This is a genomic window from Tenacibaculum skagerrakense, from assembly GCF_004345825.1.
In the GTDB taxonomy this organism is placed as follows: Bacteria; Bacteroidota; Bacteroidia; order Flavobacteriales; family Flavobacteriaceae; genus Polaribacter; species Polaribacter skagerrakensis.
In genome coordinates this window covers 252428-310098 of sequence record NZ_SLXM01000004.1, presented here as the reverse complement: position 1 = coordinate 310098, position 57671 = coordinate 252428, and the positions used below count along the sequence as shown (strand labels likewise).

The window sequence follows — 57671 nt, the reverse complement described above, 5'->3', positions numbered from 1 at the left end:
TTCTTGAGGAGTTAAATGCCCTAGATTTTTTTGAGAAATATGCTACAAAAACCTACGGATATCAGTCGAAGTGGAATTCAGATTATATTGTTGATGAAAGTTTCTTCATAAAAAATAAATTTGGTTATGGCTTAAAAATCGACAAGAAAAAGGTCTTGAATATTATAGAACAAAATGCTTCTAATATTCTTTCAGTAAATGAAATTAGTAAAGTTCAGTTTAATGAAAAAGAGAATAAAGTAAAGGTTCAAAAAATAAATAATGATATTGTAGATATTAGCGCTTCTCTTTTAGTTGATGCTACTGGAAGAAAAAGACATTTCTTAAAACAAGCAAATAGTAAGAGTATAGATTATGACGACACTCTAGCTTTTCTGTGCTATTTACCTAAAACTGGTCCTGATTTAAAATATGGTTTTTTTACTGAAGTTATCTCAAATGATTGCTGGGGAACAGTCTCAGATTTAAATGAAACCACTAGAATTATTACTTTACACACTTCTAAAAATAACGAATTCCATAAAGTATTTAAACAATTTGAACATTGGAGAAAGTTACTAAACAATACAACTCTCCTTCAATTTTGTTTACCCGACAAAGGAAATTTTAAAGTTTATGGAAAACAAGCCAACTCTTCGATTTCTTCAAAAATCATATCTAATAATATAATTGGTATTGGAGATGCGGCCTTAGCTTTTGACCCTATATCTTCCCATGGAATCTCTAACGCTATTTATACTGTAAAAGAGGCTGCAATGGCAATTGAAGAATACTTGAATCATAATCAAGAAAGTTTAGTAAAATACGAACAGAAATTGTACGCTATTTTTAATGAATACTTAAAGCAAAAAGAAAAACTATACCAAGTAATTCATTAACATATTAAAGCAAAAAGCCGCCATGAAGGCAGCTTTTTATCTTATAATTTTTTGTTATGTTTAAACATATTGTTGCACCAAACCTATTAAGGTATTTGCATCTTGTTCACCTGTTTTTCTCCACTTCATTTCTCCTTTCTTATAAATCATAAAAGTAGGATTTCCTTTTACTCGTAAAGCATCAGCTAATATTTCATTTTTCTTAATATCAATCTTGATAACTTTAGCTTTATCGCCTAAGGCTGCAGCCACATCTCTTAATGTTTCTACACTGTTTTCAGCATCATCCCAATCAAAGTAGAAATCGATTAATACGGGGATATCGATGTTGATGATTTCGCCAAACTTTGTCATTTTTTTAATAATTTATCTAAAAAACACGCCTAAAATTACTATTTTTTTATTAAGCATCAACGATTTACCTGAGAAAAAACGCTAAAATCATGCTTTTTTTAGTTCTATGACAGTAATTTCTGGCCAAATCCCTACTCTACCTGGAAAAGCGTGGTAACCAAAACCGCGATTTACATTCACATATCTTCCAAATTCTTCATATAATCCAGCCCATTGTTTGTAAACATATTGAGAAGGGCTCCATCTAAAAAAACCTGGAATTTCTATACCAAACTGTAAACCATGAGTATGCCCACTTAACGTTAACTGATAATTAAAATCATCTTCTTTGACTTTTAAGTCCCAATGCGTAGGGTCATGCGTCATTAAAATTTTAAAATCTTCCTGATATACACCTTCAGATGCCTTTTGTAAATCGCCTGCTTTTTTAAATCCTTTTCCCCAATTCTCTACTCCAACTAAAGCAATCTTTTGTCCATCTTTTTCTAAATATCGATGCTCATTTAACAACAGATCAAAACCTATTTTAGGATGAATTTCTTTAACGGCTTCAAAATTAGCTTTCTTGTCATCTTCTGTTTCCCATTGAGAATAATCTCCATAATCGTGATTCCCAAGTATAGAAAATTTACCTGAAGGCGCTTTCAAACTCTTAAACATGTCAATCCAAGGATCCATTTCTTTAGCAAAATTATTTACTATATCTCCTGTAAATAAAATAACATCCGAATTTTGCTGATTTATTAAATCTATTCCGTATTGGATTTTTTCTTTATTATCAAAACTACCCGAATGAATATCTGTAATTTGAGTGATAGTAAAACCATCAAATGCTTCTGGTAAATCTTTAAAAGTTAACTGGTATTTTAAAACCTTATAGTTGAATTTTCCTTTAAAAATTCCATACAATAAACTTGCAAAAGGAATTGCAGCAATCCCTAAGGCTATTTGAGAAATAAACTTTCTTCTTCCAGCAACTGGCTGAGTTTCTTTTGACGATAAGAACGAAATTCCTTTTTGTATGTATCGTACAACATCTTCTCCGAACATAAAAATTAAAACAAACAACTTAGGCAATAATGCCAACAGCATAAAACCTGCCGCCCATTGAAATTGTCTAGTTTGTCCTGAAGTTCTATCTGAAGAGAAGATAACGTAGAAAAAGTTGACGTAAGCTAAGATTCCAAAAACTAACCATCCATACTTTATAAATTTATTTCTAGTAAGTGTTTTTATTGCTTGAAAAGCATATAATTCTAAAATAATGATTAGCGAAGAAATAATTAATAGAGGGATTACCCAACGAGGCATATTTTAATTTTTAATGTAACCGAGCAAAGATACAGCTATCTATCAATAAATTATAGAAACTTCTGTTACTGTAAATGATAAAAAAATGTTAATGAATGTTTTATTTTGAATTTACTATACTATTAGTTTTTACTTTAAAACTTTCACTAACTGATTAACAATAGCATCTATATTCATACTTGACGAATTATCTAGTACTACAATAGCATTCTTTAACTTTGAATTTCTTACAATACTCGTTCTGGCACCTAACCAAGAACCATTGTGTGCGTGTGCATTCTCGTTATAAATAGACCAACCAAAACCATAATCAACCAAAGTCCCATTGTTTAAGACTGTTTTCTTAAAAGCCTCCTTCATTGTTTCTTTAGACAATAGATTATTATCATACCAAAACTGATTCCATAGCACAAAATCATCAATGCTAGAAAACACTCCTCCATCACCCGCTATACCGTCCAAAACTCCAGGTCTTAATTCTTCAGTTTCTCCTAACACATTATCAAAAGACCATGTTTTGTTTGAAAACGATGTGTCTTTGGAAACCAAATTCCACACTCTTGTATTTTTCATGTTTAATTTATCGAAGAGTTCAGTTTGCATAAATTCTTCAAATGATGTTCCAGATATACTTTCAATGATAGCTGCTAGTAAAACATAACCTGTGTTATTATAGGAATGTAATTCATTAGGAATAGTATTTAATGGTAAATTTTCCTTACCTAATAATTCTACCATTTTTGTAATTGTCAATGCATCTCCAATTTCCTCTTCATATTTTTTTGGAAAACTCATATAAGCATCCGGAATTCCTGATGTATGATTAAGCAAATGTCTTACAGTTACATTTTTGTAGCTTAAGGAAGGTAAAAATTGTGTGATTGGATCATCAAAGTTTAACTTTCCTTGTTCTTTTAACAACATGATTCCAACTCCCGTAAATTGTTTGGAAACGGATGCTAAACGAAAAGAAGAAGCTGTTGTCAATTTTTCTTTTCTACTGTAATCTGTATATCCGTAAGCCTCTTTTAAAATAACACTATCGTTTTTTATCAATAAAACAGCTCCATTAAATTTATTATCCTTTTGAAGTTTAATTAACCATTCTTTAGCCTTGTCAACTTTTTCCATTTGCGTATTGGCTCCACTAATATCTAACTCCTCAATTTTAGCTATTCTATTAAGTGCCCAAACACTAATAATTACAAATACAAAAATTACAACTACTATTACTGCTATTACAATTTTCCAAATAAGTTTCATTCGTTAAGTTTTTTTCAGCTTGTTAATCTGACGTAATATCTATAAGATTGTTTCAATTTCCGCTTTTTTTTTCGAACGGCAGTATTATTTTGTAGTTTTACGTTCTTCAATTCAGATAAAAATATGACTACCAAAAAAAGACTTTTTTTATTAGACGCCTACGCTTTGATTTTTAGAGGATATTATGCATTCATCAAAAACCCAAGAATTAATTCAAAAGGAATGGATACTTCGGCTATTCTTGGTTTTACAAATTCCTTGTTAGATGTCATAAAAAAAGAAAAACCTGACTACTTAGCTGTATGCTTCGATAAGGGCGGTAGTGTAGATAGAGTTGAAGTTTTTCCTGAATACAAAGCGAACAGACAAGAAACTCCTGAAGCTATTAGAATTGCAGTTCCTTACATTGAAAAAATTTTGGAAGCTATGAATATTCCTGCTATTGTAAAAGAAGGATATGAAGCTGATGATATTATTGGAACACTAGCTAAAAAAGCTGAAAAAGCAGGTTTAGAAACCTATATGGTTACACCTGATAAAGATTATGCACAATTAGTTTCTGATAGCATTTTTATGTACCGCCCACCAAGAATGGGAAATGGTTACGAAAAATGGGGTGTTGAAGAAGTAAAGCAAAAATTTGAAGTTGAGCGTCCAGAGCAGGTAATCGATTTTTTAGGAATGATGGGAGATTCTGTTGATAATATCCCTGGCTTACCTGGAGTTGGAGAGAAAACTGCTAAAAAATTTATTGCTACCTATGGCTCTATGGAAGGTTTACTAGAAAACACTCATGAGCTTAAAGGTAAAATGAAAGAAAAGATAGAAGCCAATAAAGAACTAGGTTTACTATCTAAAAAACTTGCCACAATTATGCTTGATGTACCAGTGGAATTAGAGCAAGACAAACTTATTTTTGAGCAACCAGATATTGAAAAAACCAAAGCCATTTTCACTGAATTGGAGTTTAGGAGAATGACAGAAAATTTTCTTAAAACATTCACTTCTGAAGAGTCTGATGACGCTCCAAAAGAAAAAACTTCAACTAAGCAATCTTCATCTTCTGGACAGTTTGATTTATTTAATGTTCCTGGATCAGGAAACACAGAAACTCAAAGCATAAATGGGTTTAAAACCATCAATAATACATCGCATTTCTATCAGTTAGTGAATACTTCTTTAGCTCGTAAACTACTTTTAGAAAAACTTTTACTTCAAAAATCTGTTTGTTTTGATACCGAAACTACTGGATTAAAAGCATTAGAGGTTGAACTTATTGGGATTGCTTTTTCTTGGGAAGTTGGCAAAGGTTATTATGTTTCTTTTCCTGAAGACCAAGAGGAAACTCGAAATATTCTGGAAACATTTAAACCTTTTTTTGAAGATGAATCTATTGAAAAAATTGGACACAATATTAAGTATGATATAAAGGTTCTATCGAATTATAACATCCCTGTCAAAGGAACTTTATTCGATACTATGATTGCGCATTATTTGATTAATCCAGATATGCGTCATAATATGGATGTGCTTTCTGAAACATACTTGAATTACCAACCTGTTTCTATTACTGAATTAATAGGAAAAAAAGGTAAAAATCAGCTTTCAATGAGAACTGTTGATTTACATCAACAAACGGAATATGCTGTTGAAGATGCTGACATTACCCTTCAGTTAAAATATCATTTTGAAAAAGAATTAGCAGCTGGTAATTTGACCGATTTATTTGAAAAAGTAGAAATTCCACTAGTTGCTGTGTTATCTGCTATGGAAATTGAAGGTATTAATCTTAATACTTCTTTCTTAAACGATTTTTCTAAGGAGCTTTCGATAGATATTGTTTCTTTAGAAAAGCAAATTTATGAACAAGCTGGAGAGGAATTTAACATTGCTTCACCAAAACAATTAGGTCCAATTTTATTTGAAAAATTAAAGCTAGTTGACAAACCTAAAAAAACAAAAACAGGTCAATATTCTACTGCTGAAGACGTGTTGTCTTATTTAAAAGAACATCAGATAGTTGCAGATATCTTGGAATATCGTCAGTGTAAAAAATTACAAAGCACCTATGTAGATGCACTTCCAAACGAATTGAACCCAAAAACAAATCGTATTCATACAGTATATGCACAAGCGGTTGCTGCTACCGGACGACTAAGTTCAAACAATCCGAACTTACAAAACATTCCGATTAGAACTACACGCGGACAAGAAGTTCGTAAGGCTTTTATTCCTAGAGATAAAAACTATACGTTATTGGCTGCCGATTATTCTCAAATTGAATTACGAATTATTGCTGCATTAAGCGAAGAAGAAACAATGATAAAGGCATTTCAGGACGGAGAAGATATTCATGCTTCAACCGCAGCAAAAGTATTTAATGTAGCTTTAGAGGAAGTAACACGCGAACAACGTAGCAATGCAAAAACTGTTAACTTCGGAATTATTTATGGTGTTTCTGCTTTTGGATTGAGTAATCAAACGAATTTAAATAGATCTGAAGCCAAAGAATTAATTGATACTTACTACAAAACGTATCCAAAACTTAAAAACTTTATTGCCAAACAAATTGATTTTGCAAGAGAAAATGGGTATGTAGAAACTATTTTAGGTAGAAAACGTTATTTGAAAGATATTAATTCTAGAAATGCTATTGTTAGAGGTGCAGCTGAACGAAACGCTGTAAATGCTCCTATTCAAGGTAGTGCAGCTGATGTAATCAAATTAGCAATGATTAATATTTATAATCGATTTGAAAAAGAACAGTTCAAATCAAAAATGCTACTTCAAGTGCATGATGAATTGGTGTTTGATGCGTATAATGACGAATTGGAAATTATCAAACCAATCATTAAGGAAGAGATGGAAAATGCATTTAAGCTTACTGTGCCTTTAGATGTTGAAATTGGTTTAGGTCAAAATTGGTTAGAAGCACATTAGTTTTAATACAACTTTTAAGTTTTAAAGCTTACGAAATAATTTCGTGAGCTTTTTTATTTCTATAAAGTTATATATGGCAAAAGTTATTAACACGAAAACGTGTGCGTATTAATTTTTAACTTCTATCGGTATTGTTTTCAGCTCAATTCTCATAAATTTATTGAAATCAAGATGTTATTTCATATACATTTTGTTATATAAATTCTAAAAGAGTTATGAAAGATTAAAATGAAAAAGGCCTCCCAGTCACTTCAAAATATCTTTTTTATCCTCTTCTAAATTATTTAAATAAAATTGATTTCTCGAGGGAAAATCAATCAAAATAGATTGCGCAATTCAGACCATAGAAATTACGTCTATAAACTAGTATTTCAAATTTAGCGGAAACCGAAAAGCTCAAGAGTAGGTATCATTTAAATCAATTAAATAATGAAAGAAAGTATTTTAAAACAGATTAAGGCAACTGTACTTAATAGGAAAGAATCAAAAACCATTATTGGAGGTTATGATGGTTCTTTTACTGGAAATTGTTCATTTATAATTTGTGGTGGTTTTCAAAACACTGCTGGATTAGCTTACAAACCTGGATGCTCAACAACCAGTTCAGGAAGAAGACTTTATGTTTATAAGCCTAACCCATCATTATATTGTTGGCAATAGTCAAGCCTATAAAATTTTAACTCATGAGGCTCTTGAGGTTAAGAGTCTCATGTATTTATTATTCATATCCAAATCATTTTATGAAAATCATTCAAAGCTATTGGTCTAAACCAAGCATGAATTATTCTAAAGATCCAAACTCTCGTTATAAAGGAGGTTGGTTACAACAAAAATATTCATTTTACAGTCAAGCCTTAAGCTGTTTAACGTTCAAACAATTTTACAAAGATGTAGAACTGTATACGGATGCCAATGGTAAAGAACTTTTAGTTGATAAATTAAAAATACCTTATACAAAAGTTAACTTAACCTTGGACAAGATTAATTCTTATAACCCAAAACTTTGGGCGCTTGGAAAAGTTGTTACCTATGCTGAACAAAATGAACCTTTTTTGCACGCAGACTCAGATGTTTTCATTTGGCAAAAGTTTCCTAATAAATTAGTATCAGCTCCATTATTTGCACAAAATATTGAACAAAATTTTCCTGCTTACCAAGAAGCGTTAAATGATATTCTAATAAATTTTGACTGGATCCCTACAGAGTTAATTAACTCGTTGTATAAGAATCAAAGTATTCATGCTTTTAATGCTGGAATAATTGGCGGACAAAACCATGAATTTTTCAAAATTTTAAAAAATAAAACGTTAAGTTTTATTAGTAAAAATGAGCATCTCTTCGATAAAATAGATGTTGGTATTTTTAATACTATTTTTGAGCAACAACTAGGATACGCAATCGCTGAGAAACATAAAATTCCTATTGAGTATTTGTTCAAAGAGGTAGATTCTGATTTTTCCAACATAATTAACTTCCATACTGTTCCATTTGAATCTAAATATGTTCATTGCATTGGATATGCTAAAAAATCAATATTTGCTTGTGAACAACTTGAAGCTAGATTAAGCTATCATTTTCCAAGTTTTTATAATGAACTAATCAAAAATTTAAGAGTTACTTTTCCTGAAGATAACTTTGATTGTGATTTCCCGGAAAAAAGAATGAATACTCTTTTTAAAATATATGATTGGTTAGAAACTACATCTATCAATGAAGTCTTTGAAACGCAATTCTGTATTAGTGATAAGGTTGAAATATTAAATGAAGACGATAAATACTTTATTTCTTATTCTCTTCCACAAGATCAAACAGTACAAAAAGAGGAAATAAAAGACTGGCTTGCTATATTATTATACTTTGAAAACCCAACAACAATTAAAGAATTATACGAAGAACTATGTCAAGATAAAGATTTCTTAAAGAATACTAATAAAGTAGAATTGAAATCAAAATTGATTTCTTTTGTAATGGATAAATTTATGTTGTTAGAAATTCTTGATAAAGTCTAAGCAACACTAACCTATAATTTTGTGAATTCTTTTTTGTAAATCAGGAATTACATGTTCTTCAAACCAAGGATTCTTTTTTAGCCAAAATCTGTTTCGTGGAGAAGGATGCGGCATTACAAAATATCGAGGTAAATATTCTTTATAATGATTCACAGTTTCGGTAAGGGTAGATTTTACCTTTTCTTTTAAATAATATTTTTGAGCATATTGACCTATTAACAATACTAAATCCACATTGTTAAGTTTTTCAAATAATGGCTCATGCCATTTCTCTGCACATTCTTTTCTTGGTGATAAATCTCCCGATTTCCCTTTACCTGGATAACAAAATCCCATTGGAATTATTCCGAATAAATTTGTATTGTAAAACTGCTGATCAGTTACAGATAACCATTTTCTTAATTGCTTTCCGCTGGCATCATCCCAAGGAATTCCAGAAGCATGTACTTTAGTTCCAGGTGCCTGACCAATAATTATAATTTTTGATGATTTTGAAACTTTTACTACGGGACGTGGTTCAATATACATTTCACAAAGCTTACAATTATTTATTTCATGTAATAGCTCATTCATCCTACTAAGTAACAAAAAAAACACCTACTATTTCTAAATAGTAGGTGTATTCTGTTTAATAGTTTTTTATTTCTTAGTGTCTAATTGCGTAGCTTGCTCCGCTTCCGAACTCAGCTAAAGTTGTAAATAAACTTCTAAAAAAACTATTAACCCTTTTAAGTAATAATTTCCCCATGATGTTAATAATTTAAAATAATCCCAATACAAATATACGACACAATTGTCTGATTTCCATAGGATTTTCCCCCTTTTTGTATCAAAAGCTCAAAAAAGCCTATAATTGGATGTTAAATTCACATAGATTACAAGCAAAAAATTGCTAATTAGTTAATTTTAAGATGTTTTCAAACGCAACATAATACGGTTGATCTTTCAAAACTGGCAAATCTACGCTCTCTGCATTTGCCAAACCAACACCTGCAAACCAAACACTTGCACCTTGTTTTTCAGCATGTTGCTTAAACGTTTCCATCCAAACGGTGTCATATGTATTAGGATTTTGTAAATTATTGGTTGCCTTTACTAAAACAAAAATAGTAGGCTCTCCTTTTTTAAATAGTACAAACTGAGGATGTTTTTTTAATTCACTATTAATAGCTACAAATTCATAACCCATTTCCTGTAATCTCTTCCCAACAATATTCATAGCTAAATTATGTAACTCTTGTTTAGTAAGGACTTTCATTATTTCTTTTTATTGCGTTTATTAAAGTTTTTATCTCCTTTTGTTTTTGGTTTTTTATATTTCTTAGCGATCTCTCTTCGGTAGCTACCTCCTAAATTGACTTTCTTGTTTTTTTCTTTCTTTTCATGGAAGGCTGGACCAGGAACATATTCTAATGATTCTCTATTCCTTGATTGAGATTGATCTTCTTTTGGACGTTCTTCCTCTGTTAATTCCTTTGAAATTTCTACTGGAGCAGGAATTTCTAATAAAGGAATTTCATAATTCATTAATTCTTCAATTCTCTTCTTAGCTTCTAATTCTCTTTCGGTTACTAATAAAATAGATTTTCCTTTATGCTCCGCTCTACCTGTTCTACCAATTCTGTGCATGTAGTTTTCTGGATAATGAGTAGGATTAAAACTAATTACATGTGAAATTCCTTGTAAATCCAAACCACGTGCAATAACATCTGTAGCAATTAATATTCGGTGTTTACCTTCGTTAAAGTTCTCTATAGACTTTAAACGGTAATTTTGTGTTTTATTAGAATGAATAACACAGTTTTGACCAGGAAACTCTTCTTCTAACAAATTAAAAATACGATCTGCATTACGTTTATTTGGCGCGAAAATCAACACCTTTTCATACTCACCTTTATCAAATAATAAGAAATTTATTAAGTTGATTTTAGTGTAGAAATTAGGAATATTATACGTTGTTTGCTCTATATTATCTAACGGAGTTCCACTTACAGCAATGGCTATCTTTTTTGGAGCAATAAAGAAATCGTCAATCAAAGCTTCAACGTCCTCTGTCATTGTCGCAGAAAACATAATGTTTTGTCGTCTTTCAGGAAGTAAGTCAAAAATATTTAAGAGTTGAAATCTAAAACCTAAATCCAACATTACATCTACTTCATCAATTACTAACTTTTGAATAGATTTTAACTTTAATACTCTACTTAAAGCTAAATCATATAATCTACCTGGAGTAGCTACAATTACATCACAACCTTCAGCAACCGCCTGTTTATGTCGATTTAAATTTACACCTCCGTACACACCAAGCACCCTCAAAGTCATATATTTAGACAGTTTTTCAATTTCATCTACTACTTGTAAAACTAATTCACGAGTAGGAACTAAAATCATCACTCTTGGGTTTAATTGCTTTGAGAATTTTAAATCTCTTAAAATAGGTAATACATAAGCAAACGTTTTTCCTGTACCTGTTTGCGCAATACCTACAATATCTTTTCCTGATCTAACTACAGGAAAAGCTTCTTCTTGAATTGGTGTTGGATGCTCGAATCCTAAATCAAGAATTGCATTCATCAATGGGTTCGATAAATCTAAATCTTCGAAAGTTGTCATTTAACTCAATTTCTGCAAAGGTACAACCATTATTTTGTATATTTAAAGAGATAAATGAAGTAGATATGAAGACACCTAAACGTTTAGAACAAGCTCTAATTAAACTTTACAATGCCTTTCATAATAATCAGCTAAACCCAGAGTGTTGCTCGGCTTGTGCTGTAGGAAATATTTTAGACAACCATGATAGTTGGAAACATTTATCTGACGAACATGGTTCAACCGAATTAAATTATATCGGTAAAGTCCATCAACAATTAGGAAGACGATTTAATGGTTATACGCCATTAGAATTACTTCAAATAGAGAAGATATTTTTAGAAGCTTGCGGATTTATAGTTCCGCTTTGTCATTACAATCCTAAACCTTTGAATTCAACAAATAAAGACATGCTATTTAACGGTTTGTGTGCGGTTGTTGATTATTTATGTGAACTAGAAGGAATTTATAATGTGATGGATTATTCAAAAATTTTCGAATTTGAAAACGAAGATCCAGTATATCAATTTGAAGTTATTTATCAATAAGAACACTTTTCTAACCATAAAAAAAGTCGATGCAATTGCATCGACTTTTACTATTTTATAAAGTAATTACTACTATTTATAAACTTCTTTAATGAAATCTTCGTAGCTTACTTCTTTAGTTTTAAACTCCATGTTCTCTTTAAAGAACGATAATAATTTTTGAGAAATTAACTGAGACTGTAAACGTTGAGCTTCATCTTTGTTTGATAATACTCTACCAGCAATGTTATTTAATTCTTCTTCCTCCGGGTTCATATTACCAAATTGAGCCATTTGAGCTTTGATAAATCCTTTAGTATAATCTAATAACTCAGCATACTCTAATTTGATATCGTTATCCTTCATAATCTTTCCTTCGATTAATTGATAACGTAAACCTTTCTCAGATTTAGTATATTCTTCTTTTGCTTCGTCTTCAGATAATTCTTGCTCTCCAGCAGTTTGTAACCACTTTTGTAAAAACTCAGCTGGTAACTCAAACTTAGTATTCTCTATAAAATGCTCAGTTACAGCATTCAATAATTGTTGATCAGCTTGTTGTTGGAATTGTCCTTCAGCGTCTTGCTTAATTTTTTCTTTTAATTCAGTTACTGTAGTTACACTTCCGTCAGGGAAAAGTTTTCCAAATAATTCTTGATCTAAATCAGCTGGCTCAGTTTTACTAATTTCTTCGATTGTAAAAGTTACTTTTTCATCTAATTCATCAGCTACTTCTTTAGTAACCCCTAAAGCTTGTGACAATTTATAATCTTCTTCAAAAAGTTTTTTAGTCTCTAATTCTATAACGTCACCAACTTTTGCTCCAATAAACTTTTTCTCGTTTTTCTTTCCTTTTAAATCGTTTACTAAGAATGTAGACTTTTTATTGATTCCTTCTTCTTCATTCACAAAAGTTCCTGTTACGTTTGCATGCTCCTCTCCTTCTTCTAAAGTGATTAACTTACCATAACGATTTTGAATGTTTTCTACTTCTTTATCGATAAGATCATCAGTAGCAACAATTTTGTATTCAGTTATTTTGTTTTTTCCTTTTACATCAACGTCAAATTCTGGAGCTAATCCTAATTCGAACTCGAAAGAAAACTTATCTGTATCCCAAGAAAAATCATCTTTTACAACTGGTAATGGATTTCCTAAAATGTCTAATTTTTCTTCAACTAAGAATTTATTTAAACCTTCTTGTAAAAGCTTATTTACCTCATCAATCATTACCGACTTTCCGTACTGCTTTCTTACCATTCCCATAGGAACATTTCCTTTTCTAAATCCAGGAATATTAGCTTTTTTACGGTAATCGTTTAAAACCTCTGTTACTTTGTCTTTATAATCCTCAGCAACAATATCAACCTTCAAAATGGCATTTAATGCGTCTACGTTTTCTTTTGTAATATTCATTTGACTATTATCTTCTTAAAAAATTGGGTGCAAAATTACTATTTTTAAATTAGTCTAACAAGCATTTTATACAATTGAAATAAAGATACTTATATAAAACTTATTTACGTTATTCTTCTTCTTTTATCAAACCGAATAAAACAGACCTAAATATTGATAACAAAACACTAAATATTAATGCTGTAAAAAATCCATTTACATAAAAACCAGACACTAAATTTCCGGCTATTAAAATAATAATGGCATTAATCACTAACAAAAACAATCCTAATGTTACTATGGTAATTGGCAATGTTAGTACTACTAAAATTGGACGAATAAACGTATTCAACACTGCAAGCACTAACGCAATTATAACTGCGGTTACATAATTTTCTACTACAATTCCACTTAGTAAATTTGACAATACCAATACTGCAAATGCTGTAAGTAATAATTTTACTATTAATTTCATATTTTCTTTTTTAAAAAGATAGTCTCCATAATTATACCAAACTCTAAAACAGGAAGTTTTGTCAGAAAACTTAATTAATTTTTTAAAAATGACACCCAAAGATTTATAAAATATAGTAAATTTGCTTAAAAAATAATTATGGAAACTACACTTACAGACTTTAGCGGAGGCTTATTTATTTGGCAATTAGTTATTATCCTTTTTTTAATTTTCAGCATTTATTTAGGAGTTAGATTACTAAAATACATCAATTTGAGAATCAAAAAAATGGAAAAAGAAAACAATAAATAAAGCTACTACAGTTAAAAAACAACAAAATTTTTTAAGATTTACACGAGTGCTAACTTTACATTGGCACTTTATTTTATTTCCTATAAATTAGCGCCAAAAAAATAAACACTTTCACTAATGGTTGGAATCATTTTTACCTTATTAATGCTTGTAATGTTACAAGCAGTCTTAGGATTCGATAACTTATTATATATTTCTTTAGAATCTAAAAAAGCTCCTGAGTCAGAACAAAAACGTGTTCGTAAAACAGGTATTTTAATTGCAATTGCTTTACGCATTGTATTACTTTTCGTTTTAATTTCAATTATTGACTTCTTCCAAGAACCTTTTGCTTGGTTGACTGGTGAAATTGAAAATGTTGTAAAGTTTGCTTTTAATGGTCATAGTATAATTGTTTTAGCTGGAGGTGGATTTATAATTTACACTGCTATCAAAGAAATTTGGCATATGATTTCTCTTAAAGATTTAGATGTGGATATAGAGGCAGGGGGAAAAAGCAGAAAATCAGTAAATGCTACAATTGTTAGTATTGTAATTATGAACTTAGTTTTTTCATTCGACTCTATTTTAGCAGCAATCGGATTAACAAGCGAAATTGAAAACCCAACAACTGCGTTTATAGTGATGGCTATAGCCATTGTAATAAGTGGTTTATTAATGTTATTTCTTGCAGATAGAATTTCAGCTTTTTTGGCAAAAAACAGAATGTATGAAGTTTTAGGTTTGTTTATTTTATTAGTTGTAGGAATCATGTTGGTAACTGAAGGTGGACATTTAGCACATCTTAAATTATTTGGAAACCCAATTGAACCGATGAGTAAAACTACTTTCTACTTTGTAATTGCTGTTTTAGTTGTTACTGATATTGTTCAAGGACGTTATCAAAAGAAAATTTTAGCAGAATTGGAAAATGAGAAAAAAGAAAAGCAGTCTTAGGCATTTCTAATTAAAGATATCTTCGAAAACCAACACACCTTTGTGTTGGTTTTTTTATGCCGTATTAAACCTTCCTTAGTTTTAATTGTCATAGAAAGAAACAATACGATTATGAAAACATTTAAATCACTTTTAGTAATTGTTCTAACTGTATCGATTACTACAATTAGCGCTCAAAATCTAGGAAACACAAAGGAAGCAATCGACAATAAAAAAGCTATGATTACAAATCATAAGCAATTAAAAAGAGATATTGCTCAATTACATGAGTTTAGAAAAAAAATAAATGCTTTTGAAGAAGCTTTTATTGCTCATAACACTAAACAAATAAAAAGATTAAAAGCTGATATTTTATCTGATATGAAAAGAGAAATTGCAGAAAGTAAGCGTAAGATTAAACAAGATCAAAAAGAGTTACAACAAAGCAAAAGAGAATTATCAAGATCAACAAGAGAAGCTAGAAATCATAACCCTTATGGTGATAGAAGACCGCAAAGAGATGATTTCCGAGATAGAAGAGATGATCGAAGAGATAAAAATGATGATGTAAGAGATTTAAAAGCTCAAATTAATAGAACTAAGCGTCAAAAAGAAATTATGAAAGCAATAAAATCTTATAATTTCTTAGCTAAAAGAGCTCCAGGAAAGCACAAATTAATGACAAATTCTAAATTATTGAATGAATTTGCAAACACTATGGAAGCAGACATAACAGCTACTAAGCTTGAGATAATTGAAGATAAAAAAGAAATTATTGAAGATAGAAGAGAAAGACGAGAAGATAGAAGAGGATAGTTTTTTGATTGACATTCACTTACCCATGAAAGCATCTTGTAATAATACAAGATGCTTTTTATTGTAAAAAACGAATAACAGCTTCGTAAAAATCTCTAGGGTTTTCAGCATGAAGCCAATGCCCTGCATTCGATATTGTGATTAGACTATATTTTGGGAAATGTGCTTGTAATAACGGACCGTCTTGATCTAAAATATAGTTTGAATTTCCTCCTCTTAAAAATAACGTTTCTCCAGTATAAACCTTACCATTAGACAAACCTTTAACAATTTCATTATAGTTTTTGGTTAATGAATCTAGGTTAAAACGAAAACCTAGTTTACCTTTTTCAATCCAATAGGTGTTTTTAAGTAAAAACTGACGCACTCCTTCTTGAGGAATTAATTCTGATAATTTCTCATCAACTAAAGTACGTGTTGTGTGAATAGAAAAATCAACTGAATTTAAAGCTCTAATAATATCTTGATGATGTGGTGGATATACTTTTGGAGCAATATCTGCAATTAATAATTTATCAATTAAATTCGGATAGGTTGTAGTAAATAACATAGCTGTTTTACCCCCCATAGAATGCCCTAACAAATAGACGTTCTCCAAATTGTAATGCTCAATATAGTTGTGTAAATCTTCAACCAATAATTCGTAATTAAACGCATCTGTTTGAAAACTTCTTCCATGATTTCGCTGATCAATTAAATGTACTTCAAAACCTTCCTCTGCAAATTTATTCGCAAGACTTTTCCAGTTATCTCCCATTCCAAAAAAGCCATGCAAAATCAAAAACGGCTTTCCCTCTCCTACTATTTTCGAATGTAAAATTTGTTTCATAACTACTGTAGTCGGTGTAAATACATATTCACTACATTTTCTATTCCTAAGTAGATACTTTCAGAAATTAATGCGTGTCCGATGGACACTTCTGCTAAATTTGGAATATTATTCTTGAAAAACTCAATATTGTCAAGATTCAAATCGTGACCAGCATTGATTCCCATTCCTAATTCGTTGGCTAAAATTGCTGCTTCAGTATAAGGCTTAACAGCTTCTTTATTTCCTTTTTCAAACGCTATCGCAAAATCTTCAGTATACAATTCTATTCTATCTACACCTGTTTTAGCAGCTGCTTCAATCAATTTCAAATCGGTTTCTATAAAAATTGACGTTCGTATACCTGCACTTTTGAATTCAGCAACCATTTCTTGTAAAAAAGATTGGTGCTTTACAGTATCCCAACCTGCATTTGAAGTAAGCACATCGTCTCCATCAGGAACAAGCGTTACTTGAGTTGGTTTTATTTCCAACACCAAATCCGTAAACTTTTTGATTGGATTTCCTTCGATATTGTATTCTGTAGTAACAATTGGTTTTAAATCATAAGCATCTTGATAACGAATATGACGCTCGTCTGGTCTTGGATGAATCGTAATTCCATCTGCCCCAAAACTCTGAATATCGCTTGCTACTTGTAATAAATTTGGTACATTTCCTCCTCTAGAATTTCTTAGCGTAGCTATTTTATTAATATTTACACTTAATTTTGTCATCTGTATATTTTAAAGAATACAAAAATAACCTATTAAAAGTTTTTAAACTATATTCGTAACAATGAATATTAACGACTACATTTTAAAGGAAATTAAAGCACTTTCTCCTGACAGTTCTGTGAGTAGTGCTCTTAATCTTTGTGAGCATTTTCCAATTACTCACATTCCAGTTGTAAAAGATAATAAGTTAATTGGATGCTTTGCAGAAGATGACATTCAAACAATTGAAAATGAATACTCTTTACTAAACGAATACTTACATTTAATTCAGCATTTTCATGCTAATAAAAAATCTTCATTATTGGAGTTACTAGCTCTTTTTGCTGAAAACGACTGTAATATTATCCCAGTATTAGACGAACAACAAAACTACGTTGGCTACTATGACCTTAGAGATATTTTAGATCTTTTTGCAGATAGCCCTTTTATGCATAACGATAATGTTACTTTAATTGTTGCTAAATCTAAAGTTGATTTTTCCATGAGTCAGGTATCTCAAATTGTAGAAAGCAACAAAGCAAAACTACTAGGTTTATATGTATCTAGAGAAACTGTTGATGAAGTTGAAGTTACGTTGAAAATATCTTCCGAAGAAATGAATGAAATAATTCAAACTTTTAGACGATACGATTACAGTGTTATCTCTCAATTAGAAGATGACATGTTCTTAGAGGAATTAAAAGACCGAGCTAATTACTTCAAGAAGTATCTTGATATGTAACCCCAAAACTAAAAACAGAAAACATTGAAAAAAGTAGCAATTTACGCCCAATCATATTCTGTATCTAGTGAAAAGGAAGTTACAACACTTATTGAAGTTCTAGAGCAATATAATACGGTAATTTTCATTGAAAAAGATTTCTTCGAATTACTTACAGAGCATAAATTATTAAAGAAAAAGTATCCTGTATTTGCTCATTTCGATGATCTTTCTAACTCGTTTGATGCTTTATTTTCGGTAGGAGGAGATGGTACAATTCTTAGAGCAGTAACTTATATTAGAGATTTAGACATTCCTATTTTAGGAATCAACTCTGGAAGATTAGGTTTTTTAGCAACTGTTCAGAAAAAAGAAATCAAAGAAGCCATTGAGCTTTTAATGAAAGGACATTATAGCATTCAAGAACGAACACTTTTACAACTAAGAACCATACCTGAAACCAATGCTTTTTCTGATTTAAATTTTGCTTTAAATGAAATTACCATTGCCAGAAGAAATACAACTTCTATGATAGGTGTAAAAACCTATTTAAATGAAGAATATTTGACAAATTATTGGGCTGATGGATTAATTATCGCAACACCAACAGGTTCTACAGGATATTCTTTAAGCTGTAATGGCCCCGTAATTTTACCAAATTCAACTAGTTTAATTATCACACCAATAGCTCCGCATAACCTAAATGCTCGTCCAATAGTAATTCCTGAAGACACTACCATTCAACTTGAAATTAGCGCTAGAGAAAAAGATTTTCTTATTTCTTTAGATTCAAGAATTACCACAGTTCCTCAAGAAACTAAAGTTTATATAGAAAAAGCTCCTTTTACAATTAAAACAATTCTATTAGAAGATCAATCTTATTTAAAAACATTACGAGATAAATTATTATGGGGTGAAGATATCCGCAACCATGGCTCTTCTTAAAAGCATCATCAATTACAATATTTCTTTAAAAAGAAAGTTAATCAAAAAGACAGATTATTAACTTTTTAAAGCAAATTCAATTCCATATATTTGCACGCTATTTCTAACAATGAAGAGGTTTATATTAATATTATTTACGTTTATAACAACAGTTGCTTACGCTCAAATCCATGAGGTTGGTATTTTCTTAGGTGGATCTAACTATATTGGTGATATTGGGAGGACTAATTATGTTTTTCCTAATAAGGTAGCAGGTGGACTTGTTTATAAATATAATCTAAACCCAAGGATTGCAATTAGAGGAAACTATACTGCGTTACCAATTAATGGTGATGACAATGATTCTGATAATTTGTTTAGAGAGCAACGAAATTTTAGCTTCAACAATACCTTACATGAAATCGCTGCTGGTTTAGAATTTAATTTTTTTGAATATAATGTCCGCTCTTTAGGACATACATTCACTCCTTATATTCTAGCTCAAGTAGGTGCTTTTAATTATAAAACACCTGAATCTGTTGTTGGTGGAAATGTACAATTTACAAGTGATTTTTCTCTTTCAATTCCTTTAGGAATTGGTATTAAAGGAAGGATTTCTGATCATTTAGCTTTTGCATTTGAATCAGCTATTAGACTTACCTTTAAAGACGATTTAGATTATACTACTGATAAAATTACCTCACTAAATTTTGGTGGCAATGGTAATGATTTTTATACTTTTACAGGGTTTTCAATAGTTTACACCTTCGGAAGACCTGCCTGTTATGCTGATACTGAATAATTTATGAATGAAAAACTACAAAGTATAAACTTAAACAATGTTCCTAGACATATCGCTATCATTATGGATGGTAACGGACGATGGGCAAAAGGAAAGGGTATGCAGCGAGTTTTTGGTCACAAAAATGCCCTAACAGCAGTTAGAGAAGCAGTAGATGCTTCTAAACAAATAGGAACAAAGTTTGTTACACTTTATGCTTTTTCAACAGAAAATTGGAACAGACCTAAGCTAGAAGTAGATGCTTTGATGAGTTTATTGGTTAGTGCTTTAAAAAAAGAACTTCCAGAATTTCATAAAAAAGGAATCAAAGTTAACAGTATCGGAGCTGTAGACCAACTCCCTAAAACAGCTCAAAAAACACTTCAAAAAGTTATTGAAGAAACACAAAACAACAACGTGATAACGCTAACATTTGCTTTGAGTTACGGAAGCAGAGAGGAAATTGTTAATGCTATCAAAAACATATCTAAAAAAGTTGTTAATAACGAAATTGACGTAAAAAAAATTGATGAAAAAATTATAAATAATCATTTATATACATTTAATTTGCCCGACGTTGATTTAATGATTCGAACAAGTGGGGAACAAAGAATCAGCAATTTTTTATTGTGGCAAATGGCCTATGCAGAATTATATTTTACTGATGTATTATGGCCAGACTTTAGACAAGAAGATCTTTTTGACGCAGTAATAAACTATCAAAACAGAGAACGTAGATTTGGAAAGACAAGTGAACAGATTGGTACAGATGTATAATAAGTTATTTTTAGTAGTAGTATTTTTCGCAGTTAGTGCGATTTCAAGAGCTCAAGAAACTCCTAAAGATACCATTCAACCTAACACAAAGGTTACAAGTAAAATTGATTACGAAAGAGGTAAAGAATATATTTTAGGTGGATTTACCGTTACAGGTTTACAAAAGTTTACCGAATCTACAGTAAAAGTTTATACTGGATTGATAGAAGGACAACCTATCAAACTTCCTGGAGATAAATTAACAAGCGCCATTAAAAAATTATATGAAAGTAAACAGTTTAGTGCTGTTGATGTATATTTATCTAAAATAGATGGGACTACGGTTTACTTGCAATTTGATGTTATTGAACTTCCTAAGTTAAACAATACTACTATCACAGGAGTTAGCAGATCAAAATCTAAAGAGTTAATTAAAGAAACAGAATTAAAAAGAGGTGTTCAGGTAACTGACAACTTAATTGTTACTACTCGAAATTATATCACTAAAAAATATACTGATAAAGGATTCCTTAAAACTAAAGTTTCTCTTAACACAAAAAAGGATACTACCGATACTAATACAGTTAATATGTTCATTCATATTGATAAAGGTGATCGTATTAAAATTAAGAATATTGATTTTGTTGGTAACAAAGCTTTGTCTGAAGGAAAATTAAGAGGATTGATGAAAAATACTAAGGAAAAATTCTTAGGTCGTTTCTGGAAGTCTTCTAAATATATCGAAGATGATTTTAAAGAAGATTTAGAAAATGTTTTAGAGCGTTACAGTGAGTTAGGTTTTAGAGATGCTAGAATTTTAAACAACCAATTAACTTGGAATGAAGATAATACTATCAATTTAGAAATTGAATTAGAAGAAGGAAGGCAATACCGTTTTGGAGATATTTTATTTGTTGGAAACAAAAAATATACAGACGATTTCTTAAATCAGTTTTTAAAAATTGAAAAAGGAGATGTATACAATGGAAAAGTATTAAAAGAACGTATTTCAGGAGATGGTACTCCAGACTCTCAAGATATTCAAACTTTATATCACAATAATGGGTATTTGTTCTCTTCTGTAAATGCAGTAGAAACTCAAGTAAAAAACGACTCTATTACTGTTGAAATTCGTATTAGAGAAGATGAACCTGCTACTATTCGTAAAGTAACCGTTGTTGGTAATGATAAAACAAATGACCACGTTATTTATAGAGAATTGAGAGTAAAACCTGGGGATTTATTTAGTAGACAAAACATTATTCGTTCTATTCGTGAAATCGGTCAATTAGGTTTCTTCGATACAAATGTTGTTCCTGATGTAAAACCTGACTACCAAAATAAAACAGCTGATATTGAATTTGCTGTTGTTGAAAAAGGAGGAAGTCAAATCGAATTACAAGGAGGATTTGGTGGTGGTTCTTTTATTGGAACATTAGGATTATCTTTTAACAATTTCTCTGTTAGAAACATCTTTAACAAAGATGCATACACTCCGCTTCCAATGGGTGATGGACAAAGTTTATCGCTTCGTTTACAAGCAAGTAGAACTAACAACACCTATAGTTTATCTTTTACAGAACCTTGGTTAGGTGGTAAAAAACCTCAATCGCTATCATTCTCTATTTATTTCTCTAATCAATATCGTTTTGATTTTAGAACCAACACTGTAGACCGTGGTCAAAGTCTAGGGATTTTAGGTGCATCTGTAGGGCTAGCTAAAAGATTACAATGGCCAGATGATTTCTTTACTTTGTCTCAAAATGTAAGTTATCAAAGAATTGCATTAGATAATTTCCCATATAGAGTTGGAAACTCTAATTCTGTATTAAGTAATGGAGATTTAAACAACTTGTCTTATACCGTTTCTTTAAGCAGAAACTCAGCGGGTCCAAGTTTAATTTTCCCTACGTATGGTTCAGAATTTTCGTTAAGAGCTAAAGCCACATTTCCATACTCTTTAGTAAATGGTAAAGATTTAACTGAACCTAGTAATTTAACAAATGATGAAAGACAAGACTTTTTAGCTGATCGTTATAAATGGTTAGAGTATTATAAGCTTTCTGCTAAAGGTAAATGGTATACTGCTTTAGCAAATAAACTAGTATTAATGTCTAATTTTGAGTTAGGTTATTTAGGAAGTTATAATAGCGATTTAGGATTAACACCTGTTGAACGTTATTTTGTTGGAGGAGATGGTATTGCTCAAGGTCAGTTAGATGGTAGAGAAATTGTTGGATTAAGAGGATATGCAAACAACCAAATCTCTTCAGTTGAAGGAGGTTCTATATACAACAAGTTCCAATTAGAATTACGTTATTCAATCACAGATAAACCTTCTGCATCCATTTATACACTAGGATTTTTAGAAGCTGGTAATGCTTATGACAATTTTAGTACTTTTAATCCGTTTGAATTGAAACGATCTGCTGGACTTGGAGTTCGTATATTTATGCCAGCTTTCGGATTATTAGGTATTGATTTTGCTCACGGATTTGATCCTTTACCAGGACAAACAGAAAAATCTGGATGGCAAACTCATTTTATTATTGGAAGACAGTTCTAAAAACTTACATTTGTGATGTGTATTGCTTTTTGGCACGGTTTTTTCTAAACACATTATAAAGATGAAAAAAAACATTTTAACACTCGTTCTTTTACTTATTGTAAGCAGTTTAGCTGCACAAAAAAATCAAAGGATTGCTTTTATTGATATGGATTATATTTTACAAAATATCCCTCAATATATAGAAGCACAAAATGCTTTGAATGATAAAGTTGCGAAGTGGAGAGCTAATCTTGATAAAGAAGCAAGAGCTATTGAAGTTCTAAAAACAGATTTAGCCAATGAAAAGGCAATATTAACTCCAGAGTTAATTGAGGAACGTGAAGAAGATATTTCCGTTAAACAAGAAGCCTTAAGAAGATTAGAGTCTTTATATTTTGGTACAGATGGAGATATGTACATATTAAGAAAGAAATTAATTCAGCCTATTCAAGATCAAGTTTATAATGCTGTACAAACCATTGCTTCTCGTAAAAAGTATGACTTTGTTTTTGATAAATCTAGCGAATTAATAATGTTGTATTCTAATAAAAAACACGATATTAGCCCACTAGTATTAAAGCTTATAAACATCGACCAGAAAAAACAAGATAAGCTTGATAAAATTGAAGAAAGAAAGAAATTATTAAGCAATAATGAACTTTCTGAAGAAGCTAAACAAAGACAAGCTAAAAAAGAAGCTTTACAACAAAAAAAACTATCAGACAGAGAAGCTAAATTAAAAGATATAGAAGAAAAAAGGCAAGCTCGTTTGAAAGCTAGAGAGGAAAAAAGAAGATTATTACAAGAAAAGAAAGATGCTTTGAAAAAAGCAAAAGAAGACGCTAAGAAAAAAGAGGAAGAAGACAAGAAAGAAGGAAACGAACAAAAAACAGGTAAATAACAATAAAGAAACATAAAATTAAAATTAAAACAGACATGAAACATTTAAAGACGTTATTATTAGTTGCGATTTTTACGGTTGGATTAGGTGGTGTGGCAAATGCTCAAAAAATTGCACACATTAATACCGACAAATTATTAGCTGACATGCCAGAAACTAAGGCTTTAAAAGCTGAGCTTGAAAAATTAAGAACTACATACAGAAACGATATAGAAGGAATGTTTAAGAAACTAGAAGCTAAAGTAAAAAAATACGAAGCTGAAGGTAAAACTCAAACACAAGAAGAAAACGTAAAAAGAGCTCAAGAAGTTCAATTAGATCGTCAAAAAATTGCTCAAGCTGAGCAAACGATGAATCAAGAAATGGCGAAAAGATATCAAGAAAAAACATTACCTATTTTACAAAAAGCTGAAGATGCAATTAAAGCTGTAGCTGCTGAAAAAGGTTTTATTTATGTAATGGATGCATCTCCAGGTAAAGGATTAATCGTTTACGACAAAGGAGATGATATTTTAGCTGCTGTTAAAGCTAAATTAGGTTTCTAATATAGAACAACTTATTTATATAAAAATCCTGCTCTTAAATGGCAGGATTTTTATTTTTGTAACCATATGAGTTTAGATACAACAAAACAACCTATAGGAATTTTTGATTCAGGCATTGGAGGTACTTCCATATGGAAAGAAATTCATTCTTTACTTCCTAATGAACAAACTATTTATTTATCGGATAGTAAGAATGCACCGTATGGACAAAAGTCTAAGCAGGAGATTTTGGAGTTATCTATAAAAAATACTGAATTCTTACTTGAACAAAATTGTAAACTCATAGTTGTTGCTTGTAATACTGCTACGACAAATGCAATTCAGTATTTAAGACAACATTATCCAATTTCTTTTATTGGTATTGAACCAGCTATTAAACCCGCTTCTTTATTAACTAAATCTAAAACAATAGGAATATTAGCTACTAAAGGAACTTTAAATAGTGATCTTTTTGAAAAGACATCTTCTTTAATAAAACAAGAGATACGAATTATAGAGCAAATTGGTGAAGGCTTGGTTGAATTAATAGAAAACAATCAAATTGAATCTGAGAAAATGCATCATCTACTAGTGAAGTATTTACAACCTATGATTGAAGAAAATGTAGATTGTTTAGTGTTAGGTTGTACGCATTATCCTTACTTAATACCAAAAATAAAGGAAATCATAGGCGAAAACATAAAAATCATTGATTCAGGAGAGGCAGTAGCTAGACAAACCAACAATATATTAACTCAGCAAAACTTGCTAAATAGTACTCCAAATACAAATAAGAATATATTTTACATCAATAAATCTAAAGAGGTACTTGAAAACTTTTTAACTGAATATTCCAATATAATCGTTGAACAAAAAGACTTTTAAAACAACTGCCCGTTAATATTTGGACAAGCTGCTAATCTTTTCTTTCTACACAACACATTTAAACCTAATGAAATTTGGTGGAAACCTGCATCTGAGAACATGATATCTCCAAACTGTTTTGTGTAGGTATAAGAAACCATAAATTTATTGAAATTAACACCAAAAATTGGAGAGATGTATTGTGAGTTACCAAATGTATTTCCCCCAAAAGAACTTCTATAAGAGGCTGCTAACCACACCTTAGTTTTCTTAAAGCTCTTATATACTTTAACGTTTAAATCCAATATCTTTTCTTGAGTTTGCTCTTTAAATTGGAACATAAATGAAGGCTCATATTGAATTTTTGTTTCATCACCGAAGAAATACCCAGCTCCTAAAATATAATTACGAAGGTTTAGAGCGTCAAATTCGTTCCTTAAATTATCTTTTGCTGTTAAGAATATATTTTTGATTGTAAAATAACTAGAAAGCCCTTTATAGTGATATCCTAAACCAAAATCAGCATTAACATACAACTCACTTTCAATTAATTGTCTTACTGTAGGATCACCTGCAAATGTGGTTTGATCTACTTGATTTTGCACTCCAGATAAAGATAACCCAAACGATAATTGATTAAAAACATTACCTCTATCCATTTCTAGATGATAGGCATAAGTAGCTTGAAATGCTTGTTGAGAATGAAATCCATTTTTATCATTGAAAAAAACAGCACCGTAAGCGGCTTTAGAATCAGCATTAAATTTTGCATGAAAACTTAATGTTTGTAATTCAGGGGCATTTTCTACACCTAACCATTGCGTTCTTGCTGTTAAACGAACTTTTCCACAATCTCCGATTCCTGCAGCAGCTGGATGTATTAAATAAACATTATCAGATAAATAATCTTGATATATTGGTAAGGTTTCTTGTGCTTGCGCCCCGATTACAGCAAAAACCAATAAACTTAATTTAATCAAAAACTTCATTCAATAACATTTTATTTAAGCTGGCAAATATATTTTTTTTAACCTCAACATGCTAATATTTAATGTTAAAGAAGAGAATTCATTATAGAAAAAGATATGTTTAAATGAAAAAAAGATAAAAGTTTACTAAAAAACGCCTATCGGTATCATCATTAGCATATTATATTTTTCTATAAAGTAGTTCAACAATTAATATACCTCCAAATAATTAATACTATCTATTATACTTTATTAATTGTACAATAGCATTAAAAAGGAAAACTATAACAAATAATTTAGATACATTTTTTGGCTTTTAATTAACATAATTAAAAACTAATTTTAGAAACACATTCCCCTCAAAAATAACTTTTCTAAAATAACTAAAATAGCCCTTCTGATAAAGAGGGGTTTCTTTGTTTTTTGAATTATAAAAAAATTATCAGAAATAAAATGAAACTATACATGATTCCCAATGTAATTTCAAATCTGTAATTATCTTTACTCTTATTCATCATGCTATAGTTGTTTTTGAATAAATCTTTTATAAAAAGTGGTATAAATATCTTACAATAAATTTGTTAAAATTATCCTTTCCAAGTTATTAAACAGTTAAAGTAATCTTTCACCCTACTTTATACGATAATGTTTTACAATGTGTACTAAAAAAAAAGCCCTTCATAATTATTGAAGGGCTTAAGGTTAGTTATAGCAAAGCTATTAGGTAGAAAATAACTCCATACATTAGAATAAGCGTCATCTCAAACCTGTAATTATCTTTACTCTTCTTCATTTATCATTATTTTTTTATAAATCTTCGAACGCCTTTGCCAGATTCAGTTTCAATAATCATAAAGTAAATACCTTGAGATAAATCAGCAACATTGATTGTATCTTCTTCGAAAGACTTTATAATTATAACTTCTCGTCCTATTGCATTGTAAATTTTTATTTTCTTCACATCCTCTTCTGAGTCAATATGTAACACATCTTTAACAGGATTTGGATATAGCTTAAACGGAATCTTAAATTGTTCCTCATTCACTCCAAGAGTAACGGAGAATGTCGCTGTTACTGTCTTATCTGTATCCATGGTAATAGTTATTTGATTTGTGCTACCAGATACATCTCCAGACCAACTATCAAATTGATAACCTGAATCAGGTGTAGCAGTTAAAGTAACCACAGTACCATTATCATAAGTACCATTTACTGGATTTGGACTAGCTGTAACGCTTCCATTTGCGGCATTAATTGTTAAAGTTCTTTGAATCGGGCTGAAGTTGGCAGTAACCGTCTTATCAGCATCCATAGTAATATCAAGCGGATTTATAGTTCCAGAAGCATCTCCACTCCAACCATCAAATTGATATCCTGCATCTGGTGTAGCTGTTAATGTTAAAACACTTCCATCATCATACATTCCTGTTCCTGAATTTGGCGATACTGCAATGCTTCCGTTAGTTGCATTAATCGTTAAGGCTCTTTGAATAGGGCTGAAGTTGGCAGTAACCGTTTTGTCAGCATCCATAGTGATATCTAATGGATTTGTAGTTCCACTAGCATCTCCACTCCATCCTGTAAACTCATAACCTGCATTTGGTGTAGCTGTTAAGGTAACTACCGTACCATTGTCATACGTTCCTGTTCCAGAATTTGGCGCTACTGCAACGCTACCATTAGTTGCATTAACCGTTAAGGTTCTTTGAATCGGGCTGAAGTTGGCAGTAACCGTCTTATCAGCATCCATAGTGATATCTAATGGATTTGTAGCTCCATTAGCATCTCCACTCCATCCTGTGAACTCAAAACCTGCATCTGGTATAGCCGTTAACGTTAAAACACTTCCGTCATCGTACGTTCCAGTTCCAGAATTTGGCGCTACCGTGACACTTCCATTAATTGCATTAATTGTTAAGGTTCTTTGAATCGGACTGAAGTTGGCAGTAACCGTTTTGTCAGCATCCATAGTAATATTTAATGGATTTGTAGTTCCGGAAGCATCTCCACTCCATCCTGTGAACTCAAAACCTGCATCTGGTATAGCCGTTAACGTTAAAACACTTCCGTCATCGTACGTTCCAGTTCCAGAATTTGGCGCTACTGCAACGCTACCATTAGTTGCATTAACCGCTAAGGTTCTTTGAATCGGGCTGAAGTTGGCAGTAACCGTCTTATCAGCATCCATAGTAATATTTAATGGATTTGTAGTTCCTGAAGCGTCTCCACTCCATCCTGTAAACTCATATCCTGCATCTGGTGTAGCTGTTAACGTTAAAACACTTCCGTCATCATACGTTCCAGTTCCAGAATTTGGCGCTACTGCAACACTTCCATCAGTTGCATTAATCGTTAAGGTTCTTTGAATCGGACTGAATAACGCTGTAACTGTTTTATCTGCATCCATAGTGATATCTAATGGATTGGTTGTTCCAGAAGCATCTCCACTCCATCCATCAAATTGATATCCAGCATCTGGTGTAGCTGTTAAGGTAACTACAGTACCATTATCATACGTTCCACTTGTCGGATTCGGATTTGTACTTACACTTCCGTTGGTAGCATTGATAGTTAAAGTTCTTTGAATCGGACTAAATAACGCTGTAACTGTTTTATCTGCATCCATAGTGATATCTAATGGATTCGTTGTTCCAGTAGCATCTCCACTCCATCCATCAAATTGATATCCAGCATCTGGTGTAGCTGTTAACGTAACTACAGTACCGTTAGCATAGACTCCTCCTGTAGGATTTGGATTGGTACTTACACTTCCGTTTGCTGCATTAATTGTTAAAGTAAATGGGACTATTGCACTCTCATAAGCTCCCATATCTACAGTTGTATCGAAAATACGATTGTTTCCACTTAAATCTGTAGTTACAGATGAAGGTATTTTACTGTTATCTCCAGAATTAATTGCAGGAGACCCCAATTGTAATGTGAAATCATTATTTGCTAAATCAGAAAATAAAGGATCTGAATTAGAAGTGTTTGTTAAATTTCCACTTGGCAACAACGAAAAATTTAACTCACCAATAGAGTTATTAACTAACACCTGATTAGGCAAACTAGTATGTCCTCTATTAACATCATTAGTTACACTTCCTCCAGCACCAGTGTTATTGTAAATAATAGTATTATTAATCGTAACATTATGAGTACTATTACCATCAGTTCTTCTACTTAACGCTAAAGTTCCTCTTTGAGAAGTTGGTTCAGTTCCTATATCAGAGTTCTTTGCAAAAGTACAGTTTGTAATAGTAGTTGTTAAATTAGATTGAGTTCCTGTAGCTCTTATCCAGGCAGAACTTCCTGTATAACCTAACTCAGTATTAGTAAACTTTTCTGAGCTATTATTAGTAAATAAACTATTTGTAATATCTAAAGTTACAGTTCGATTATTATCAACAAGTAAATATAAACCACTACCATATCTTGCTCTATTGCTATCAAAATGACAGTTTTCAATGGTAACTGCAGCATCTGAATTGAAAAAAGCTAATACTGCACCTCCAGCTCTAGATACATTATTAGATATAGTACAGTTTTTTAAATTAAATCCATTAACTGTATCTGAAACTAAAATACCACTACCATTATTGGTATCATCATTAGGATTGTTATTAGCATGCCCATCTCTTATTGTTAATCCATCTAACGTAACATTATTTGCATTTAACTTAACTACATTGTAGGTATTATCAGTACGTGTAGGATGCGTCATAGCATTAGAGGTATCATTATTACTTAAATCTCCAGATAAAATTGTTGTATAAGTAGTAACATCTCTTTGAGACAAATCGGTTTCAGTACCATTAAAACCACCATAGATTTCTAAATTCTCTTTTGTAATTATAAAAGAATTAGTTCTACCACTAGTTGCTGGTGTATATCTTCCTTCTGCAATCCATATTGAGGTTGCACTTGAACTAGCATTAACAGCAGATAATGCAGATTGTAAATCTGTAAAAGCATTTGCCCAAGAGCTACCATTATTACTACCCGTAGCATCAATATCTACATATACTGGTGCCTGAACAAAGTTTACTGTAATTGTTTTATCTGAATCCATTGTTACAGGTAAAGGATTTGCAGTACCTGTTGCATCACCTGTCCATTCAGAAAAAGCATACGCAAAATCGGCAGAAGGCTCTAAACTAAGCACTTCATTTGCATTAAAAACTGAAACTGAATTCAAAAGATTTCCATTATTAGATACCGTTCCTTCTCCTACAATATTAATTGTTAAAGTATAGCAGGATCCTGAACAAGCTTGTTCAACCGCTCCCATATCAATTTGGCCGTTGTAGATTCTAGGGTTTCCAACAACATCTTTACTTATCGTAAATGGTAATTTAGAACCATCTCCTGAGTCTATTGCTGGCGATCCTGATTGTAATGAAAAATCATTAGAAGAAGCATTTACAAATAATGGATCTGATGACAAACTATTCGTAACGTTTACCGGAGCAATTGATGCAAAACCTCCTTGATCTATTGATTTATCAACTAAAATATTTTGACCAAAATTTTGACTCATCTCTGCAATAGATCTTGTAGTAGCACCACCAGAAGTAGTATTCCCCCAAAATATACATCCAGAAACATCTGCATTTAAAGTACCACTCGTATAAGTTAAACCAACAGTTGCTCTATTAAAATTGTTTAATCCTGTTGTAGTACCTAAATCTTGATTTCCTGAATAGGTGTTATTTAATAACAAACAATTTGCAGTAGAACCACTTCCTATAGCTCTAAACCAACCGGCACTTCCTGCATATCCTTTAGTTGCTCCATTATCTTTAGCTATATTTCCATTAAATAATGAATTGACAACTTCTGCATTTATAGTATTTCCTGTACTTGTATAAAAGTAAATTGTAGTTCCGTGTCTTGCTAAATTGTTTTCAAACGAACACGAATACACTTTTAAAGTACCTGAAGTATCATACCTTGAAAAAATAGCTGAAGCAGCACCAATGGCAACATTGTTTTTTAATTTACAATTGTACACATTTAAATTAGCAACCGTATATCCTTTAAATATTGCACCTCCAGACTGTTGTGTACCAGTACTACCATTTGCATGAGCATCTGAAATTGTGAATCCATCAATCTGAAAATTATTAGCATTTACAGTAACGATATTATAAGAATTATCATTCCTAGTAGTATTAACAAACTCAAGAGTCGTGTCATCATTTCCTTGTAAATCTCCAGACAAAATCGTTTCGTTTACAAGATAATCTCTATCAGAAAGATTGCTCTCTGTTCCGTTAAAACCTCCATATAATTTAACATCATCTTGAGTTATGGTAAAAGAAATACTTCTATCAGAAGCATCAGGACTATAAGTACCTTGTGCTACCCAAATTTCTTCAGTAGGTTGCACGTCGCTTAAAGCGTCTTGAAGTGAATTATACGCATTTGCCCAGTCTAATCCGTTATTATTTCCTGTTGCATTCGCATTTACATAAATTCTTCCTAAAGGTCTCTCTGTTTTGAACAACACACTGTCTGACCAATCAGTAGTTACTGTACATTGTTCTCTTAAATAAACATAATATTCTGTAAAAGTGTCTAAACCTGTTAAACTTTGAACACCATTAGACACATTACTTATAATTGTAGCTGAAGAAAATGGTTCTGACACTTTATGATATGCTAAATCGTATGTATCATTACCAGTAATAGTAACATCTGCTGAATTTTGCGTTATGTTACTTGCAGAAATTAAATTACTATTTGGCTTAAAACAAAAATTACCAATATCTCTAATTTGTTCAACTTCATTTGAAGTTAAAACTCTATTATATGCTAAAATATCATCTAACTCATCTTCATAAATATTAGGCGAACTTAAATGGTTAGTTCTACTATTTGCTATAGTAACATTTCCGTTAGTATTAGGTGAAGTTACTATTGGTGTTTCAATTGAACTCTTAGAATTCGCAATTCCATCAACATATATAGTTGAATTCATTCTTTGTACACCCGAGATTAATGTTGGGTTAAACGTTACAACAATATGATGCCAGTTCCCATCAGCCACATAATTTGGGTGCAAATGCCCATATCCTTTACCTTGTGTTGGAACTACAAAACTACCTTCATAATATCTACTTGACAGACCTATGTTACCACTTCTTAAGTAAATATAATATCCAACATCATCACCATCAAACCCTGCAACAGTGTTCCTACTACTATCATCAATAATAGTTTTTACATCTGTATTATCAGTTGTTGTTTTTACCCAGAATGACCAGGTTATAGAGAAAGTATTAGTACTTCCTCCAAAGTTTACATCAGACCTAGTTAAATAATCTCCGTTTAACTGAATAGCATTGTTGGCTGATATAAATCTATCATTAGCCAATAGCAAACTAGATCCAGTTTGTGTAAAATTGTTTCCGTTAGCTTGGTCTATAAAACTTCCGTTTGTAAAATCATAACTTGCGCTCAAACCGGAAGTTGGTATTTGTGCGTAACTTATTGTTGTTATAAAAAACAACAGGTAAAGTAATTTTAATTTCATAATAAATTCTTTAAGTCCTTATACGCACAAAAGTGTTGTAATCGAGTTGATTATTTTTGATAGAATTTCTGAAAGTGGGTTTTGAGTTGCTGAATTTTAGTTTGTAGTACAATTTGAAATTTCAACGATATTTATAACTAAAAAGCCTTGCAAACATATAATTTGCAAGGCTTAATCCCCTAAATAATCTACACACTATTACCTCAATAATAGTTTTATTTATTTCTTAAAATATTTGTTTACCAAACTAACTGGAATGTCTTTTGAAAACTTATCTGAGTATAATTTTTCAATTACTAAATCTTTTGAAAATCCATTATCTGTGTTCTTTTGGTTGATTTTTGCAGCATTAATATCTGTATCATCTCCATTTACATACACATAGTAAGCGATAAGTTGGCGATCTGTTACCTCATCGGTTACATTATCCATTTTCTCTTTCCATTCGTCAGAATACACCACTAATTTTCTAATTTCAAGATTAGCATTATTTCTATACTGCTTTAGTTTTTTATAAATAGCCTGTTCACAAAGCTTTGCTAGCTCAGCTGAATGTAATTTACCTTCTTTAGGCATAAACTTAAAACAACCCATTTTTACTCTTTTTTCGAAATCCTTTACATAACTCAATGCTTTCTCTCCACTCCACTCATCAAATTTTTCAGCACTTGGAGCTGCAATAACAAATGGTCCTGTAATTTCTGATTTTGAAGAAGCATAGTAAGGATACTTTCCTCCCACTTTTTTTCCTCCATCAAAAGCATAGACTAAATACACACCGTCTGGTGTTTTTAATACACGTTTTGTTGGTGAAGGAACTGGAGTAAAAGTATGTTTCTGTCCATTGGTATCGGTTACGTCTTTTAACTCATCAATATGAAATACTTCTTCCCCTTCATTCACAAAATTACTACTATAAACACCATCAAAATCTCTTTGATAATCATCTTTAGCAAATCTTGGATATAACTTAAATGCTAGTTTATCTCCAGAACCAAAATGATATACGTTAAACTCTTTTCCTTTTCTAGTTTCTTTATCGACTCTCATCTCTAAATTTGTAAAGCCACTTGCAAATCTTGAGCTCATTTTATTCTTAGACACAAATTGTGCCCCTGCTGTTTTCCTATCTGAACTGGCACTCTCTTTTTTTGATTTCTTAGTTAGTGTTTTTACTTTTTTTGCAGCTTTCTTTAAAAACTGAGCATTCGCATCCATACCTCCAAACATTACAAATGTTATTAAAGCAATACATAAAATACCTCTCTTTTTTATTTTCCCCATGATTAAAATTTTATATTTTTTGATATTTCAAATTTGAAAGAATATCTCAACCCCAGGTATTATTAACTTCTGAAAACCAGCTATTAACTTCTAAAACTAAAACTTAGCAACATACATTTTCGAAAAGAGAGTATAAAAAAAGTCGCTACTAGCGACTTTATAAATTATTTGACAAATTAAATCTTTAAATACTTTGAACAATTGCCAAAAACTCTTCTTTTTTATCTTTTGATATTGAAACAGATTTATTGTTCTCCATCACAATATAACCTCCATCTTTTTTAACATACTCTCTTAAATATGTAAGATTAACTAAGTAAGAGCGATGAGGCCTGTAAAATGTATTAATTCTTGACAATGTATCTACAAAGAACTTTAAGGGTTTGCTAACCAAAACCTCTTCATTAGTAGTAGAAACTTTTGTATACATGCCATCGGCTTCAAGCATGATTATATCATTGAAATCAACAAACTTAATTCCGTTACTATTCGGTAATCCTATTTTTTTAAAATTAGATTCACTTAAACTTGTTTTAAGCTCATTTAACTTCTTATGAAGATCTTTATTTCCAATTAATTTTTCCGCCTTGTCTATAGCATCTTTTAATTCTTCACTGTCAATTGGTTTTAATAAATAATCTACAGCATTTAACTTAAATGCCTCTATTGCATAGTGATTATAAGCCGTGGTAAAAATTATTTGAAAGTTTACTTCTTCCTCAGTTAAAAAATCTAAAATTTCGAGACCTGAATATTCTGGCATTTCAATATCTAAAAAAACTAATTCAGGCTGAAATTCTCTTATATGCTGAATGCCGGACAGTAAATCGTCTGCTTCTTTTATTTGTTTAATTTTAGGACATTCTTCTTTTATGAGTGTTTTTAAAACACTTCTAGCTTTTAATTCGTCGTCTATAATAACAGCTTTCATATGGGACTTTTTTTATTATAAAATACTTTGAAATCTACATTTCTAATGGGATATCAATTTTTACCATTGTACCTGTAGGCTCCAATGCAGCATTATATTTATCTTTTATTTCTAAATGTATTGGACGCTTTCTTGTTCTATTCAATAAATCAATTCTTTTTGCATTTGCCTCTGATGAAAACGATACGTGCTTAAAAGCTTTTCTTTGATTGATTTCGGTAGAAGTTGATCTGCCTACTCCATTATCATCTATTGAACAATGCAATACATTAGACTCTTTGTTAATTGAAAAATGAATCTCTAATTTTCTATTTTCTTTTTTATGTAACAATCCATGTTTAATAGCATTTTCTACATAAGGTTGTATTAAAAATGTAGGAATTTCAATTAAGTCTTTATCTATATTTTCATCTACATTAATTTCATACGAAAAAGAATCCTGAAAACGATCTTTTTCTAATTCGAGATAAAAATTAAGCGCTCCTAACTCTTCACTTAAGGAAACAGTATCTTTTTGACTATGCTCTAAATACAGTCTAATTAATCTTGAGAATTTAACAAGATAGGTTCTGGCTAATTTTTTTTCATTGTGTAAAATATAGTCTTGTATGGAATTTAAGGCATTAAAAATAAAATGCGGATTCATTTGACTGCGTAAACTTTCTAACTTCAAGAAAATATTTTCTAACTCTTTACTCTGCTTATCTACAATTAGCTTCTGCTTTTCTTTTAATTGATTGTTTTTTCTGTTAAAATAACTCCAAATTAAAAAACCTGTGAGTATTGTTAATAATAAAAAGAACCACCATTGTTTATAAAAAACTCCGTTAACCTTAAATGCTATTTCTTTTACTTCAGAATATTCATCATCTTTTTTTGCTCTTAATTGAAATACATAATTTCCTTGAGAAAGTTGATTGTAAATTACCTTATTCGTTTTAGATGTTTCTTTTTGCCAATTACTTTCTTTAGTGTTGTTTACTAAACGATATTCATATGAGACATTTTCATTAGATAAAAAACCGTTGGTATTAAATCCGATTTCTATTTTTTTCCCTTCTTCTGCTAATTGATAACTCGATTTAATAGGCTTTTTACTATTATCAATTAATACAAGATTAAAATAAGGATTAGGTTTACTATGTTTTTCTTTTTGGAATACCGTTTTGGTATGAAAAGAAAAAAGTTCTTCTGGAGTCGCAGCAAAAAGTCTACCTTCTATTATTTCTAACCCAACAAATTCATAAGAAGGAATACCGTTTTTCTTCGTAATATTTTTGAATAGATTGGTTTTAGTATCTAATCGTTGTATCCCTTTTTCACCAGCTATCCAAATACTATTATCAGTACTATCTACTCTTAAAAAACTATTGATATTAGACAATAAACCATCTTTTACTGTATAGTTTTTTTCAATTTTATTGTTTACCACTTTATAAATTCCATTTTTAAAAGATAAACACCATACAGATCCATCTTCTAGACCTACAATATCTCTAATGTAAATAGATTGGCCTTTATACATTATCTCTGAAGTAGCTGTTAGGTTGTTATTAAATACAAATAATCCTTTTACAGTACTTACATAATAATTCTTTGTTTTTTGATTGCTATAACAACTATAGCTTCTATTAAAGGTTAAGTTTTTAGCTTTAATCCAATTCCTTGTAATGTTATTCACATTAATTAGCATCGAATTAGCACCTGTAGCAATTAGTAAAGTGTCTTTGTTGTGAAAATGATGATCTTTTGTATTTAAATTGTCGTGGTTTTGAATTACTCTTATTTCATCATTAAAGAAATCAAACATTTGAATAATTCGTGAGCCTTGAATAAAGTAATGCCCTTTTGCTTCATTATAGAATACATACTTGATATCTTCAAAGTTTGGATATTCATATCTTTTAAAAAAATTGGTTTTGGTATTATACACATAAAATTCATTTTTTTTACCTATCAATAAAAGCTCATTAGGTTTCCCTTGAAATACTCTTTTAATTCTTTTACTTTCAGGAAACTTAACATTCGATTTAAAATCGAAATTAGGTATTACGTGAATTCCTTGATATTCGGTAGTTATCCATAAATTTCCATGAGTATCTTTTAACACATCCGTAGTAGAAATCCCTATTAGCATTTTCCTTTTTAAAACTAATTCTGAATTTCTAATTTCATAGGCATATAAACCAATATTTGATAGGATGTATAGTTCGTTTTCTATGACTCTTATTTCTTGTGTAAAAAAACCTTCTTCTGTTTCAAAAAGTTTGTAATCAAAATTATTTTCTACATCTGCATTTAAAATAATTTTATTTGATGTACCATTTATATTAAATGAATTTAAAAACAAAAAATTATTAACACCTTTAAAATATGCCCTTCGATGTCTTCTTTTATTTATTGGTACTTTGTTTCCGGTTTTACTTAATTGGAAAGTGCTATCCAGTATATATAAATCTCCATCAATATCGAATGAATATACCTTCTTCTCTTTAAACAAAAAAGTGCTGTAAAAAAGTGTTGAGTCATCAATCTTCTTATAAATAATTTCCCCATTATTTTTATTCAGCACCAATAACATTCCCACTTGAGAGAGATACAAATAATCGTTATGTATTTGAATTTTTGGTAATCTTCCTTTAAAGTAGTCTTTTAAGTTTTGTAGCAATACTACTTGATCGTCTTGAATATAAAAAAGCTGGCCTGCTAGATTTGTAAACCAAATTATATTGTCTTTGTCTTTGGTTAATGAAAACACAGATAATCCAACCTGTTCAGGATGGGAATAAAACTTGAACTCAAAACCATCATACCTGTATAAACCCTTATCAGCAGCTAACCAAATAAAACCATTATCGTCTTCTAAAAGATTGTAAAACTGTTTATCAGGTAATCCTTCTTTTTCGGTTAAATGTATGGAAATAGGTTCTTGTGCTGATAGAATTTCAACAAACAAAAAAGCTACAAATACAATTAGAACTCGCATATTCCAAAGCTACGTTAAAAAACGGATTTTATACAATAAGGTTAATAAACAAAGATACTTGGAACATTTACTAATAGATTTAATGAATTGCTCAAATGAAACTTTGAGTTTCTAAAAAGTAATATTTATAAAAAAACCCACTCAACTGAGGTGCTGAGTGGGAAAATTGCTATAAAAAGAAGCTAACACGTCTGTTAGCATTTAAATACATTCAATTAGTATGCCAAGTTTTCAAAAACAAAAAAACATGTCCGTAAAATTAAATTATTACGAACATGTTTACCTAACTAAATCAACTTGAAAAACTACTGTACTTGTAATTATATTAAAGGTTGTCCCTTTAATCTCGATTCTATTTTACGCTTTTTTACTGTTAAACGTTTCATGATATCCATTAGCTTCGAATCTTTGGTCTTTTTATAAACTTCATTCAATGCTAATACTAATCTTTTTGCTTCTCTAGATGCCACTACTCTGTCACTTGTCGACATGTTTTTCATTTTTGATTGCTCGAAAGCTATTGCTTCATTTATGATATCCATGGTAACCTGTTTTGTTTAATTTTAAATAAAAATAAATAAACAAAATAAATTAAAAAAGTTCCGTAAAAGCTTTTAACAAAATTTTAAATCTTCGTTATAATTTATACACAATTTTTGTTATTGATTTAATAAGTATTGTATTAAATCGGTTGTAGTTACAATACCAATAAGTTCTTCATTTTCTAATACAGGAAGTGCATGAAACTCTCTTTTAGATAATATAGTTGCTACTTCTTCAATAGTAGTTTTTGTGGTTACTGCACTTACATTTTTAGTCATAACTTGCTCGATAGTAAACTCGCTATTCAGCACAGTATCAAACTCTGTTTCATATTCTTCTATACTATCTTTATAACTTACCCTAAGCAAATCTGTATGACTTAACATTCCAATTACTTTTCTTCCTTGAACAATAGGAATATGTCGAATGTTATGAATTCTGAATAATTCCTCTGCTGTGGTTAAATCATCATCAGAATTTAATGTGATTGGGTTATCACTCATTATTACGGTGATAGGCATATTTTTTATCATACCAAAAAGTCTCTAAAATTAATTAAAAGTTGTTCTTACATTTTTACAGTTAACACAGGCAAAACTGCATGATTTACTACATCTTCTGCAATGCTTCCTTCGAAGAAATGCTCAATACCGTGTTTACCATGTGTTGGCATAATAATTAAATCGCTCTCATTAGTTTTAGCAAACTCTAAAATTCCTTCCTCTATAGAAAAATCAGCAACTTCTGCAATGTTAACCTCTTTGCTAGTTGTACCTAACTTCTTCAAAAAAGTATCAATACGTTCTTTTTTATCTTTGGTAGTTCTAAACTTTGCCCCTGGTGTATTTACATATAATAAATGCATTTCATCACATTCAAAAAATGCTAAAATCTCTCTAGCTTTTTTAAACGGCTCAATAAAATCATTTGAAAAGTCACAAGCAAATACCGCCTTCTTAAATGCCTCGTCGATTGGAAGTCCTTTTATGACTAAAACAGGAACCGTAGAGTTTCTAACTACGACTTCTGCATTCGATCCAAAAAACATTTCTTTTATACCTGTTGCTCCGTGTGAAGACAGAATAATTAAATCTGCTTTTTCCTCTTCTGCAGTTCTATGCAAATCGCTAAAACTTTTATAATGCTTGATTATTGGTGTAACTTTTACATCTTTTAAATATGGTTTATCTAAATATTCTCCGAATTTTTTTTCTGTTAGTTTTAATTCAAATACTGTTTGCTCATGCACATAAGAAGGTGAGGAACTTATTACAGGTGTATTGATTTCTAACATGTGCACCACTAAGATTTCTGCTTTATATTTTTTTGCAAAAAATGAAGCTGTGCGCAATGCGTTTTCTGAGTGTAAGGTAAAATCTACAGGTACAATAATTTTTTTCATGATACTTAGCTTTAAAAGATTATAGCGTAAAAGTACATACGGTAATCCTTTAAAACTATGACAATTGTCATACTGAAAAATTTATTTTAATGACAAACAGCGTTTCTTTCTACAAGATTACTAACCGCTGCAGAAGGAGAAATATAAGGGATGTTTAAACCTAAACCTCTTAAGATAAATAAGACTCCAATTGCAACAACTAGCACTGGAATTGCTTTTTTGAAATATTGTTGTAACCGAAGATTGGTAAACTTTCCAACATATACTATCGAACTCATTAACGGAATAGTTCCTAAACCAAATAAAATCATGTATAAACTTCCGTAGACAGTAGAATGCGTTGCAATAGCTCCAATTAAAGCCATGTAAACTAATCCGCATGGTAAAAAGCCATTTAAGAAACCGATAGCAAAAAATGTATCGTTTCGTTTTTGTTTTAACTCTTTACCTAGTGCCGATTTTACTTTTCCTATATATCGTGTTAAGGTTTTTGTTGCTTTTAATTGATACACCAACTTAGGAAAAAGTACGATTAGAATCATTAGAGCTCCTGTAAAAATTGATAAGTGTTGCTGAAAAACAAACAACTCAAAACCTCTACCTAAAAGCCCGAAAATAACACCTAGCAATCCGTATGTTAGTAAGCGACCACTATGATAACTCATTAATTGAAAGAATTGCTTCACTTGGTTTGTTCTGTCTAACGGTAACATAAACGCAATTGGACCACACATTCCTAAGCAATGTAAACTTCCTAACAATCCTAATATGAATGCAGTGTACAGCATTAATAAATTATTTGCTCTTTGTGGAAATACTTTTGATTGTTGTATGTAAAATCAATAACAATATCCCAACGACCACTTACCAAAACCTCATTAGAAATTAACATACTATGCTGATTGATATTGATGTTCATTTCACTATCCAAAGCTTTATTTGAAGGTCTGTATAAAAATACTTTCCCCTTGATATTTTCTGGAGCTAAATCTTTTGGAAATACAATTTCAATTCCTTCAGTTACTTTTTGAACTGATAATGGGTATTCAAGTTTTTTTAAATTCTTAGAAGCATCTATATCTTCTTGATACTTTAATTCTTTTTGATAATAATTATCGGTAACTAAATCATGATTATACGCTTTATCACTTACCATAGTTACCACCATAACCATAATAAATGTTATGAATGAAATTATTGCTATTACAATGCCTGTACCCCAACTAATTTTCATCTTGTTTATTTTTTTAGTTACCAAAACTTTCTCGGACCGAGGAAATTTGTGGTGGTTGTTTCTATGAGTTTATCTTTACTGTAAACTCCAACCTTTAATTTTACTTTGTCTTTTTTTAATTGTGATTGATGTAATTCAATAAACAATGATCCCTCAGCCATTCCTTGTTTAGGAACTGTAAATGATTGATGTGTTACTACTTCAATCTTTCCTTCGTGCGACAACAACTTATAAGAAATATCTCCAATCTCTTCTGTTGTTTTATTTACAATTTTGTAGGAATACACGTTGCTGATAATTCCGTTATCCTTTCGTTCGTATAATTGTCCTGGTAGTCTGAATATTTTTGCTTCAACATCATTTCTTAAGAACAACATTCCGATTAATACACCAAATAAAATAAAAAGTACTGCTGCATATCCTTTCATACGTGCGGTAAACTTGAAAGAAGATTTCTTTTCGATATTATCAATACTCGCAAAACGGATTAATCCCTTTGGCATCCCAACGTTTTCCATCATAGTATCGCACTCATCAATACAAGCTGTACAATTGATACATTCTAACTGTGTTCCGTTTCGAATATCGATTCCTGTAGGGCAAACATGCACACATAGTTTACAATCAATACAATCTCCTTTTCCAGAAGCTATTCTATCTTCTTTCTTATTGAACTTTGCGCGTCCTTTTTCTTTTTCTCCACGTTTGTAATCGTAGGCAACAACTACCGATTGATTATCTAATAGTACACCTTGTAATCGACCATACGGACAAGCGATGATACACACTTGCTCTCTAAACCATGCAAAAACAAAATAGAAAACACCTGTAAATATCAATAAAGCAACAAAGGTTGAAACGTGATTAAACGGTCCGTTTTGAATGTATAACAAGAGTTCATCACTTCCAATAATATACGCCAAGAAAACATTAGCGATTAAAAATGAGATTACAAAAAACACGAACCACTTTAATAAGCGCTTCTTAATTTTCTCTGCATTCCAAGGCTGTTTTGCCAAACGAATTTGTTTCCCTCTATCTCCTTCAATCCAATATTCTATTTTTCGGAATACCATTTCTAAGAAAATGGTTTGCGGACAAATCCATCCACAGAAAACCCTTCCAAAAACTACAGTAAATAATGTAATAAACACCACACCAATAATCATGGAAATTACAACCAAATGAAAATCTTGTGGCCAAAATGGATAACCAAAAATTACAAACTTACGTTCTAGGACATTAAACAGTAAAAACTGATTTCCTTTTACTTTTATAAATGGTGAAACAACTAAAAAGAATAACAAAACATAACTTACGTAGCTTCTGTACTTGTAAAACTTTCCGCTTGGTTTTTTAGGAAACACCCAAGCACGCTTACCTTCATTATCTATAGTCCCAATACTATCTCTAAATTGTTCTCCCTGGGGTGTTTCCATTTTGTTACCTATTAAAAACTAATTATTACAGTTAACTATTGTTCTTTTAAGTTTTATAAGATTGCTTCGTTATTGATGCTGAAATAAATTCAACATAAACTTCCTCGCAATGACGTATTTCATTCATCTGTGTCATTACAAAATCGGGATACCAAGTGAAGTAATCTTTAATTACTTCTCGATACATTTTTCCTTTTAGTCAAAACACTCGAAGTGACAATCTTAATTATGTTACTCCTCTTCTCCAGTCCAGATTTCTCCTTGTGGTTTCTTAGGTTTTGCAGGTGTCGTTCCACCTAAAGAGATAACATAACTCGCTACCTTCTGAATATCTTGAGGTTTTAGAACACCTTTCCAAGCCACCATACCTTTTCCATCTCTACCTCCGGTATAAATAGTTTTGAACACATTTTTAAATCCACCGCCTAAAATCCAATATTCATCGGTTAAGTTAGGACCAATACCTCCACCTCCATCTCGAACGTGGCAAGAAGCACAGTTTAGATTGAATACTGCTTTTCCTCTCTGAAGATCTGCACTCTCAGTTAATAAGGCTACACTTTCAACATCAAAAGTATTTGGCGTTTTTTTCTTGTACTGTTCCATTTCATATTTTGCTTTTGCCATGGCTTTTTCATATTCCATTTCTGGGGTATCTCCTCCAGCAATATGAAAACGAATTAAATACACTACACCAAAAACAATTGTTGCATAGAATAAGTACACCCACCAAGGTGGTAATACATTGTCCAACTCTTTAATTCCATCGTAATTATGATCAAGGATGATTTCTTCTTCCTCTCCTATTTCACGAGATTTTGTCCAACGCTTTAATAGCTTTTTAGCCCAAGCCCATTCATCTACTTCCTCAGGAACAATTCCCTCTTTTTCCATTTTTAGTTCCTCTGCAATTTTTTGCATGGTTACACTAAAATATTCTTTGGCTAGAACCACTAAACCTAAAAAGGCTATTAATGTCCACACCAATGGATTTTCATATAAACTAAATGGATTTTCGTAGGCTAGTATTGCTTTTATGATCGCCCAAAAGCTCACAAAAACAAATACAATATATAAGATCGATTGAAAAATTCTTTTCATGATTAACGGTTTAATTATCTAATGGCAAATTGCTTACTTTATTGATATATTCCTTTTTAGCAGTAGCTACCCACCAGAATAACAACACGAAAAAGGTGAAAAATATGGTTAAGGAAATGATTGGATAAATCTCTATTCCTGTGATACTCTCTAAATGATTCTTTACAAATTTTAACATCGTTCTATTTTTTTGAAAGTTTATCCTTTACATCTTTTACTTTAATATCTACTCCTAATCTTTGGATATAGGCAATCAATGCTACAATCTCTCTGTCTTTCATTTCTACGAAAGGCAATCCGTTTTGCTCTGCATACTTTTTACTGTCTTCATAATTCTGAACAAAATCAGGATCGTTGTATAAGTTTTGTTGAATTTGCATTCCTTGCTCATCCATACTCTTTTGAGCGTTCGCAATATCTTCATCCGTATACGGAACACCTAGTTTTACCATCGCACGCATTTTTGCTTCTGTTTGCGATTTGTCTAACTTATTCTTAATAATCCATTGATATGCTGGCATTATAGAACCTGGTGACGTACTTTGTGGATCGTACATATGGTTAAAGTGCCAGTTATCGTTGTACTTTCCTCCAATACGGTGTAAATCTGGACCGGTACGTTTACTTCCCCATAAGAATGGATGATCATACACAAATTCACCTGCCTTAGAATATTCACCATAACGTTCTACCTCACTTCTAAACGGACGAATCATTTGTGAGTGACATGATACACATCCATTAGATATATAAATATCTCTACCTTCTAACTCTAATGCTGAATATGGTTTTACCTCTTCGATATATGGGATATTAGACTTTACCATTAAGGTTGGTACAATCTGAATTAATCCTCCAATAAGAATTGCAATGGTTGCGTAAATGGTTAATTTAATTGGCTTACGCTCTAACCAAGTATGCCAAGTTTCTCCTTTAGTTCTGTATTTAGAAACTTTTGCTAACGGAGCTGCTTCTGCTAAATCATCTGTTACTTCTTCTCCTCTTTTTACTGTTTTTACAATGTTATATAACATTACAATCGCTCCCACAATGTATAAACTTCCTCCAATGGCACGAATCCAATACATTGGTACAATTTCTTGAACTGTTTCTAAGAAGTTTCCATACGTTAATGTTCCATCAGGATTGAATTGTTTCCACATAAATGCTTGTACAAATCCTGCTACGTACATTGGTAATGTATAAATTACAATTCCTAAAGTTCCTATCCAGAAGTGGAAGTTGGCTAACTTTCTAGAGAATAGTGTTGTTTTGAATAATCTTGGCACTAACCAATAAATCATACCAAAAGTCATAAACCCGTTCCAAGCTAAAGCTCCTACGTGTACGTGTGCAATAATCCAATCGGTAAAGTGCGCAATGGCATTTACATTTTTTAAGGATAACATCGGTCCTTCAAAAGTTGCCATACCATATCCTGTAATAGCTACTACCATGAATTTCAACACAGGATCCTGACGTACTTTATCCCAAGTTCCACGAAGTGTTAATAATCCGTTAATCATTCCTCCCCAAGACGGAGCGATTAACATAATTGAGAACACCACACCTAAGTTTTGCGCCCAGTTTGGTAAAGCTGTATATAATAAGTGGTGTGGACCTGCCCAAATGTAAATAAAGATTAACGACCAGAAGTGAATAATCGATAAACGATACGAATAAACGGGTCTGTTTGCAGCTTTCGGAACAAAATAATACATCAATCCTAAAAACGGTGTGGTTAAGAAAAATGCAACCGCATTATGTCCGTACCACCATTGTACTAAGGCATCTTGCACTCCTGCATATACAGAGTAACTTTTTAATGCACTTACTGGCATTTCTAAACTGTTAAAAATGTGTAGTACTGCTACCGTAACAAAGGTTGCTAGGTAAAACCAAATCGCCACATATAAGTGACGCTGACGACGTTTTAAAATCGTCCAAATCATGTTTACACCAAATACCACCCATACCAATGCAATGGCAATATCAATCGGCCATTCTAACTCTGCGTATTCTTTAGAGGTTGTATATCCTAAAGGCAAGGTAATAGCAGCTGCAACAATAATTAACTGCCAACCCCAGAAATTAATGTTACTCAGCAAGTCGCTGGCCATTCTTGTTTTTAACAAGCGCTGTAACGAGTAATACACTCCCGCATAAATAGCATTACCTACAAATGCAAAAATTACCGCGTTGGTGTGTAACGGACGTAAACGACCGAAACTTAACCAGGAAATTCCATCGGTAATATTGGGAAATAAAAACATGAACGCTAAAAGTAATCCTACTGAAAACCCAACTATTCCCCATAGTAAGGTTGCGTAGATAAATTTTTTCACGATTTTGTTATCGTAATAAAATTGTTGCATCTCCATAATTAATTGAATTATATATCTATTCTTTGTTAGTTTTCTCTGTGATTAATTCGTCCTCGAACAACATTCGTACAGAGGGTGTGTAGGTGTCATCGTACTGACCTCTTTTTACACTGACTATGAAGGCAATAAAAAAAACTAAAGCTACTACTACACTGGCCGTAAGCATTACATATATTACTCCCATGTTGTTGGATTATTAATTACGCATCAAATGTATCGTAGCATTCTTCTTTATACTATGACATCGGTCATGTTTGGGGAATTTTCAATAATCAATTGGGAATTTTTAATTAGGAATTATGAATTGAGAGGTTGGGGGAGTTAAAATTATTACGTCATTGCGAACACAGTGGAATGAAGTGAAGCAATCTCTCCATTATAAGCAGCATGTCACTTCGAGTGCGCTGAAGAATGAAACGTGTATCGAGAAGTGCTAGGGAGTTCTAAACTCGTTCTCGATACAATTTTATTCCATCATACTCCATAAAATCACTCGAACTGACATTAACGTCATTGCGAACGGAGTAGAATGAAGTGAAGCAATCTGTCCATTACAAGCTGCCTGTCACTTCGAGTGCGCTGAAGAATGAAACGTGTATCGAGAAGTGCTAGGGAGTTCTAAACTCGTTCTCGATACAATTTTATTCCGTCATACTCCATAAAATCACTCGAACTGACATTAACGTCATTGCGAACGGAGTAGAATGGAGTGAAGCAATCTGTATCTTTTAAAATATCTTCTTCATTCTTTTTTCCATTGATGAAAAAAGAAGCAAAAAAATCTAGTCTTCATAGATTTTCTCTCTTAAAACCTCATCCTCGAAACGAAATGAAAAGAACTCACACTTCCGTTGGTCGTGTTCAAACAGCTTTTCATTTTTTCCGTTCCTTGCGGTGGATTTTAAGGTTCAATCTCTGTATGACGTTTTATTCAGGTATTCGTCATTGCGAACGAAATGGAATGAAGTGAAGCAATCTGTCCATTACAAGCAGCATATCACTTCGAGTGAAGTTTAAAAGCGCTAGCGATTAAACTTTGTACCGAGAAGTAGTTGAAAATTCTAAACTAGTTCTCGATACAAAATTGTTTTCCACGTTGTTCCAATCAATTTCACTCGAACTGACAGGCGCATATAATATTCATGTAATTCTCTTAAATTGATAATCCGGAACTATAATTAATCTTTTAAAAACTTATACAATACACCAGGAAGGACCTTTTGCTCCCCGTCAATAGTAGCGTAACTATAGTATAAATATTCTTTAAATTGATTTTTAGTAAAATCTTGTATTGGAAGTTTATATTCAAAAAAGTGCGATGGATGGAAACGTTCTCCGTTCTTTTCAATATAGTATGTGTAAAAATTAGCAGCATTACCATTTCCTCCTTCAAAATATTGACCAGGATAATCGGTATTGAAAAGAGTACGAAAAGTTTCGCCTACGTAAACCGTTAATTCAGCTATTAAGAGGTTGATATCTTTCTCTTCTTTATAAGTAATAGGATTATTTATGATTTTATCAATCTCCAGCTCTAAACTTTCTAAAGAAAAGTCAAGTTTATAACCTTTTGCTGTATATTTCTTAGCAACTTCTTTTGCTATATCAGTTGGATTACTTTCTTCTGAGAGATTAAACATTTTTTAAATTAAGCTAACAACGTTTCTAACTTCATTTTCCATTTTTGCCAATCAGGCATTTCATGAGTTTGTAAATTATAAAACTCTTTCGTGTGGTCTCTATATACTAAATGACATAGTTCATGTATAATTACATATTCTATACAAGCTTTGGGCGCTTTTATCAATTCCGGATTCAGTAAAACTCTCCCTTTTGAAGAGCAAGAGCCCCAACGATTTTCCATCTTCTTTAGTTCTACTTTTTGAGGTTCTACATTATACTTTTTAAATCGTTCTATATGTTTATCAGCTAATTTTCTAAACCAAATTTCAGCCTTTGCTCTATACCATTGCTGTAATTGTTCTTTTACATTGGCTCTTTCTGTTACATAAACTTCAATAAATCTTCCAGTATATTTTACTTTATTAATCGCTGAGTCAATAACTTTTAATTGATATTGACGGCCTAAATAATAATGGGTTTCACCTGAAACAAATTTTCTATTCGTAATTCTCGGTTCAAAGGATAGAAAATAATCTTGCTGTTTTAAAATCCATGCTGCACGTTTTTTTACCTTTTCCTGAATTTTCTCCAAAGTTGTATTTAAAGGAGCCTTAATCTCTACACTTCTATTAGGATACACCGTTATACCAAGAGATTTCCTTTCTACAAATAAAATATTATATGCTATTCTTTCTGATCCGTATTGTACGAAATCTGTCATTATTTATATCGTATTTTAGCTATATCAACTATTCTTTCTGCAATCTTATCAATCTCACTAAAACCTAATTTTATCTCATACTTATCTCTAATATGATCAATAATATAATCCCCAATTAACATAATCATTTTCTTAGGAATATCTACACTTGTTGTCCAGTCTATCTTTTTAACATCTAGTATTTCTAAAATTATTTCATCAGCTTTTAATGCTAATTCTTCGGCTATTTTAGCACGAATATCTTTATCACTTACAACTTGTTCAAATTCTTCTATACTAACCCCATAAAATGCTCTAGCTACCTCTTTTTTCTTTAAACTTTCTGGGACTTTACTATCAGTACCATTTAATACAGACTCTTTTATTTCTGTAATCTTTGTTAAATATTCACTTTCACTTATACGTTGTTGTAAATAATCTTCAATTGTATCTTTTATCATTTGAGAAAACTTCTTGTAAAAAGCAGGATCCTCCTCCATTTTTTCAGTAATATGTTTCGCAGTACGTGATGCAATCATATCAGCTTTGGCAGCCTTCCCCTCTAACTTAATCACTTCTTCTTCAAAAGCTTCTTTATCAAAAATATTTACCAAATCCGTAAGTTTAACAACACCCGAAGTTGGAATATGGGAATCAATTAGTTTTTGGATTTGTCCCTCATACTTTTTATAATCTATAGCATCAGAGTAACGAGAAACTACAGCAATTTTTAACTTCATAAAAAATGCCAAATCTTCTTTATATCGTTGTATTTGTTTCTCTGGTGTTGCTTTATGAAATTCTATAGAAGATAATGCCAGTTTTAATAATCGTGCATATATATTTAACTGATTATAAAACTTAGCACGAATTGCTTCATCTCTTAATAATTGCTGGTAAGCTTCGGCATCTTTTTTATTTTCTACAGCCTCAAAAAGCTGCCATACATCGGAGTGTGATTGAGGCAATTTTTCAATCTCTATGTTAATATTTGTTAGTGTACCATGTATTTGTTCAGGATCAAATTCTTCAAAGGCAGAATAGGTTTTTAAAGCACCATCTAGCTCTTTAAGAACTCCGTAATAATCTATAATGTAACCATAGTCTTTATCTTTCGCAACTCTATTAACTCTTGCAATAGCTTGTAATAAAGTGTGACCAACTAATTTTCGTGTTAAATATAATACTGTGTTTTGTGGTGCGTCAAAACCTGTTAAAAGTTTGTCTACAACAATAATTAACTCTGGATGATTATCATTTTTATATCTATTGACGATATTGGTTTGATACTTTTTGGATGAACCGTGCTCATCCATCATCTTATGCCAAAACTTTTTTACTAATTCTGATGTTTCTCCGTAAGCTGATTCTTCTCCTTCTCTTTCATCAATAGGCGAAATGACTAGTTCACTAGAAACCCTGCCAATTTCATCTAAATACTTCTTATACTTTACAGCAGCCATTTTACTTTGGCAAACTAGCTGCCCTTTAAACCCTGTTCCTTGAAAGTTTTTAACAAAGTGATTTGTGATATCCCAACATACAGCATAAATTTTTTGATCTGCGATATTTAACTGTCCTGCTCTACTGAACTTCTTTTTTAAATCTGCTTTTTCATAATCAGATAAAGGTTCGGAAACCATATTAAAAAAGTTATCTAAAGGACTCGAATTAACATCTTGCAAAGCATGTCTACCTTCATATAATAATGGTACAACGGCTTTGTCTTTTACCGCCTGATCTACCGTATAACTATCGATGAGTGTACCGAATTTAGCTAATGTGTTTTTATCTTTATTGAATAGTGGAGTTCCTGTAAATGCTATAAAACATGCATTGGGTAATGTTTTTTGCATTTCTATATTAAAAGTTCCATGCTGTGTGCGATGACCTTCATCTACTAATACAAAGATATTAGGGCTTTCTAGTGGGGTTTGTATCTTTTTTACCGCTGTTGTAAACTTATTTACGATAGTAGTAACTACAGCATCACTTTTGCTTTTTAATAAGTCTACTAACTTTGTACCAGACTTTGCATTTTTTACATCAATCCCACATTTTCTAAATGTTCCTGTAATCTGTGTATCTAAATCGGTTCTGTCTGTTACTAAAATAATTTTAGGGTTTTTAATGCTAGATTCCATAGCAATAGCCTGTGCTAGCATAACCATGGTTAACGATTTTCCACTACCCTGTGTATGCCATACCACACCTCCCATTCGTTTTCCGTTTTGCAAATAACGTAACTGATTCATAGCTTTATGAATAGCAAAATATTGCTGATAACGTGCAATCTTTTTTGCTCCGTTGTCAAATAAAGTAAAGTTATATGCTAAATCTAATAGTCGTTTTGGTTCACACAAACTAAAGATATATCGATCTTGTGGAGTTGGCAATACTCTTGTTTTTTCTAATCCATCAAAATAAGCACGAACATATCTATATCGCTCTGTAAACAGATTATCTTTTATATGATTAGAAAGTGGAGTATTTTTTAGTTTTAATAATGTTTCTTCGTATTGTAGCTCTTCGTCCTTATTCTTAAAACTTTCTTGCCATTTAGCCCAAAACTTTTCTGGAGTTCCTGTAGTTGCATAGCTTCCTTCATTTACGGTTACACTCATTACCAATTGTGCTAAACTATATAAACTTCGTATTCCATCTTCTTTTTGATTTCGTAAGTTTTGTGATATAGCCTGTAGCAAAGGTTCTTTCATATCCGGTCGTTTACACTCTATAACACAAAGTGGAATTCCGTTTACAAACAATACAATATCTGGGCGATAATGTTCTTTTAAACCCGAACGCAACACACTAAACTCTTCTGTTACATGAAATACATTGTTTTCAGGGTGCTTCCAGTCAATATAATGAATATCAAAACTCTTTCGATCTCCATCAATGCTCTGCTCTACAGATTTACCCAAGGTTAGTAATTCATATAGTTTTTGTGCAGTACTAATATAACCATCTACCATAGGTACATCTCGTAAGGCTATTATAGCTGCTTCAATATTACTAGCAGTAAAGGCAACTTCTTTAGTGGAAGAAACTTTTGCTGTATTAATTCGCTTAAGTTGTTCCCGCAAAATGTTTTCTAAAAAAACACCAGAGGTTTTATGGCCTCTTTCTACTAAGGCTTCTTCAGGGTTTATATAAGTATAACCCATTGCAATTAATAACTGCAAGGCTGGGAGTTGTGAAATATGATCTTCTTTAAAGGATGGTGTTTGCATAACAATTATCTGTTTTCCGGGTTAGAATGATCAAAATCAGGAGGAGTATTTTTAAATATTTTTGTGTCTTGACCAGAAATTCTAGTTTTTTGAAACTCTCTAAGTTTTTTTATATCTATTTTTCCTAGTAAAACTATACTGTTCTCTCCCCCCTTCAGTCTTAGAATATCTTTGGCTTCTGTTTTTGACGGTTTAGTTATTCTGGAATCTCCAAAATCAGAACTATTTACCTGAACAAAGTAACAATGTACATCTCTTGAAACCGTTTCTACTATATTAGAAAAGTAATTTACATCTTGGTTGTATTCTGAAGCAAACAATACATCTACTTTAGATTTAAATAAAGCTCTATGATTAATATCTGCTAGCTCATAACAGTTATAATTACTAAAATATATTCCTCTCCAAATAAATAAATTATACAATGATCTACTCAGTTTAGGTGCTATTTTGCCTCTATCTTTAATCAACTTTTTTTCTCCTGGTGAGTAATGGTTTTTTAATCTGAAATTAATAACAACATCTTTAATACCATTATGTTCCATTGGTAAAATGGTTGCTAATAAATTATAGCATACATTATTAATTCGTATATGTTCTAAGCCCGCAATTATAGCACGTTGTTTTCTACGAGCCTGATCTGCCAAAACAGGGAGCCACCTGTAGGGAGTACTAACTTCCGGTAATATTAAAATGTCTGCCTTTACTTTCTCTGCTCCATTTAATAAGTCTATAAAATCTTTACGTCTTTCTTTATCTGTATTAGGGGTCTCGAATAATGATTGAGCTATATTGGTAGCTTTTACTTTTGTATTGGCTACGGCTATTTTTAAATCGTCTTCTATTTTTTTTGATTGCGGAATTTCTAAAGTATTATACCCTAATTTTTGATCACAACTTCGATAACCTTCATTAATTTTAAAATAATATTTTTTTAAATTTTCAGAATAATTAGCGACCTCATTCCCATTTTTCGATTCATAGAACGTATTTCTATACTCATAATTTACTTTAAAAAAAGTATCAAAACTTTTATGATAGATTTTCTGTTCAAGGTTTTCGAACATTTCTAAATGATCTTGCTTTGCCTGAAAAATTAATTCTTTTAAAAAGTCAATACTATTAAATTCATGTAAATAAATAAAACGTGGTGCATATTTTAATTTCTTATCATCGTACTGAAACCCCTCTTTATTAAAGGCTGGATTTAAAGTTCTTAAATAATCGTACTTAACTAAATTTACATCTGTTTCATTTGTTAGTTTTAAATAGTTCAGTAATGGAACTACTACAAAACTATTTCGCAATAAATTTGAAGTTATATATTCTTTTTTTAATACGTATACTTCTTTGTAAAAATTAGGATTGAACCAATTAAATCTAAAACGACTACACCTATCTTCCCACCAATTGAGATTTACAAAATTTGGATTTAAAGCTGTTGCCATAGCACAACAATTCATTAGATATTCCCCTAAATACTTTTTTGTCTTTTTTAGATCACTACTTTTTACTTTTGGTTTATCAGAAGATTTTATACAATCTATAGCAATAATTGTCTCTTTAAAAAATTTCCAAAAGGCATTTTTATCATCAACAATTACAAAATAGGTTAGTACTTTCTCCCAAAGATTTGAAAATTCAAGATTTACGATTCCTTTAAAAAAAGTAAGAATTTGCTCGGTTGTTTTATCATCTTTTTTATTCTCAGACAATAAACTTATTTTTATACGCTTAGCTAAAAAAATAGAAGCCCCATATTTACTTTGTTTGATGTCAGTAACACTTCTTAATTTATTAACCGTATCAGTATAGGTTAATTCATACACACTTTCATCAAAATCATCATTGATATCATTTTCATTAGGCAAAAACCAAAAGGCACTAGAATGTTGTTCTATTTTCTTTTTAAACATATCTAATACTGCCTGAGATTCTTTACTTTCAAAAGAATATAAAATAATTTTATCTTTTTGAATTTCAATATTCTTATCACTAATAAACTGGTAAGTAATTTCTTTTTGAATTTCTATACATTTACGATTACGTGATTGATGAACTATCTTTTTTTCTGTTTTTTTGGTATCGAAAATTTTTCTCTCAACAAAAAATTTATGTAAAAAAGCTTCTAAAGAAGAATTAAACTGAACATTATTAAAGGTTTTTGAAATTTTAGTATTACTTAATACAATTAAAATATCATCAACATACCTACCATAATACGCTGGAGACAACTCTTCTTTTATTTTTTTGTCAAAATCTTTTAAGTACCAGTTCGCCAGTATCCCAGATGATAATATACCTATTGGCATAATCCCTTTAGAGTTTTTTGGGCAGACCTTCTGATAAGCATCATTAATATCAAAAATCATTTGGGTAAACAAAGTTCCCTTGTCTCCTGTGTCGTTTACAATTCTAGTATGGATTTCTTCCTGTAAATCAGGATGGTAATTTATGTTGTAGTAATACTCTTTAATGTCTAATGACAATACCACCACATCGGTATCTTCTGCAACTATGTTTTTCGCTAAATCTACTCCTTTATCTCGCCATCTTTGGTATTGATCAAAATAAGGTTTGAATAATCGTAATCCATCTACTACATTTCCGCTTTCTGAGTTTAACTCTAAATAATAGGCGTAATTATCTTTATGATAATCTTTATGCAAAACATAGCCTTCTTTTAAAATCCATAAAATAGAAATAATATGTAATTCCACAGGGCCTTTAAAAAAGTAATTTACTTTTTCTAAAAGATAGCTGCTTTCTGTAAAATTGTTGCTAATAATATTATCTCCATAATTAAATGGTTCTCTAGAAAACTTTTTAGGAGCTACGTAATAATTTATTTCATTTAATAATGCTTCAAAATAGTTTCGTTTATTTACTGGATCGTTTAAAAATTCTACGAGTTTAGATAAACATTCTTCAAAATTCGGACTTGATTCAAATTCTGCTATTTGTTGTCTTAGTAGTAACGAAAAGTTATCGTAATACACGTAACTCTTTAGTTTTCTATAAGCTAGTTCAACATCTTTCATTTCAAATTTCGATTTCATCGGGGAGACTTTTATTTATTTTTAATACTTCAACCTCTTTTTACCCGTTAACAACTGTTGCATTAATCCTTTCTTCTGTTGTTGTAGTTGTGTTAATTGCGCTTGTAATAACTCAATTTCTTTGTCTGCTGTATTTAATATATTAGCAATAGCAGTTTGTTCTTTCTTTTCTGGAATCATCACTTTTAAATTAAAGAAATCAGGTAAACTAATATTTAATAATCCGTGCGCACGACCACCTTCTTGGGCTATTCTCATTAAACCTTTAATCATCCTACCTCCATTAAAATATTGGTTCATAAAATCTGAATTCACATTTTTCTTTAATTTGAAGCATATATAAAGTGTAGTGACAACCGCTTTTTCAAAATCATCTAGTCTTTTAAATGCTCCCATAGGATATCCTTTTGAATAACTTTTATTATAGCAAAATTCTCCTTTGTGAACTAAAGTATAATTTGATAAAGTTTTACTAGCAACTCTCTTGTTAAAAAAATCTTCCTGTAATACAAATCCTCTTTGTGCTGAAATTGTTACTACGGTATCATCCAACTCTTTATTTTTTCTAGTAACCCTTTCAACTATCTCATTAAACTTATATTCTTCCCACTCCTCAATAAACCCAGGCAAACGTTTTTTACCTGTTAACAATTGTTGCATTAAGGCTTTCTTTTGGGTTTGTTTTGCTTGTATCAGTTGGGTTTGTTTTTCTATCGCAGTATCCCATGTGGATAAACAATTGGCTATAGCTTTTTGTTCTTGGATTGGGGGTATAGGTAAGTTCATTTTCTGAATCATCTCCATTCTAACAGAATCAACAGAATTTTTTGCACTCAAACGATAAACTCTTCTATAAAAAAAGCAGGAAAAATAATAATAGAAATATTTACCATACAAATCTTCATCAAAGTCAGTTAGTGCATAAACTCTTTGATGATAATCAAACTTACCTTGAATATAATGATAATCTTTACCTACACCAACACCATCTCCAGATGTTAAAACAGCTTCTCCATTAAAAGAAAATGTATTAATTCTTGCTACTTTTTGCGACCTAACAAAAAAAGGAAATTTTCCATTTTCTTCTTTATCTTTAGTATCCTTGTTTCCTGTCTGTATATTAGCATACTTTCCAATTTCTTCTACTCCCCATAGTTCAGGAATCCAACCTAATTTTGTTTTTTTGTAGCCTGCTCTTTCCTCTACAACTGCCATTATAAACACAATTCTTTTAAATAGTTCTCCATAGTTCCACGTACTTCGCTTAATTCCTTTTCCAAAGTTGTAATATCTTGCTGTACTTGGCAAATATCAATTTCCGCTTCTTCTTCAAAGGTATCTACATAGCGCGGTATGTTTAAGTTATAATCGTTTTCCTTTAATTCTTCTAAAGTAGCCACATAACTATACTTATCTTCTATAACACCTGCTGTAAGTTTGTTTTCTTTAAATTGAGTGTACGTTTGTATAATACGCGTTATATGTTCGGGCAATAATCTATTTTGGTTTTTGTCGCTCACAAAGCTTTGGCTAGCATCTATAAACAAGGTTTCCGTGCGTTCTTCTTTACCTTTATTAAATAGCACAATAGCCGCAGGAATACCTGTTCCAAAAAACAAATTGGCTGGTAACCCTATAACCGCATCTAATAAATTATCTGCAATTATTTTCGTTCTTATTTTTCCTTCGGCACTTCCTCTAAACAAAACACCGTGGGGTACTACCACGCCAATCATACCCGTATCTTTATACGCACTTTCAATCATGTGAGTAATAAACGCCCAATCGCCTTTACTCTTTGGTGGTAATCCTCTATGAAAACGTTCAAATCTGTCATCTTGTAAGTCTTCTTGCCCCCATTTATCTAAAGAAAAAGGTGGATTTGCTACCACGGTATCAAACTTCATTAAAGCATCACCCTCCAAATGTTTTGGATTACGTAAGGTATCTCCCCAACGGATATTGGCATTGTCAAACCCATGCAAAAACATATTCATTACTGCTAAAGCCCAGGTACTTCCGTTCGCTTCTTGTCCGTATAACGAGAAGTTCGTATCGCCAACTTCTTTACCCGCTTTTATTAAAAGTGAGGCAGAACCACAAGTAGGATCGTAAATTCTGGCTCCAGGTTTAGATTTGGTAAGCTTTGCTAATAAAGTAGAAACTTCTGCTGGAGTATAGAATTCTCCTGCTTTTTTACCAGCATCACTAGCAAAGTTTTTAATTAGGTATTCATACGCATCACCAATAATATCGTTCCCTTCTAAATGCGATGGTGTTAAATCTAACTTTGCAAAGTCTTGTAGTAAGTTTTTTAAACGGGCATTTTTATCTTTCTTATCTCCTAAGTTACTGCTGTTAAAACTTACGTTTCTAAAAATCCCTGCACCATCTGAACTGGTTAGTTTTTCTCGGTTGGCTTCTTCTAAGTCTGCTAATCCAATATCTATTAGCTCGCCTATGTTGGGCTCGTTCCTTTGGTCATACAACCAGTTAAAGTGACTATGTTCTGGTACTACAAAACGTTCTAACTGCATAGCTCTGTTGGCTCTTTCTATATTTCCATCGTACTTTTTTAAATACTCATTATGTTTTTCTGTATATACATCTGATACGTATTTTAAAAATAGCATTACTAAAATATAGTCTTTGTATTGACTTGGATCTATTACTCCTCTAAACGTATCGCAGGCTTGCCAAACTACACCATTAATTTCCTCTGTTGTAACCCTTTTACTCATTTATTATAATATGAAATTTGATTAATTTATTTGGTAGTGTTTATTCTATCATAACAACCCTCTAAAATAAAAAAAACAATTACATTTTTAATAAGTCAAGTAGATTTTAACTTACAAAATCATCAGCGAAGTTCGCTGGAGGTTTCGCAAACCTACAATTCCATCCCCGAAGTTCGCTGAAGCTTTCGCAAGC

At 31.3% G+C, this 57671-nt stretch carries 47 protein-coding genes (1 of these 47 cut by a window edge); 15 read left to right on the top strand and 32 right to left on the bottom strand.

The features are described from left to right. On the top strand, positions 1-878 hold the 3' portion of the coding sequence (locus EV195_RS09050) for an NAD(P)/FAD-dependent oxidoreductase (protein WP_132794629.1). The gene continues 172 nt to the left of window position 1, outside the view; only the last 878 of its 1050 coding nucleotides appear in the window; its start codon lies off the left edge, out of view; its stop codon occupies positions 876-878. A gap of 60 nt (positions 879-938) precedes the next feature. Here the strand turns inward: EV195_RS09050 and EV195_RS09045 are convergent, their stop codons facing one another. The 3 genes from EV195_RS09045 to EV195_RS09035 form a co-directional block, all read right to left on the bottom strand. Continuing rightward, positions 939-1232, bottom strand: a complete 294-nt coding sequence (locus EV195_RS09045) for a thioredoxin family protein (RefSeq protein WP_132794628.1) — start codon at positions 1230-1232, stop codon at positions 939-941. Positions 1233-1319: 87 nt separating this feature from the next. Next, positions 1320-2543 (bottom strand): metallophosphoesterase, encoded by a 1224-nt coding sequence (locus EV195_RS09040; protein ID WP_132794627.1) that lies wholly within the window; start codon positions 2541-2543, stop codon positions 1320-1322. A 129-nt stretch (positions 2544-2672) separates the two neighbouring features. Further along, positions 2673-3806, bottom strand: coding sequence for a serine hydrolase domain-containing protein (locus EV195_RS09035; protein ID WP_132794626.1), 1134 nt, complete (start codon positions 3804-3806; stop codon positions 2673-2675). A 123-nt stretch (positions 3807-3929) separates the two neighbouring features. Between EV195_RS09035 and polA the strand changes: the two genes are divergently transcribed. From polA to EV195_RS09020, 3 genes are all read left to right on the top strand, one after another. Continuing rightward, positions 3930-6746 carry a DNA polymerase I gene (gene polA, locus EV195_RS09030; protein ID WP_132794625.1) on the top strand — a complete coding sequence of 939 codons (2817 nt, stop codon included), beginning with the start codon at positions 3930-3932 and terminating at the stop codon, positions 6744-6746. A gap of 429 nt (positions 6747-7175) precedes the next feature. Further along, positions 7176-7406 carry a hypothetical protein gene (locus EV195_RS09025; RefSeq protein ID WP_132794624.1) on the top strand — a complete coding sequence of 77 codons (231 nt, stop codon included), beginning with the start codon at positions 7176-7178 and terminating at the stop codon, positions 7404-7406. Between the two features lie 80 nt (positions 7407-7486). Next, positions 7487-8755 carry a DUF6734 family protein gene (locus tag EV195_RS09020; protein ID WP_132794623.1) on the top strand — a complete coding sequence of 423 codons (1269 nt, stop codon included), beginning with the start codon at positions 7487-7489 and terminating at the stop codon, positions 8753-8755. A 6-nt stretch (positions 8756-8761) separates the two neighbouring features. On the opposite strand, the gene EV195_RS09015 is transcribed toward EV195_RS09020, so the two are convergent. The 3 genes from EV195_RS09015 to EV195_RS09005 form a co-directional block, all read right to left on the bottom strand. After that, positions 8762-9328 (bottom strand): uracil-DNA glycosylase family protein, encoded by a 567-nt coding sequence (locus EV195_RS09015; protein ID WP_132794622.1) that lies wholly within the window; start codon positions 9326-9328, stop codon positions 8762-8764. Between the two features lie 319 nt (positions 9329-9647). Then, a complete protein-coding gene (locus tag EV195_RS09010; RefSeq protein ID WP_132794621.1) occupies positions 9648-10013 on the bottom strand; it encodes a Na(+)-translocating NADH-quinone reductase subunit F in 366 nt (121 codons plus the stop codon). Further along, positions 10013-11368, bottom strand: coding sequence for a DEAD/DEAH box helicase (locus EV195_RS09005; protein WP_132794620.1), 1356 nt, complete (start codon positions 11366-11368; stop codon positions 10013-10015). Before EV195_RS09005 ends, EV195_RS09010 begins: the two co-directional genes overlap by 1 nt. Positions 11369-11433: 65 nt before the next feature. Between EV195_RS09005 and EV195_RS09000 the strand changes: the two genes are divergently transcribed. Then, complete coding sequence (locus EV195_RS09000; RefSeq protein ID WP_132794619.1) at positions 11434-11895, top strand: Na(+)-translocating NADH-quinone reductase subunit F; 462 nt, start codon at positions 11434-11436, stop codon at positions 11893-11895. A gap of 72 nt (positions 11896-11967) precedes the next feature. On the opposite strand, the gene tig is transcribed toward EV195_RS09000, so the two are convergent. Then, a complete protein-coding gene (gene tig / locus EV195_RS08995; protein ID WP_132794618.1) occupies positions 11968-13290 on the bottom strand; it encodes a trigger factor in 1323 nt (440 codons plus the stop codon). 109 nt (positions 13291-13399) lie between these two features. Continuing rightward, positions 13400-13744 carry a phage holin family protein gene (locus EV195_RS08990; protein WP_132794617.1) on the bottom strand — a complete coding sequence of 115 codons (345 nt, stop codon included), beginning with the start codon at positions 13742-13744 and terminating at the stop codon, positions 13400-13402. A gap of 408 nt (positions 13745-14152) precedes the next feature. Between EV195_RS08990 and EV195_RS08985 the strand changes: the two genes are divergently transcribed. Together EV195_RS08985 and EV195_RS08980 are read left to right on the top strand one after the other, a co-directional pair. Next, positions 14153-14971 carry a TerC family protein gene (locus tag EV195_RS08985; RefSeq protein ID WP_132794616.1) on the top strand — a complete coding sequence of 273 codons (819 nt, stop codon included), beginning with the start codon at positions 14153-14155 and terminating at the stop codon, positions 14969-14971. Positions 14972-15082: 111 nt separating this feature from the next. Continuing rightward, the gene (locus tag EV195_RS08980) at positions 15083-15766 is read left to right on the top strand and encodes a hypothetical protein (protein ID WP_132794615.1); all 684 of its coding nucleotides are present in this window, start codon (positions 15083-15085) and stop codon (positions 15764-15766) included. A gap of 58 nt (positions 15767-15824) precedes the next feature. Here the strand turns inward: EV195_RS08980 and EV195_RS08975 are convergent, their stop codons facing one another. Both EV195_RS08975 and EV195_RS08970 read right to left on the bottom strand, forming a co-directional pair. Continuing rightward, positions 15825-16595 (bottom strand): alpha/beta fold hydrolase, encoded by a 771-nt coding sequence (locus EV195_RS08975; RefSeq protein WP_132794614.1) that lies wholly within the window; start codon positions 16593-16595, stop codon positions 15825-15827. 2 nt (positions 16596-16597) lie between these two features. After that, complete coding sequence (locus tag EV195_RS08970; protein WP_132794613.1) at positions 16598-17311, bottom strand: pyridoxine 5'-phosphate synthase; 714 nt, start codon at positions 17309-17311, stop codon at positions 16598-16600. A gap of 61 nt (positions 17312-17372) precedes the next feature. Between EV195_RS08970 and EV195_RS08965 the strand changes: the two genes are divergently transcribed. The 8 genes from EV195_RS08965 to murI all read left to right on the top strand — a co-directional run bounded on the left by EV195_RS08965 (position 17373) and on the right by murI (position 25330). After that, positions 17373-18032, top strand: coding sequence for a CBS domain-containing protein (locus tag EV195_RS08965; RefSeq protein ID WP_132794612.1), 660 nt, complete (start codon positions 17373-17375; stop codon positions 18030-18032). A gap of 24 nt (positions 18033-18056) precedes the next feature. Then, positions 18057-18956 (top strand): NAD kinase, encoded by a 900-nt coding sequence (locus EV195_RS08960; RefSeq protein WP_132794611.1) that lies wholly within the window; start codon positions 18057-18059, stop codon positions 18954-18956. Between the two features lie 109 nt (positions 18957-19065). Next, on the top strand, positions 19066-19737 hold the full coding sequence (gene porG, locus EV195_RS08955) for a type IX secretion system protein PorG (protein WP_132794610.1): 672 nt from the start codon (positions 19066-19068) through the stop codon (positions 19735-19737). A 3-nt stretch (positions 19738-19740) separates the two neighbouring features. Then, positions 19741-20493 (top strand): isoprenyl transferase, encoded by a 753-nt coding sequence (locus tag EV195_RS08950; RefSeq protein WP_132794609.1) that lies wholly within the window; start codon positions 19741-19743, stop codon positions 20491-20493. Further along, on the top strand, positions 20486-23038 hold the full coding sequence (gene bamA, locus EV195_RS08945) for an outer membrane protein assembly factor BamA (RefSeq protein ID WP_132794608.1): 2553 nt from the start codon (positions 20486-20488) through the stop codon (positions 23036-23038). The genes EV195_RS08950 and bamA overlap by 8 nt, the downstream gene beginning before the upstream one ends. A 61-nt stretch (positions 23039-23099) precedes the next feature. After that, positions 23100-23921, top strand: a complete 822-nt coding sequence (locus EV195_RS08940) for an OmpH family outer membrane protein (protein ID WP_132794607.1) — start codon at positions 23100-23102, stop codon at positions 23919-23921. A 35-nt stretch (positions 23922-23956) separates the two neighbouring features. Next, positions 23957-24466, top strand: a complete 510-nt coding sequence (locus EV195_RS08935) for an OmpH family outer membrane protein (protein WP_132794606.1) — start codon at positions 23957-23959, stop codon at positions 24464-24466. A gap of 66 nt (positions 24467-24532) precedes the next feature. After that, on the top strand, positions 24533-25330 hold the full coding sequence (gene murI / locus EV195_RS08930) for a glutamate racemase (RefSeq protein ID WP_132794605.1): 798 nt from the start codon (positions 24533-24535) through the stop codon (positions 25328-25330). On the opposite strand, the gene EV195_RS08925 is transcribed toward murI, so the two are convergent. The 22 genes from EV195_RS08925 to EV195_RS08825 all read right to left on the bottom strand — a co-directional run bounded on the left by EV195_RS08925 (position 25327) and on the right by EV195_RS08825 (position 57478). Then, positions 25327-26298, bottom strand: a complete 972-nt coding sequence (locus EV195_RS08925) for a PorP/SprF family type IX secretion system membrane protein (protein WP_132794604.1) — start codon at positions 26296-26298, stop codon at positions 25327-25329. The two genes, murI and EV195_RS08925, sit on opposite strands and share 4 nt — an antisense overlap. A gap of 778 nt (positions 26299-27076) precedes the next feature. Next, positions 27077-32815 carry an InlB B-repeat-containing protein gene (locus EV195_RS08920; protein WP_132794603.1) on the bottom strand — a complete coding sequence of 1913 codons (5739 nt, stop codon included), beginning with the start codon at positions 32813-32815 and terminating at the stop codon, positions 27077-27079. 219 nt (positions 32816-33034) lie between these two features. After that, positions 33035-34099, bottom strand: coding sequence for a hypothetical protein (locus EV195_RS08915; protein WP_132794602.1), 1065 nt, complete (start codon positions 34097-34099; stop codon positions 33035-33037). A 184-nt stretch (positions 34100-34283) separates the two neighbouring features. Further along, on the bottom strand, positions 34284-35030 hold the full coding sequence (locus EV195_RS08910; RefSeq protein WP_132794601.1) for a LytR/AlgR family response regulator transcription factor: 747 nt from the start codon (positions 35028-35030) through the stop codon (positions 34284-34286). A 34-nt stretch (positions 35031-35064) separates the two neighbouring features. Further along, positions 35065-38016, bottom strand: a complete 2952-nt coding sequence (locus tag EV195_RS08905) for a sensor histidine kinase (protein ID WP_132794600.1) — start codon at positions 38014-38016, stop codon at positions 35065-35067. Positions 38017-38336: 320 nt separating this feature from the next. Next, positions 38337-38558: a hypothetical protein gene (locus tag EV195_RS08900; protein WP_132794599.1), complete on the bottom strand. Its 222-nt coding sequence runs from the start codon at positions 38556-38558 to the stop codon at positions 38337-38339. A 117-nt stretch (positions 38559-38675) separates the two neighbouring features. Beyond that, complete coding sequence (locus EV195_RS08895) at positions 38676-39080, bottom strand: CBS domain-containing protein (protein WP_317128220.1); 405 nt, start codon at positions 39078-39080, stop codon at positions 38676-38678. 47 nt (positions 39081-39127) lie between these two features. Beyond that, positions 39128-39961 carry a universal stress protein gene (locus EV195_RS08890; RefSeq protein ID WP_132794597.1) on the bottom strand — a complete coding sequence of 278 codons (834 nt, stop codon included), beginning with the start codon at positions 39959-39961 and terminating at the stop codon, positions 39128-39130. A gap of 86 nt (positions 39962-40047) precedes the next feature. Beyond that, on the bottom strand, positions 40048-40749 hold the full coding sequence (locus EV195_RS08885; protein ID WP_132794596.1) for a sulfite exporter TauE/SafE family protein: 702 nt from the start codon (positions 40747-40749) through the stop codon (positions 40048-40050). Further along, positions 40749-41195 (bottom strand): FixH family protein, encoded by a 447-nt coding sequence (locus EV195_RS08880; RefSeq protein WP_132794595.1) that lies wholly within the window; start codon positions 41193-41195, stop codon positions 40749-40751. Before EV195_RS08880 ends, EV195_RS08885 begins: the two co-directional genes overlap by 1 nt. A gap of 17 nt (positions 41196-41212) precedes the next feature. Continuing rightward, positions 41213-42634, bottom strand: a complete 1422-nt coding sequence (ccoG, locus tag EV195_RS08875) for a cytochrome c oxidase accessory protein CcoG (protein ID WP_132794594.1) — start codon at positions 42632-42634, stop codon at positions 41213-41215. Between the two features lie 46 nt (positions 42635-42680). After that, positions 42681-42821 carry a hypothetical protein gene (locus EV195_RS16675; RefSeq protein WP_165915706.1) on the bottom strand — a complete coding sequence of 47 codons (141 nt, stop codon included), beginning with the start codon at positions 42819-42821 and terminating at the stop codon, positions 42681-42683. 44 nt (positions 42822-42865) lie between these two features. After that, complete coding sequence (locus EV195_RS08870; RefSeq protein ID WP_132794593.1) at positions 42866-43735, bottom strand: cbb3-type cytochrome c oxidase N-terminal domain-containing protein; 870 nt, start codon at positions 43733-43735, stop codon at positions 42866-42868. Between the two features lie 10 nt (positions 43736-43745). Beyond that, positions 43746-43913 carry a CcoQ/FixQ family Cbb3-type cytochrome c oxidase assembly chaperone gene (locus EV195_RS08865; RefSeq protein ID WP_132794592.1) on the bottom strand — a complete coding sequence of 56 codons (168 nt, stop codon included), beginning with the start codon at positions 43911-43913 and terminating at the stop codon, positions 43746-43748. 4 nt (positions 43914-43917) lie between these two features. Further along, on the bottom strand, positions 43918-46116 hold the full coding sequence (gene ccoN / locus EV195_RS08860) for a cytochrome-c oxidase, cbb3-type subunit I (protein WP_132794591.1): 2199 nt from the start codon (positions 46114-46116) through the stop codon (positions 43918-43920). A 19-nt stretch (positions 46117-46135) separates the two neighbouring features. Further along, positions 46136-46303: a cbb3-type cytochrome oxidase assembly protein CcoS gene (gene ccoS / locus EV195_RS08855; RefSeq protein WP_132794590.1), complete on the bottom strand. Its 168-nt coding sequence runs from the start codon at positions 46301-46303 to the stop codon at positions 46136-46138. 994 nt (positions 46304-47297) lie between these two features. After that, positions 47298-47759, bottom strand: coding sequence for a hypothetical protein (locus tag EV195_RS08850; protein WP_132794589.1), 462 nt, complete (start codon positions 47757-47759; stop codon positions 47298-47300). Positions 47760-47767: 8 nt separating this feature from the next. Then, positions 47768-48463, bottom strand: coding sequence for a M48 family metallopeptidase (locus EV195_RS08845; RefSeq protein ID WP_132794588.1), 696 nt, complete (start codon positions 48461-48463; stop codon positions 47768-47770). Further along, complete coding sequence (locus tag EV195_RS08840) at positions 48463-51678, bottom strand: type I restriction endonuclease subunit R (protein ID WP_132794587.1); 3216 nt, start codon at positions 51676-51678, stop codon at positions 48463-48465. The genes EV195_RS08845 and EV195_RS08840 overlap by 1 nt, the downstream gene beginning before the upstream one ends. A gap of 5 nt (positions 51679-51683) precedes the next feature. Next, positions 51684-54737, bottom strand: a complete 3054-nt coding sequence (locus EV195_RS08835; RefSeq protein WP_132794586.1) for a reverse transcriptase domain-containing protein — start codon at positions 54735-54737, stop codon at positions 51684-51686. Positions 54738-54758: 21 nt separating this feature from the next. After that, positions 54759-55952 carry a restriction endonuclease subunit S gene (locus tag EV195_RS16670; protein WP_165915705.1) on the bottom strand — a complete coding sequence of 398 codons (1194 nt, stop codon included), beginning with the start codon at positions 55950-55952 and terminating at the stop codon, positions 54759-54761. After that, positions 55952-57478: a type I restriction-modification system subunit M gene (locus EV195_RS08825; protein WP_132794585.1), complete on the bottom strand. Its 1527-nt coding sequence runs from the start codon at positions 57476-57478 to the stop codon at positions 55952-55954. The genes EV195_RS16670 and EV195_RS08825 overlap by 1 nt, the downstream gene beginning before the upstream one ends. Positions 57479-57671: the final 193 nt, after the last annotated feature.

Bases quoted from the DNA above. Each gene is read 5' to 3' on its own strand.
- EV195_RS08980 (WP_132794615.1), top strand. From the start codon at position 15,083: ATGAAAACATTTAAATCACTTTTAGTAATTGTTCTAACTGTATCGATT.
- EV195_RS08900 (WP_132794599.1), bottom strand. From the start codon at position 38,558: ATGGATATCATAAATGAAGCAATAGCTTTCGAGCAATCAAAAATGAAA.
- ccoN (WP_132794591.1), bottom strand. From the start codon at position 46,116: ATGGAGATGCAACAATTTTATTACGATAACAAAATCGTGAAAAAATTT.
- EV195_RS08985 (WP_132794616.1), top strand. From the start codon at position 14,153: ATGGTTGGAATCATTTTTACCTTATTAATGCTTGTAATGTTACAAGCA.
- EV195_RS08835 (WP_132794586.1), bottom strand. From the start codon at position 54,737: ATGAAATCGAAATTTGAAATGAAAGATGTTGAACTAGCTTATAGAAAA.
- ccoS (WP_132794590.1), bottom strand. From the start codon at position 46,303: ATGGGAGTAATATATGTAATGCTTACGGCCAGTGTAGTAGTAGCTTTA.
- tig (WP_132794618.1), bottom strand. From the start codon at position 13,290: ATGAATATTACAAAAGAAAACGTAGACGCATTAAATGCCATTTTGAAG.
- EV195_RS09025 (WP_132794624.1), top strand. From the start codon at position 7,176: ATGAAAGAAAGTATTTTAAAACAGATTAAGGCAACTGTACTTAATAGG.
- EV195_RS09020 (WP_132794623.1), top strand. From the start codon at position 7,487: ATGAAAATCATTCAAAGCTATTGGTCTAAACCAAGCATGAATTATTCT.
- EV195_RS08910 (WP_132794601.1), bottom strand. From the start codon at position 35,030: ATGAAAGCTGTTATTATAGACGACGAATTAAAAGCTAGAAGTGTTTTA.
- EV195_RS16670 (WP_165915705.1), bottom strand. From the start codon at position 55,952: ATGGCAGTTGTAGAGGAAAGAGCAGGCTACAAAAAAACAAAATTAGGT.
- EV195_RS08880 (WP_132794595.1), bottom strand. From the start codon at position 41,195: ATGAAAATTAGTTGGGGTACAGGCATTGTAATAGCAATAATTTCATTC.
- murI (WP_132794605.1), top strand. From the start codon at position 24,533: ATGAGTTTAGATACAACAAAACAACCTATAGGAATTTTTGATTCAGGC.
- EV195_RS08870 (WP_132794593.1), bottom strand. From the start codon at position 43,735: ATGAAAAGAATTTTTCAATCGATCTTATATATTGTATTTGTTTTTGTG.
- bamA (WP_132794608.1), top strand. From the start codon at position 20,486: ATGTATAATAAGTTATTTTTAGTAGTAGTATTTTTCGCAGTTAGTGCG.
- EV195_RS08935 (WP_132794606.1), top strand. From the start codon at position 23,957: ATGAAACATTTAAAGACGTTATTATTAGTTGCGATTTTTACGGTTGGA.
- EV195_RS09015 (WP_132794622.1), bottom strand. From the start codon at position 9,328: ATGAATGAGCTATTACATGAAATAAATAATTGTAAGCTTTGTGAAATG.
- EV195_RS09010 (WP_132794621.1), bottom strand. From the start codon at position 10,013: ATGAAAGTCCTTACTAAACAAGAGTTACATAATTTAGCTATGAATATT.
- EV195_RS08825 (WP_132794585.1), bottom strand. From the start codon at position 57,478: ATGAGTAAAAGGGTTACAACAGAGGAAATTAATGGTGTAGTTTGGCAA.
- EV195_RS08965 (WP_132794612.1), top strand. From the start codon at position 17,373: ATGAATATTAACGACTACATTTTAAAGGAAATTAAAGCACTTTCTCCT.
- EV195_RS08885 (WP_132794596.1), bottom strand. From the start codon at position 40,749: ATGCTGTACACTGCATTCATATTAGGATTGTTAGGAAGTTTACATTGC.
- EV195_RS08850 (WP_132794589.1), bottom strand. From the start codon at position 47,759: ATGTTTAATCTCTCAGAAGAAAGTAATCCAACTGATATAGCAAAAGAA.
- EV195_RS09045 (WP_132794628.1), bottom strand. From the start codon at position 1,232: ATGACAAAGTTTGGCGAAATCATCAACATCGATATCCCCGTATTAATC.
- EV195_RS09000 (WP_132794619.1), top strand. From the start codon at position 11,434: ATGAAGACACCTAAACGTTTAGAACAAGCTCTAATTAAACTTTACAAT.
- EV195_RS08895 (WP_317128220.1), bottom strand. From the start codon at position 39,080: ATGCCTATCACCGTAATAATGAGTGATAACCCAATCACATTAAATTCT.
- EV195_RS09040 (WP_132794627.1), bottom strand. From the start codon at position 2,543: ATGCCTCGTTGGGTAATCCCTCTATTAATTATTTCTTCGCTAATCATT.
- EV195_RS08950 (WP_132794609.1), top strand. From the start codon at position 19,741: ATGAATGAAAAACTACAAAGTATAAACTTAAACAATGTTCCTAGACAT.
- EV195_RS08890 (WP_132794597.1), bottom strand. From the start codon at position 39,961: ATGAAAAAAATTATTGTACCTGTAGATTTTACCTTACACTCAGAAAAC.
- EV195_RS08920 (WP_132794603.1), bottom strand. From the start codon at position 32,815: ATGAAATTAAAATTACTTTACCTGTTGTTTTTTATAACAACAATAAGT.
- EV195_RS08915 (WP_132794602.1), bottom strand. From the start codon at position 34,099: ATGGGGAAAATAAAAAAGAGAGGTATTTTATGTATTGCTTTAATAACA.
- EV195_RS08865 (WP_132794592.1), bottom strand. From the start codon at position 43,913: ATGTTAAAATTTGTAAAGAATCATTTAGAGAGTATCACAGGAATAGAG.
- EV195_RS16675 (WP_165915706.1), bottom strand. From the start codon at position 42,821: ATGTATCGAGAAGTAATTAAAGATTACTTCACTTGGTATCCCGATTTT.
- polA (WP_132794625.1), top strand. From the start codon at position 3,930: ATGACTACCAAAAAAAGACTTTTTTTATTAGACGCCTACGCTTTGATT.
- porG (WP_132794610.1), top strand. From the start codon at position 19,066: ATGAAGAGGTTTATATTAATATTATTTACGTTTATAACAACAGTTGCT.
- EV195_RS09035 (WP_132794626.1), bottom strand. From the start codon at position 3,806: ATGAAACTTATTTGGAAAATTGTAATAGCAGTAATAGTAGTTGTAATT.
- EV195_RS08990 (WP_132794617.1), bottom strand. From the start codon at position 13,744: ATGAAATTAATAGTAAAATTATTACTTACAGCATTTGCAGTATTGGTA.
- ccoG (WP_132794594.1), bottom strand. From the start codon at position 42,634: ATGGAAACACCCCAGGGAGAACAATTTAGAGATAGTATTGGGACTATA.
- EV195_RS08840 (WP_132794587.1), bottom strand. From the start codon at position 51,678: ATGCAAACACCATCCTTTAAAGAAGATCATATTTCACAACTCCCAGCC.
- EV195_RS08905 (WP_132794600.1), bottom strand. From the start codon at position 38,016: ATGCGAGTTCTAATTGTATTTGTAGCTTTTTTGTTTGTTGAAATTCTA.
- EV195_RS08970 (WP_132794613.1), bottom strand. From the start codon at position 17,311: ATGACAAAATTAAGTGTAAATATTAATAAAATAGCTACGCTAAGAAAT.
- EV195_RS08845 (WP_132794588.1), bottom strand. From the start codon at position 48,463: ATGACAGATTTCGTACAATACGGATCAGAAAGAATAGCATATAATATT.
- EV195_RS08975 (WP_132794614.1), bottom strand. From the start codon at position 16,595: ATGAAACAAATTTTACATTCGAAAATAGTAGGAGAGGGAAAGCCGTTT.
- EV195_RS08940 (WP_132794607.1), top strand. From the start codon at position 23,100: ATGAAAAAAAACATTTTAACACTCGTTCTTTTACTTATTGTAAGCAGT.
- EV195_RS08925 (WP_132794604.1), bottom strand. From the start codon at position 26,298: ATGAAGTTTTTGATTAAATTAAGTTTATTGGTTTTTGCTGTAATCGGG.
- EV195_RS09005 (WP_132794620.1), bottom strand. From the start codon at position 11,368: ATGACAACTTTCGAAGATTTAGATTTATCGAACCCATTGATGAATGCA.